This window comes from Kordia sp. (assembly GCF_965283645.1).
In the GTDB taxonomy this organism is placed as follows: domain Bacteria; phylum Bacteroidota; class Bacteroidia; order Flavobacteriales; family Flavobacteriaceae; genus Kordia.
Window position 1 is genome coordinate 1,268,772 of sequence record NZ_CBDIPG010000001.1, and the last position, 57,671, is coordinate 1,326,442.

A 57,671-nucleotide genomic window follows, 5' to 3' on the forward strand; every position below is an offset into this window, starting at 1 on the left:
AAACAAAAATTATGTACTAATGGAATTAAACTTAGAAAAAAAATATAGAAATGTTAGTTATTAAAAAACTAGTAAATCAGGATTAGAAGGATTTTTATCCGTTCTAACTAAATAGGAAAAAACAATTATATTAATGAAAATAAACCTAATTCCGTTACTTCTTTTCTTTTCTATGGGGTTATACGCACAAATGACCAATCAAATTGATAAGAAAGTCAATGATTTTATGCAAAAATGGGAAATACCAGGTGTTTCAGTTGCAATTGCTTACAAAGGTCAACTTGTCTATGCTAATGGCTATGGATACAGTAATAAAGCTAAAAAAGAAAAGGTTTTACCAAAACATCGATTTAGAATTGGGAGTATTTCTAAATCCCTCACTGCTATTACAATTTTTAAGCTCATTGAAGAAGGGAAACTCAACCTTACAGATAAGGTTTTTGGAGCAAGTGGTATTCTAAATGATACTATATATTCAAAAATAATTGATGACAGAGTTTTAGAAATAAATGTTGGTCAACTTTTAGAGCATACAGCAGGGTGGGATAGTCATAAAAAGTATGACCCTATGTTTAAGAATCAGCTAATATCTGATTCCTTAAAACTAGATAGGTCGCCCGAACCAAAGGACGTAATTCGTTATATGCTAAAAACTCAATATCTCGACTATTCGCCAGGTACTATTTATTCCTATTCAAATTTAGGATATTGCATTTTAGGTAGAGTTATTGAAAAGTTGACTGGATTAACCTATGAAAATGCTGTAAAAGAAAAAATTCTTATACCGCTAAAAATGTTCGATACTAAGATAGGTGGTTCTAAAAAGTCTGGTGAAAATGAATCAATGTATCATAGCGACTATGGTTTCGTAAATAACTCTGCTTTCCATCCTTTTAAAGAAAAGGTAAAACCAGAATACGGAGCCTTCGACCTATCCCTGTTAGATTCTTGCGGTGGTTGGATTTCTAATTCCATTGATTTAGCAAAATTAATGTGTGCTATTGATAGTTACCCCAACAGGAAGGATATTCTGTCGCCTGATTCTATTAATTCTATGCTTTCGACCTCAATAGAGAATTCAGACTACGCTAAGGGGTGGTTTGTAAATAATGATAAAGACTTTTGGCATAACGGGTCCTTAATTGGTTCTTACAGTATGGTAGCTAATATAAATGATGGTAGAGTATGGGTTATTTTAATTAATGATAACGAATGGACAAATCAAAAGTTTTATAAAAACGTCGATAAACTATTATTTAAAGCTACTGCAAAATTAGATTTTTCAAAATTGCAGGATATTTTTAAACAGTATGACTAATAGATTAAGATGGATAAAAACATAAGACCTGAAAACCAAAGCGGTAGCTATAAAACAACCTATGTGAAATTGAAGTTTTACACTTTTGTTTTTGACGTCAAAGACTAAGATGTAATCTGAATGATAATAGAATTTCAAGAAAAGTTTGGGAGGAAATACGTTTTACAACAATGTATAAAAATAATAGCGGTTTAGGTGCTAAAAGGGAAGTAAGTAAATTTAAAAAGGTCTGTGTTTAACCGAAAAGTTAGTGCAAAAAAATCCGCTACTATTCTTATACTAGACCGTTGTGCATAATGCGAAAATCGTGCTAAAACTCAACATTAGTGCTAAAAACGCCAGCGCGCAAACAGCACATTTATTTTTTGCCAACGCGAAAAGCCAACGCTGAAAAAATAAAAGAGCTGTTTCTTGCCAACACTCAACTGAAACAATTATATTTCTGAAAAATAAAAGATATTGGATTTATTTAGTCACATAAAAGAAGAAGAAAAACCGTTTAATAAAAAAACTAAAATTGGACAAACGGATATTCAATATATCAAATCCGCAAGCATTTTAACAGAGGCTAAAGGATTTATGAATGCGTATGACTACACATTAAATCCTTACACAGGCTGTAGTTTTGGGTGCAATTATTGTTATGCAGCTTTCTTTGCAAGGTCATCAAATGACAAAGATAATTGGGGAAAATGGTTGAAAGTAAAAGAAAATGCACTTGCTCTTCTTCAAAAAAAACGTAAAAAACCGCTCATCAATAAAACAATTTATCTCAGTAGTGTTACTGACCCATACCAACCAATCGAAAAAGAACTTGAACTAACAAGAAGTATTCTCAAAGAACTTTTAGATTTTCACAAAGTACGTTTAGTAATTCAAACGAGAAGTCCTTTGGTTACTAGAGATATTGACTTGTTGAAAAAATTTGAAGTTGTACAAGTGAATATGACTGTTACCACAGATAGTGAAGAAGTGCGTAAAGCATTCGAGCCATTGTGTCCATCAAACAAAGTAAGATTAAAGGCAATTAAAGAAATACAAGCAAATAATATTCAAGCTTGCATTACAATGACACCATTATTACCAATTAAAGACCCACAGACTTTTGCTCAAGAACTAAAAAATACTGGAATTCAAAAATTTATTGTGCAACCATTTCATCCCGACAAAGGAAAATTTATTGCAAGCACAAAACAAGATGCATTAAGTCAAGTAAAGAAAATGAATTGGAACGATGAAAAATACAACAATGCAGTAAAGGTTTTTAAAGAAAAACTTCCGTGGTTGGGAGAAGGTAAAGATGGCTTTGCACCTATTTAAAGTATGAAAGATAAAATTAAAGAATGGCTTCTCTCTCAACAAAGCGAAATTGACAGACTCATTGCGAGTGCTGGAATAACCTATTACAACGCGAACAGAACTCAACCAAATTTTGTTTATGACATTCAAAAATGTCATCACGAAAGCTATAATTTAATTAGAGGTAAAGATTTATGTTACGATAGACCAGGAACTGCATTCTCATATTCGTTATGGTATCAGCCACGAAGAATAAATACATTTCTCTCATTTTTTTTAGACAAACTAATTCAACTAGAAGGACAGCATATAGAAGTATTTGATTTAGGTGCTGGAGCTGGTGCAATTCAATGGTCTTTAGGATTGATTTACGTTGGTATGAAAAGGCTAGGTTTTAATCCGCCAAAGATTACTGTAATTAATATTGACACAAGTCCTTTTATGCTTAATTATAATAGGACTTATTTGTGGCCTAAGTTTAAAGAATCCTATCCTGAAATAGATGAAAATTTTATTACAGATTACGAAGTAAATTCTTGGAGTAATGAACGTAATTTAGAAACTTCAAATCCATTATTGGCTGCAAGTTACCTTTTTGATTCATCTGATAACAAAGAAGAGATAGCAAAAGACTTCAGTAATTTAGTAGATAAATATAAACCAAATACGATTCTTTTACTTACCTCAAAACAAGCAGACAAGGTTGCTTTTTTAGAAGAGTTAAAAAATGATTTTGAGTATCAAGGCTTTACTTCAGAAGAAGTAACGGATGACAATTTAATTTTTTCTAAAACATTAAACCACGTTAATAAATTAAGAACTGAACTTTACCAAAGATTAAAAATAAACGAGCTAAATAGAGGAGCTTCTTGGAAAGACTACAGCTATTCTGGTTTAATACTAAGTAAACCGCAAGCCGAAATAACATTCTCATATAATAAGCAAACGATTTCTGAACTTAATATTTTTAATCCGCCAATAACTGTTAGAAGAGAAGTTACTCTTAATAAAAAACAAATTCAAGCATCTGAAAATATCGAAAGACCAGTTGTAATAGTTGGACCTGCAGGTTGTGGTAAAAGCATTGTAATTACTGAAAAAATTAAGAATATTGTTGAACAAGAAGATTATTCACCAGACTTAGAGATATTACTAACGTCATTTAATAAAGGACTTATTGGTAAACTTTCCGAATGGCTTGACGAATTATTAGATAATGAAAAATTTGAGATTCGTTACGACACGAATTTTCACGGTTATGCAGAAAAATCCTGTCATTTTATATTTAAAAACTCTAAAAAAACCAATATAAGACTATTACATTTTGATATGTTACCAAAAAAACTTGGTGGCATCCGATATCGAGGCTTAGTTAACCACAATCAACACTTCCAAATTCTTAACGAAATTATTGCAATAGTAAAAGGTCAAGAAAAAATCACGAATGACCAATATGATAATATTTTAAATTGTGATTTTTTGTTTGAGGAATATCATAGAGTTATTTATGGTTTACAAGTAGGAATTACAGAAGGTCTGGATAAATATTTAACAGTCCAAAGAAAAGGCAGAGGAAACTCACCATCACTTCAAAGAAATAGTTATCGTAGAAAACTTGCTTGGTTTTGTCTTACTCAATATGCTAAAAGAATGCATAACGAAAACATTCAAAGTTTCACTTTGAGACGACATTATTTTTATTCAAAATTAAAGAGACAAGAATTAGTAAAGAAATACGACTACATTTTGGTAGATGAATTTCAAGATTGCACAGAGGCAGATTTTGAGATTTTTTATATGTTGATTAAAGACCCAAATAATTTTACAATTGCTGGCGATTTGGCTCAATCTATTCATTTAGGTACAACAGCCAGAATACCTAGAGATGAAAGAATGGACACAAGACGATTTTTCCGATTGGATGGTTCATATAGACTACCTGTAAGAATAAGTGAGGCAATAAAAGGCCTTTCTAATGCACTTGTAAAGAAGTTTGGAAATGATGAAGGAGTTATAAATATAACTCCATATAAAGGTTCACCACCTGGTTCTCGTCCTATTGCTGTTTATGGCGAAAATTCTGAGCTGTTAGCTAATAAAGTGAAATCAATATTTGAAGAATATCGCATTTATGATTTAAACCAAATCACAATTTTAGAAAAGGACGGAAATTTATCAAGGGAACTTAATCAACGTTCAATCAATGTTGAAACAGATTCGATTCTCAGTTTAAAAGGTTTAGAAAAAGAATGTGTGCTTTGGTCAACAAATATTCCCTTAGAATTTGAAAAAGAAGTTTTTGAATTCTCTTATACGATTGTAACAAGAACATCCTGTATTCTAATTATTGGACTAACAGAGCAAACACAAAACATATATAAAAAAGTACTTGGAATGCTCGATAAAGAAAGAATAATTATGTGGGATAAGGAAACGGAAATGAAGTTTGAAACTTTTTGTGAAGAATATGAACAACAGACAATAATTGACGAGGATTAGCCAACGCACAAAGCCATACACATTTTCAATTCGCTACAGCCAACGCTACGCCAAAAATTGCAAAAGAGTATGTCTTGCCAACGCTCAATTCCGAACTAAATAACAAACATCGGAAAACCAAGCTGAACGTGAAAAGCACTATGCACAACAACGTGTATAAAACATAGCTATTATAGGCTTTCCGAGAGGTTTTTGTATATTTACAAAGTACGCCAAATTTTTTATTTGGTTATATTTATAAAAGAAAATTAAACATAAAAATAAAAAATTCGGCTCGTGCTAAATCCGAAAAGTTAGCGTTAATTTATACGCTACGTTTCATACACAAGACCGTTAGCACCTATTTGACGAACTGCTGACAACTTACGTAAGTTAATTGTAATTGCATTATAGAATTGAACAGTTTAGATTTGTGAAAAATAAAAGAAATAATGATAGAATTTAATTTTGCAAATGACTTATTGGAAAAAATAGAAGAAGAATTAATTAAATATGAGAATAAAAATAAAATTCAACTTATAAAAAGTTTTTCGATTGGCAAAAGTGCAAATCTTGAATGGATGAGAAAAAGTCAAGATTTTAGTTTACCTATTAACTCATCCGATTCAACTGAAATTATTCATATTACAAAAGAATTTTACGAACTTTTAGTAGATGGTTGGAAAGAAAAACACCCAGAATTAGTTAAAGGCGGAATTTCTGATAAAATTCAATCAATGATGGAATCTGATTTTCCAGAAGAAACTATTGATTCTGCAATTACAGATAAAATCAATAAACTGATTTATCAATACGATGAAGTTTTAAAATGTACAAAAGAAACTAATCGCCTTTTTGGAATTGAAAATGAAGAAAAAATACTATTAATTCACCTTAACAAATACAACGAAATATTAAAATCTGATTTTAAACAAATTAACTTTTTTCACGGAATTACTTTAAACAAAAAAATTAGTGATTTAGTATTAAAAATTTATGTTCGATTTATCAATTTAAGATTGGAAATGTTGAACCCTAAAATCACTCAAATAGAAGAACGGGAAACAGAAATAACACCTAAAATTCTATGGAAAGGAAGTCAAAGAGATTTATGTGAACTATTTATCGAATTACAAGAAAAGAATTATATAGATAATTTTGAATGGGGAGAAAGAACTAAAATAGCACAATCAATTTGTAATTTATTTGATTTGTCTTTAACAAAGAAAAAGAAAAACAGTAATGTGGAAACCTCATTTTACCAAATCTTAAAAGGCAAACATAATCCTGAAACAGGGTTAAGAGAATATGATGAAGTTTTAGGTAAAGAAAAAGAACGAAAATTTAATAAAATAAAAAACAGGTGCTAACACCGGTACCTGTTGCACAAGTCTAAGATATTGAATAATTGTGTATCTTAATGTATGCAAGGCAAGAAAATCTATCAGGAAAAATTATTTAGTAATTTTCAGTTAAGTGATCGGATTCCCAAAGAAAACTTTTATCGTCGTTTATTAGAAGTTTTAGACTTGGACTATTTATACGAACTAACCAAAGAATACTATGGAACTAGCGGACAAAAAAGTATTGATCCTGTGGTGTTTTTTAAACTCTGTTTGGTTGGCTATTTAGAAAATATTATTAGTGATCGCAAGTTAATTGCTCATTGTAGTATGCGTTTGGATATTCTCTATTATTTAGGTTATGATATTGATGAAGAATTACCTTGGCATAGTACGATAAGTAGAACACGCCAGTTATTTCCTGAGTGTGTATTTGAAGAAGTTTTTACACGTGTTTTTATGCTTTGTTTAGACAAAGGCATGGTCAGTGGTCATACACAAGCAATCGATTCTGCGCCTGTAAAAGCGAATGCTTCTATGGATAGTTTGGAGTTAAAAGTTCCCGAAGAAGATTTAGAAACTCATTTATCCAAAGTTCGCGTACAAAGCTACCGAGATCGTCAAGTTGAAAATAAGGCAACTAAAAAGCAACAGATCATTACTGCCACTACACAGGAACTGAGTGCTATTCAATCAAGGAATAAGAAATGGGCAAAAGAGCAAGATCAGCGACCAGGCGCTGGCAATAAAGGGAGTCGTTATACTAGTAATAAAACGCATTACAGTCCCACAGATCCTGATGCACGCATTAGTGTAAAACCAGGAAAAGCAAGAAAGCTGAACTATATGAGTCAACTTAGTGTTGATACGGCACATCATGTGATTAGTGATATAAAGGCGTATCATGCGGATAAGAAAGACAATCAATACTTAAAAGATATCACAATCAGAGTACAAAGGCGTTTGCGTACATCAGGCGTTCTTTTAGAAAATATAGTGGCTGATACAGGATATAGCAGCGGAGAGAATTACGCGTTTTTAGAAGCTCAAAGCTTGAAAAGTTACATTCCACCACATGGAACTTACAAAGGTGGGCCAACTGATTTTATATATGTTAAAGAAAAGGATCATTATATATGTCCGAAGGGAAAGATTATTCCATTCAAAAAAGTATTTTTAGACTATCGTACCAAAACCAAAAAGAAAGAATATCGTGGTTCTTCCAAAATATGCAAAGGCTGCCCAATAGCTTCACAATGCTTAGGCAAAACAGCTAAAGAAAAGAAGTTCTCTGTTACGTATTATCGAGAAGAATATGAACGAAATATAACAAGAGTCAATAGCAAACAAGGGCGTTATATGAAGAGGAAACGGCAAAGTACCGTAGAACCAGTATTTGGAACACTAAAGGAATATATGGGACTTAGAAAGGTGAACACTTTAGGCATTAAACAAGCAAACAAAGTAATGCACTTGGCTGCAATTGCCTATAATTTAAAGAAATACTTGAAATTCATCACAAAAACTACAAAAAGTGGAGCAAGATCACTTGCTCTTATCATTTTTAAAATAAAGTCACTATTTGGTAATGATAGCTTGATTTTAAGCGGTACTAATTTTAGGATTCAATAGTAAAACTCAAAAGAAAGACATCCTTAAATAGGCTAAGAATGCCTTGTTTTTTATAAAATTATGGGGTTGTGCAACGGTTACACCGTATATAATTTATTGCTGGCTTTTTGCCTACTTACGAAAGTCCTCGCGGACTTTCTTTGTCCGTAATTATTCACTAAATTAGTTGCTTGAAACACGCAACAAACCATATACAACAACGTTGGCAAGCATTTAAGAAAACCCAGAAATTGAATTGAAAATTGAGGCAAATAAAAACATTTAGTGATAGTAGATTAGACACTCAATGTGCCTATTGCGGAAAATTCCCTGATACAAGAGACCACGTTCCATCAAAAATCCTTCTCGAAAAACCATATCCTGAAAATATTCCTGTTGTACCTTGTTGCTTGGATTGTAATAATGGATTTTCATTAGACGAGGAATACTTTGCTTGTCTGATTGAATGCCTAATTTCAGGAACAACGGATTTGGACAAACTCTCGCGAGAAAGTATTGTGAAAATCCTAAAGCGGAAAACAAAACTAAAAGCTCGATTGGACAAGGCTTTTATTAATGAAAATGGAAAATCTCAATTCAGAATTGAACCTGAAAGAATCGAAAATGTTATTTTAAAATTAGCTTATGGACACGTAAAATTTGAAAATAGCGATAGAAAATATGAAAAACCTGAACATTTGGGTTTCGTACCTATCGACACATTGACCGAAGAAGAACTGAATTCGTTTTTTGCGGTAACGGAATTACAAAAAGCACCTGAAATTGGAAGTCGAGCAATGCAAAATATGTATATTACTCAAGAGGGAATTCCAGTTGACAATTGGATAGTTGTTCAAGACGGAATTTATCAATATTCAGTTACACCGACCATTGGAAATGTAAAGGTGCGAATATTGATTTGGAATTACCTTGCGTGTGAAGTTGTGTGGTAAAAAACGACTTGCCAACAACGTATATAAAACATAGCTATTACAGGCTTTCCGAGAGGTTTGTGTGTATTTTCGAAGACCGCCAAATTTTTAAATTTGGCTTTTAGTAAAATAAAGATAAAAAGAAAAATTTAAAAATTCGGCTCGTGTTTAATCCGAAAAGTTAGCGTCTTTTTAAATGCTACGTTTCATATACAAGACCGTTACCTGCAAGCTGAAAAGCCAACGCGCAGTCAAGCACATTTCATTTTTCTCGTACCTCAAAAAATAAAAAGAGCTTGCCTTTTTCCAACGCTTACTCATAGCGAATTAATTATCGAAATACACTTGGATTATTGCCTGTGTATTTTTTAAAAATCTTATTAAAATGACTAGAATCTGAAAAACCTGTCTTATCTGCTATTTGCGAAATGTTTAGATTAGTTTGCTTCAAAAGACGCTTTGCCATTTCTATTTTAGTTTTCAACACATATTGCTGAATAGAAATACCTGCGTGCTTTTTGATAAAAACACTCACGTAATTGGGCGACATATAAAAATTTTCAGCTATCGATTTAATCTTAATCAATTCTTTATCGAGGAGATTTTGTCTTACGTAGGTCAATATTGAATCTATTTTTTCTTTCTCAGATTTATATGATTTTTCCGATTTTGTAAGACTTGACTTTAAATTTCTTGAAACCACTACTAATAAAGCACCAAATAAATCGAGCAGCACATCTCTACTATAAACCAAAGTGTTTTCTATCTCATTCTTTATCAATTCGTATAGCCAAAACAATTGAGTCCTATCACCTTCATAAGCGATAATACTTTTAGGAATATTATTACTGTAAAAAATAACGGTATCTAAGTTTTTTCGCCAATGTGTACTTGAAGATAAATTTGCTTTCTCTAAAAATAGCTGTTCCGTAAATTTTATAATGCCAAAGGTTGTAGGCTCGTTAACTATAAATTCGTGTTCATCCTTAGGAGTCAAAAAGAATAAATCCCCTTTTTTGTATTCAATAGTACTATCATTTAAAAGGTGTTGTCCACTACCTTTTAAAATATAAGTTAGCTCAAAAAAATTATGCTTGTGTCTCGGATATCCCCATTCGTTGGCAGCTTCAAATTCAAGGACATCCAAGTTTTTAGCACTATAAAATCGTTGTGACATTAAATAATGTATTTGTACAAATATACAATGTATTTATACAATAAAAATCGTTACAGCTAACTTTACCTTTGCTTCATATTAAAATTATAATTATGAAAACAATACTAAAAACTATCGCTCTGCTATTTTGCATATTAAGCTTAACCGCTTGCATTACAAATAAGAAAGAGAAAAACCAAGTAACAGAATACGCACCATCTGAAACTAAAATAAAGCATTGGCCAAATGATGCACAATTAGTGATTTCAGTTTCTATGCAATTTGAAACAGGCGGACAGCCAGAAGGTGCAGAAAGTCCCTTTTCAGGAAATCCTTTACCAAAAGGAAATCCAGATATGCCAGCACAAAGTTGGTTCAGGTATGGTGCAAAAGAAGGTGTTTACAGAATGTTGGATTTATGGAAAAAACACGAGATTAAAGTTACTTCACACGTTGTTGGAGAAGCAGCCATAAAATACCCAGAAGTTGCCAAAGCTATTGCAGATGGAGGTCACGAGATTGCTGCACACGGCATTTCTTGGAGCGACCAATGGAATATGACTTATGACCAAGAATTAGAATTTATTAAAAAAGGAATTGATACCGTAGAAACCATAACTGGAAAAAGAGGTATTGGATACAATGCTAATTGGTTACGCAGAGGAATAAACACTCTTAAAGTGTTACAGGAGTTAGATTTCTTATATCACATAGACGATTTAAGTAGAGACGAACCTTTTATCACTAAAGTGAGAGACAAGAATTTTGTGGTTATGCCATACACATTACGTAATAATGACATTGTAAACATAGAAGGTAAAAATTGGAGTCCAGACCAGCATTTGGCACAATTAAAAATGGAGTTTGACCAATTATATACTGAAGGTGCAAGCAAAAGAAGAATGATGTCAATAAGTATGCACGACAGAATTGGAGGTGCACCAGCAGTTGTAAACGCATTAGACCAGTTTATAAAATATGCGAAAGAACACCAAGGTGTAGTATTTATGAGAAAAGATGACATTGCAAAAATGATTAAGGATGATCCAAATACGCCTATTGACAATTCTGAATTAAAATTTAATCAATAAAAAATGAAGACATCAATAGTAAATAAAACTGGCGATTGGAGTCTACCTTGGACAGACGAACTAATAAAAGAAGCTAAAACAAATAGAAATAATACAACCGTTGGAGAACAACTAGTTTTAGAGACCGAAGATTTTAAAGTATGGAGCATCCATTTGCCAGCTGGAAAAGCATTACCATTTCACAAGCACAACAAGCCTTATTTCTATACAGTTAAAGGCAATGGAAAATCTCGTTCTTTTTTTGCGGACGGAAAGATTACAGAAACCGAATATTTAAAAGATGATGTTATGTACTTTAATGATTTAAATGCTAATAATTATTTTACACATAATTTAGAGAACATAGGTAACACAAAACTCATATTTACAACAGTCGAATTTAAAAAATAAAACAATGAAAAATACATTATATACACCATACAATATGAACGGAATTACATTAAAGAATCGTTTTTTAATGGCACCTATGACACGTTCAAGAGCTTCGCAACCAGGAGATATTCCTAACAAATTGATGGCAGAATATTATGGACAAAGAGCTTCGGCAGGAATAATAATTACAGAAGCAACACAAATATCTCTTCAAGGTAAAGGGTATTCAAAAACACCAGGTATTTATACGAAAGAACAAATTGAAGGCTGGAAGTTAATAACAGATGAAGTTCATAAAAAAGGAAGTAAAATCTTTTTACAATTGTGGCACGTTGGAAGAGTTTCTAGTTCAAAAGTGAATGGTTTAAAACCCATTGGACCTTCTGAAAAAATTGCAAAAGAAACTAATGTTTATATTTTTGATGGAGCATCAAATGGAGATGCGACTTTTGTACCAGTCGAAGAACCAAAAGAAATGACCAAAACCGACATTAAACAGGTTATTGAAGAATTTAGAATTGGAGCAAAAAATGCAATGGAAGCAGGATTTGACGGAGTAGAAATTCACGGTGCAAATGGCTATTTAATTGACCAGTTTTTAAGAAGTAACTCAAATATAAGAACTGATGAATATGGCGGAACCAAAGAAAACAGAATGCGAATATTGACTGAAATCACACAAGCAGTAGTGAATGAAATCGGACCCGAAAAAACAGGAGTTCGTTTATCACCTTTTATCAGTTTTAAAGATATGAATGACCCAGAAATTTTAGAAACGATAATGTTGGCTTCAAAAAAATTAGAAAAATTAGGCGTAACCTATATCCATTTATGTGAGGCAGATTGGAATGACGCGCCAGAAATTCCCAATAATTTTAGAATTCAATTACGAGAAACATTTAGCAAAACGATAATAGCAACAGGAAATAAAACACCAGAACAAGCAAATGAACTATTAGAAAAAAACTTGGTTGACTTGGTTGGTTTTGGCAGAAAGTTTCTGACTAATCCAGATTACCCTAAACGTGTAAAATTAAATGCACCAATGAATGAAATTAGCGACAATCACACACTATTTGGTGGAGGAACTGCAAGAGGTTATACGGATTATTCGTTTTTAAAAGTTTAAATATCGTTAAGAATACTATTTGGAATTGCCAACGCTGAAAGCCATACACATTTCCAGTCGCACCATCCACGCTACACCAAAACCGTAAAAGAGTATGGCTTCGCCAACGCTAGCAAGTTTACGGAAAAAAGCCAGCAGGTAACAATGTATAAAAATAATAGGGCGATTTTGGCTTAAACCGAAGGTCATTTTGTGTTTGCGAAGTCGCCCGTTTTTTGTTTTAGCTTTTAATTAATGTAAATTGTAAAACCAATAAAACAAAAAACGGTCTTGTGGCTCAACCGAATGGTAAAAGCTTATTTTCTGCCCTACTATTCTTATACCAGACCGTTGGCAGTAATGTAAGAAACCGAAATAATGACATTTTACGAAAAAGAACTTACTAGAATTCGTAGCATTGTTTATTCAAACAAAGGACAAATTAACACCGTAATTGGAATTCGAAATTATATCGAAAATAATTATGATGTCAATTTAAATTTGGACTTACTGTCGCATACTCAGTTTGTTTCAAAGTATCACTTGTTACGCTTGTTCAAAAAATACTATGGACTAACTCCTAAGCAATACTTAACTGACAAACGAATTGAGAAATCTAAAGAGCATCTGATAAATGGAATGTCGGTAACTGAAACCTGTTTTTCTGTTGGATTTGAGAGTTTAGGTTCGTTCAGCTCTTTATTTAAAACAAAAACAGGGAAATCACCTACAGAATTTCAAAAAGAGCAACTTTCAAGAAGCAAAATAAATTTGAAATTCTGAACTTTGGATTATAAATAAAATAAAAATGAAAGTAACACTAATTAGTATTCCCGTTAGAGATCAAGAAAAAGCCTTAAAATTTTATACTGAAAAATTAGGCTTCTTAAAGAAAAAGGATTTACCATTAGGAGGTGGAAATAGATGGTTGACCTTAGTTTCAGCGGAATGGCAGGATGGTCCAGAATTATTATTGGAACCAGCTCCTAATCATTTCGAACCCTGTAAAGTCTTTCAAGATGCTTTGATGGAAGCAGGATATCCATACACCCAGTTTGATACCCAAGATGTTAATGCAGAATATGAACGAATGACAAAACTTGGTGTAGAATTCAGTATGAAACCAACTGAAATGGGAACTGTTAAAGTTGCCGTTTTTAATGATACCTGTGGAAATAATATTCAATTAGTTGAGGAACTGTAAAAACACTACAGCCAACAACGGTAACTGTTGCACAAGCCTATAATTTTATAAAAATAAGACATTCTTAGCGCTTTTAAGGATGTCTTTCTTTTGAGTGTTAATATGGAATCCTAAAATGAATACTGCTTACAATCCAGCTATAGTGACCAAATAGTGACTTTATATTTGAAATGATTAGAGCAAGTGATCTCGCTCCACTTTTTGCCGTTTTTTCGATAAATTTTAGATATTTCTTCAAATTATAAGCAATAGCAGCCATGTGCATGACTTTATTGGCTTGTTTGATTCCTAAGGTGTTGATTTTTCTAAGTCCCATATATTCCTTTAGTGTTCCAAAAACAGGTTCTACCGTACTTTGCCGTTTCTTTTTCATATAACGCCCTTGTTTGCTATTTACTCTGGCAATAGCGCGTTCATATTCCTCTCGGTAATATGTAACTGAAAATTTCTTTTCTTTAGCTGTTTTTCCTAAACATTGTGAAGCTATTGGGCAGCCTTTACAGACTTTGGAAGAATTTCGGTATTCTTTCTTCTTTGTCTTAGTACGATAATCTAAAAACACTTTTTTAAATGGAATGATTTCTCCCTGTGGACATATATAGTGATCCGCTTCTTTATTGTAAATAAATCCATCTGGACCGCCTTTGTAAGTGCCATGCGGTGGAATATAACTTGTAAGTCCCTGTGATTCTAAAAAAGCATAATTTTCTCCGCTGCTATATCCTGTGTCGGCTACTAAATGCTCCCATAACAATCCTGTTTTACGTAATCGCCGTTGCAATCGGATCGTAATATCTTGTAAATACTGATTGTCTTTTTTATCAGCATGATACGCCTTTATATCACTAATGACATGATGTGCCGTATCCACACTAAGTTGACTCATATAGTTCAGCTTTCTTGCCTTGCCAGGTTTGACACTAATGCGCGCATCAGGATCTGTGGGACTGTAATGTGTTTTGTTACTAGCATAACGACTGCCTTTATTGCCTGCGCCTGGACGCTGATCTTGATCCTTCGCCCATTTCTTATTCCTTGATTGGATAGCTTTGAGTTCCTGCGTATTGGCAGTAATTGTCTGTTGCTTTTTAGTTGCCTTATTTTGAACTTGACGATCTCGATAACTTTGTACACGAACTTTGGATAAATGTATCTCTAAATCTTCTTCAGGAACTTTTAACTCCAAACTATCCATCGATGCATTTGCTTTTACGGGCGCAGAATCGATTGCCTGTGTATGACCGCTTACCATGCCTTTGTCGACACAAAGCATAAAAACACGTGTGAAAACTTCTTCAAATATAGATTCAGGGAATAACTGTCGCGTTCTACTTATGGTACTATGCCATGGAAGTTCTTCATCGATATCATATCCTAAAAAATATAGGATATCCAATCGCATACTACAATGTTGGATTAGCTTACGATCACTAATAATATTTTCTAAATAACCAACCAAACATAGTTTGAAAAACACCACAGGATCAATGCTTTTTTGTCCGCTACTTCCATAATAGACTTTAGTAAGTTCATACAAATAGTCTAAATCTAATTCAAATGATAAACGACGATAAAAATTATGTTTCGGAACTCGATCACTTAAACGAAAACTGTGGAATAGCTGCTCTTGATATACTTTTTTGCCTTGCATAACATAAGATACACAATTATTCAATATCTTAGACTTGTGCAACAGGCACAATGTATATGAAATCATAGCACCCTGGGGGATGCTACGCTTCATATACTAACCGTTGTAGCACATTCCTGAAAATGATAAAACTCAAAACTGATAATACTGATGATTCTGGATTTGTTGAAATAGTTGAATCTGTTATTGGAAACTTGATTTTGTCGTTCAATCCAAACGAAGTTTCAATCATCCGAATCAAAAACTGGTTTGACCATAACTGGCTTAATTATTCTGGTAAAAAAATTAGAAAATATGATACTGGAACTGGTGCAATGATTCCATTTGTTTTAGAACCATATTGGGGAAAAGAAATTACAATACCACCATTTAATCCAAATCGAGTTTTGAACGAAACTTTCTTCCAAAAGAAAGGAAGTGAAAATCCAAAATCCGAGGAATTGATACATATTTGGCAACGTAGTACGAATAACAAAAAAAGATTAATATCAGATAAAACGGAAAATGGTTTGTGCATCTGGATTTCCACAAACACAGTTACTAATGGACAAGGAAGTTTAATGGTTTACCAAATACAAGAATCTGAAATACTTACTTGGTATGTGAATTTTGAAAATAAAAATGGTTGGAAAATAACCAAGACTAAAGGAATTGACAAAAACAGCGAGTTATTGACTGAATAAAAAACGTGCAACAACACCGGTAACCGTTGCACAACCCCATAATTTTATAAAAAACAAGGCATTCTTAGCCTATTTAAGGATGTCTTTCTTTTGAGTTTTACTATTGAATCCTAAAATTAGTACCGCTTAAAATCAAGATATAGTTACCAAATCGTGATTTTATATTTGAAATGAGCAAAGCAAGTGATCTTGCTTCACTTTTTGCCGTTTTTGTAATGAATTTCAGATACTTTTTCAAATTATAAGCAATAGCAGCCATGTGCATGACTTTATTAGCTTGTTTAATTCCTAATGTGTTGATTTTTCTAAGCCCCATATATTCTTTAGCGTACCAAAGACAGGTTCTACTGTACTTTGCCGTTTCTTTTTCATATAACGTCCTTGTTTGCTATTGACTCTGACAATATCCATAATACCTTTTGGTAAGTTTATATAAATACGCTAAATCTAACTCAGCTGATAAACGACGATAAAAGTTTTCTTTGGGAATCCGATCACTTAACTGAAAATTACTAAATAATTTTTCCTGATAGATTTTCTTGCCTTGCATACATTAAGATACACAATTATTCAATATCTTAGACTTGTGCAACAGGTACACAGGCTATAATTAATACGGATTTTGGGCTATGAAGCTAAGGTCTGTGTATATTTAGAAAGTCCGCCAAATCTTTTGGATTTGGCTTTTAAATAGAAAAAATAAAAACAAACAAAAAGATTCGGCTAATCGCTTAAACGGAAACAAAAGTTCTCTTTTATTCCCGTACTAATCATAGCTGAGACGTTGTACATAATTACTTACTCATGTGGGAATGGAATTACATATATGGAGTAATCTTAATCAAGGATTTTAATAAAACCTTTGAAGTTATTGAGTCGCTAAAAAAAGACAAAGAATATCCTTTCATTAATACTAATATGTTCAACTTCGGTGAAACTGAAATTCCATATTGTTATGATGATGTAATTTTAACATTCGGAGCTACTTATAAAAATTTCGGTTATGATAAATCGGAATGGAAAATATTTATTTTAAAAATTGAGCATATATTAAGAAGAATAGATTTTAAAAGTGCTCAATTTCATGCTTCAGGTGTCTTTGATGACGTGACATTATATTGGTATAGTATAAGTGATACGAGTGATGAAATAAATAAAAATTATCATACTAGCGAATATGACTTAATAAAGACCAATGAATGGTATTTTGGTTATGGTGAAAGAAATTTACATTTCCCACGATTGAAAACAAAGGATTATATGAAACTTGATTTGGTTTACCCTGTTGATTATAAAAAAGATATTGTAAGAGAATTTGAAAACCGAATATAACTATGCACAACAATGGTAACCGTTGCACAACCCCATAATTTTATAAAAAACAAGGCATTCTTAGCCTATTTAAGGATGTCTTTCTTTTGAGTTTTACTATTGATGGAATTACTACATTTCACTGGACATAAAGAAAAGAGTTTTATATTATAATGTAGAACTAATGTAATACGCAACAATTCGCAACAAAACACAACAAGAACCAATAGCGTCCTCAACACCACTCAATAAAACATAAGTATTTAATTATCAATTAAATAAAACAATAGAAGAATTTATTTAAAGATTTAACAAAGGATACATACCTGCAACATTTTGCAACAACTTGCAACAAAACGCAACAACTTGCAACAAGTGTCTTATCCTGATTTTCCCTTACAGTTATTTAGTTATATTATAAAAAAGCCTCAACCAAACAAATGGTTGAAGCTTCAGAAAAATTAGGGAATTTTAGGGAAGGGTAAGCTCATTATTCTACGCATGTAGAAAATGAAAGTAAAGCAGTCTTAAACAAATAAGACCACCTTACCCTTTGTCTAAACAGCAATTCAGACATTTTGTGATATTTAGAATAAGTATATCATATCCACTATACGTATATATAAACTTCATATTCTTTTTTCACAAAAGCCTTATTACTACAGCTTCCCCAAACTGATTTTACTTAGACCATTTTATAAATATCAAAAAAGCAAAGCGGCGGACGTGAACCTATTGCCGCTTTGCAGGTTCCAACCCCCAGAACCCATAACACATCAAAGTACACGTACTTTCTTTTGTTGATCTAACCTAACGACTCTAAAAGAATAAAAGATGTGTTACTTTTTAATGCTTTTTCACATAACTAAGTTTTAAGGTAGCAAAGCGGCAAACTTAACCTTAATGTTACATACCGCTTTGCTTATCTACGGGTAAATAGACAACGGTTTTCTCCAACAAAACCGAACCTTGCGTAATTAGTATTACGAACTAATACACGTGTCTTGGTAACTAAATGTGACTATTATCATTTTTCTTTTAACTCTTTTTCAAGTTCCTCATCTACTTCATTTTTTAGTGTTGGTTTTTGTTTTAGTTTAGAAAACATTCGTACAAATACGATTACGACAATGACTATTAGTATGCTTTCAACTATAATTATTAGTAGTAAAAGTGTGGTGTTATTTAATTTCATTTCATTGATTTTATTAGCATTACTGGCTACTAATTGCAATCAATATTTCAACAGGCTCACTACCCTTATTTTAGCATGTGTAATACCTTTAGTCGGTTTATCGTCTGCAAAGTTGATGGGTTAAAAAAGCCATGCGTTTAGCAGGCTATGCTGTTATAGCATGGCTTTAGGGTACTATGAAAAAAAAGTAAAAGGTATTTAGTTTAGTTTTATTGTTTATTCAAGATAATCTTTTGAAATTTCTTTCTCAATTAGTAAATAGAAACTGCAGAATGTTATCGCAGAGAAAATAATAAAAAGCACATATCCCAATAAATGTAATGAATATCCAATACTTGTGGTAATTGATATTAGAGTTATGAACAATACAGATAAAGTAGTAGTTCGGTATAGTTTAATAACTCCCAACTTAGCCATGAGAAAATATAGTCCCGAAATAACTATCCATAATATCAAATAAAATAAGATGTATTGTATATTTAAAAGGTCGGAAACTAACTCATTTTCTAGCGTCTTAATGTTCATTTCTTTTCTATCTAAATATTTAGGATATAGTGAAAACAAGGTCACATTTAATATATTGGTTAAAAGCCCCATTATTAAGGAAACTTTTAAAATTTGGATTGCACTTTTTATCATATTATAAAATTTATTTGTTATTCTAAACAGTCTAACTCATCAATTGAAATTTCTCCTCTCAATACTTTTTTTATTTTTTCCCAAATCGGTCGGTACGATTCCTTGTTATTTATTTGTGCTGTTCCTCCGTTGAGATTAACAAAAGCGGTTAATTTTTCTTGAAAACTATTCCAAAGTGCATCGGAACCAAAAAACGCAACATCATTTGGAATCGGTGAGTTTGCTACGACATAATCTATAGCATCTGCCATTCTATCAACTGCTCTTGTATAGAAAACATAACTTCCCCAACTATTTTGTGTAAACCCAAAATCTCTAACTCCAGAAACAGGGTGTTCACTATCCCATGGGGTTTCTAATGTAATAACAGTGAAATTAGAGTCAGAATAATCACTTACAATAACAGTACCTTCATCTACTGGTATATCTAAGGTTAAAAGAGCTGTCATAGGATTGTTTGAGTTCCACAAATCTGTATCGTCGATAGAGAAACTGCCATTTTGATATACAACTGGTTCAAATACTGCCCAAGTATTATCGATAAATGAATTTATATTTAATCTAAAATATGTCAAAAATTCTTCGGGTGTATAAGGTAAACTTGTTGAAGGGTTAATAGGAAAAGATGTTATTTCAACAGGAAAATAATCCATATTTACTAAATGACCTTCTGCATTTTCTATTGTTTGTATAGCATAATCAGTAAAGAAAGTAAGGTCTTGATTATCTATAGCATGTACTCGGTTTGTTACACTAACTGGAGGATTGTGCATTGCCAATGCTTGCCATTTTACTAATTCTGAGCAAGGAGCTTCAATAAGCCCAAAAGGTCTTTCTTCCAATTTTTCTTCAACTCGTTCTCTAATGTATTTTTCAAAAGTTAAACTAGGTTCTTCCATCATAGCTTCAATTGCATTCTCTATAAAATCTTTTGAACTATCGTTACAGCCAACATTTTGTATATAATTGCTAATTGCTAAAGATAAATTTCTATTATCTCGTAACCATGATTGCATTTCCTGTGTTAATAGTGGAGTGAATGAATTTCCATTCATACAATTACCAATAATTTGAGAAATTGTTAAAAGTGGCGTCGTTACAATTTCTTCTCTATCAGTGCTATCATTTTGATTATTTGAATTTGGAGGTGTTGTTGTTCCTCCGTTGGACGTATTATTAGAGGGGTCACTTGAAGCATTTGTATTATTATTTGTTGAAGTAGTAGTTCCACTAGTTCCGTTACTACTGCTAGGAGGGCACAAAATATTCATTACATTATATACTTCGCACTCGGTTTCTCCAGAATCAGGATCTATTTCATGTTGACACTGACTGTTTGTACCATACAGAAACGTTTCTCCTGTATCTGGTGTAATATGATAGGTAGTTATCTGTATTGTACACGGAAGTGTGTTGCTCTCAGCCAATAAGTTGGAAAAATCTCCCTCAATTGGCGTTACGGTAGTTTCACTATGTGTACTTACATGTCCTGTTTGTAACAATTCTTGTAATTGAGTTGCAGTATAATGATATTTTATAAGTACTGTGCTTAACTCTTGTGTATCAGTGTTTACTGAGAGTACCAAGTTTTCTAGTTCCGAGCCTACCACACCGTCACGGCTAATGGCAAAGGTGTATGAATACCCGCTACCATCACTTTTTTCTACATAGTTGGCTACGTCAGTATCTACCGTAAATCCGTTGGTGTCACTTTCAAAACTAGCATTATTTCGGTTTTGTGTTATTCCTCTTAATTTTGAACTAATAATGGTATTGCGTTCAATTTCGTTGGTATATACCAAACGTGATGAAAATGGCGCTTGTTTGGCAACGGTTAATACTTCGTCTTGCGTTTCCAAAGCGGTATCATTTTCACAGTTTACAAATAGCGTTGTTGTAAGAAACAATAACATAAGTTTAAAGGTAATTAATTTAATTGTTTTCATTAGTATTGGTTTTTTTTAAATACACCTACTCATTCGTTTTTCGGCATCCACGACTGTTGTTAGTAGTACTGAGTTTTTAGTAGTGAGTAGTGAGACTTAAAAATGGTCTCACTACTAACACCTCATTTCTCTATACTACCGAAGGAATAGCATCCTTATACAAACATTTGCCGTGATACGTATTAAAAAAATACCTATCTTTGATTTGCTAAAATTAAATGGGCAATTGCTTATTTATTTTTAAGAGGCTTCTATTTCCAGTAGAAGCTTTTTTTGTTTATTTGATTTTTTTCACTTGTTAATATCTCATTCAGAAAATTGAGAACTCAATCCAACCCCAATAACTCATTTTTTAGTGATTCTCTTTTTTCATCTTTCGCTAAATTTCGGGTATAGAGTTCTAGTATAGCATTCTCAATACGCTTATTTTCATTGATTCCATTAAATACATTCCGTATCATAGATGTACCATAAAGTGTTCCTTTATTATTGGTTACCTTTTTTTCTTTTAAAATTTTCAACACATTTTCTGTATAGCGATATCCTAAAACTTCTTTTAGTTTTTTACGTTGTTCTTTGTGTATCATATTCTAACAATATATTCCTTACAGATAAATTTGATACTAATTAAATTTTCTAATGTCATACTGTTTTTGTTTAGAATTATATGTTACTTTATGAATCTGACTTATTGTAAGAAAAAGTTTTATTTTTAAGGTTTCGCTAGTTAAAATTAAAACTGTTATTTTAGCAATCAGATTTTTTTAATTGGTGTAAATGTATATTTGAAAACCCTATAAGTCAAGTAATGTATTTCTGCTTTCCGTGAAATGAGAATCTATTTTCTACGAAATGAGAATAATTGATTGAGAAAATGAATAAGTTAAAATGTTTAAATATCAGCATGTTATACAAAACCTCTTCTATACTATTAATACTTTCGTTGTTTACTTTATTTAGTTCAGCACAAAGTATTACAAAAGACTCTTTGAGTACTAAAAGTTTTGATGAGTTACGAGAAATATTTTATAAACATAAAAATTCAGGTCAAGCGGAGATAGGAAAAGAAATAGCTTTATATACATTACAAAAAGGAAAAGAGGAAAAAAATACTAAGGCGATTACTAATAGTTTTATTCGTCTTTGTAGAGTTTCTTATGACACACCAGAGTTAGCGCTGAAATACACTGACAGTTGTATCTATTATGCTACTAAATATGATTTGAAAGATTTATTAGCTGAAGGTTATTTTTACAGAGGAATAGTACTTTCTGACATGAGAAAGTATGACAAGTCAATGGAAAGCTACATTAAAGCGCTCAATTTTTTTAAAGAAAAAAATGATGATATGTATTATCTAACACTTTCTAAAGTGGGTAATATCAATTTAAGAATTAGAAATAATGAAGATGCTTTAAAGATTTTCAAAGAAGTTTTAGAATACGAAAATAATAAGGATGCTAATTCTAACTCTTATTTGAATACTTTATATTCATTAAGTCTTGCTTACGCTGCTAACGATAAAGTTGATTCTACTTCCATAGTTAACAAAAAAGGATACTTATTAGCTCTCAAAAATGATCAATTTAGTCATTTACGTTTTACTCACGCTGAGGCTGGCGTACAATTTTTAAATGGAAATTATGCAGCAGCAAGCGATAGTTTAGATAAAGCCATACCATATCTAAAAGAAATAGGAGATTCTCCAAATTTATCGATAGCTTACTTTTACATGGGGATGATTTCTAAGGATGAAAGAGAAAAAATAAGCTATTACAAAAAGGTAGATAGCATTTATATAGATGATCAGTTTATTTTACCAAGTTTTTGGACTTTATATGAAGAGCTAATTGATTTTTACAAAAAGGAAGAGGATTTAAAAAGTCAGTTATATTATACTGAGCGACTATTGGATATTGATACTGTTTTAAATACTGAGTATATAAACATAAAAGAAATATTAAAAAGAGAATATGATATTCCAAGGCTAATCGAAGATAAAGAATCTCTCATTGAACGATTGAGTAAAGAGAATCGAAGTTTTATGCATGGTAATCATATACTTTTATTTGTTTCAGTTTGTTTAATACTTGGATTAAGTTTGCTTTACACAAAAAAGAAAAATAATGAAAAGAAGTTTAAAAAAATAATTGCAAATTTAAAACTAAAAGAAAGTAAAACAGAAGTTGCCAAATTAAATGAGATAAAACGTAAACCTCCTATAGATTCAGAAACACTAAACAATATTTTAAGAGGAATAGAGGAATTTGAAAAAAACAAAGACTTTCTAATACCAAAATTTACTTTGAATATGTTTGCAAAAAAATTAGAAACCAATAGTAAGTATTTGTCTATAATAATTAATGATTATAAATCGCAAACGTTTAAAAATTATATAAATAATTTGAGAGTTGAATATATAGTAAAACGTTTATATAATGATCATGTTTTACGAAATTATACCATAAGTGCAATAGCGAAAGAAGCTGGCTTTTCTAGTACTGAATCTTTTACTAGAGCATTTAATAAAAAGACAGAGTTAAATGTGTCATATTTTTTAAAAAAAATAAATCATTAAAAGTGAGTAAGTTATGATTTTCATATTTCTCTTTTCACCGAAAGTAGAAACATAACTTTATAAAATGGTTTATATTAACTTTATGTTTGTCCCTGTTAATTTAAAAAGATTATATAAATGAAAACTAGAATTAAAAGAAAATTTCAATTTAAAAAAGTTAAAGTTGCAAGTATTAATAACATGCAACAGATTATGGGTGGTGTTACCAAAGAATGCGCATCTGGAATTCCAGACAACCCTAAATGTGCTCAAATAACAAACACAACAGGTCAATCTAGTAGAGTCGAAGTTTATTGTAACGAAAGTGAAATACCTGGTGCTTGCGATTAATTTATAACACGAAAAATATATGTCTTTTCAAAAATTTTTATTATTAATTCTTTTTATTAGTTGTACTACAGTAAAGCCAAACTACACTCATTTGGATAAAAAAGAGATGAGTGAATCTAGTGTTGGTAATGAAAGTCACTTAGATATTATTAGTAGAGAAAAATTAGGATTACTTGGAATTAACCTTGAAAAGGCATATAATTTTTTAAAAAACAAAAAAGGAGATACAATCATTATTGCTGTAATTGATACCGAATTGGATATTGCTCAAGAAGATTTAAAAAATCAAATTTGGATTAACAAAGACGAAATTCCAAACAACAATATTGACGATGATGACAATGGATATATTGATGATGTCCATGGTTGGAATTATGTGGGAAGTAAAAAAAGTGATAAGGTGCCTTATACGAGTTATGAATACGTAAGGATTCTAAAGAAATATAAACCATTGTTTGATGAGTATAATTCTTTACTAGAGGTGCCAAAGAAATATGCCAAAAATTTTAAATTATATCAAAAAGCTTATGCAAGATATAATTCCGAAGTTGAAGGCAAAGAATCTGAAATGGCTAGATTTAAAAGGATTGAAAAAAGATACATAGATGCTAAAGCTGTTGCTCAAAAGTATTTTCCTAAAGAAGAATATACAACAGCAAAATTAGATTCATTAAAATCAATTTTAACCGATGAAGCTGAACAAAAGTTAATTTCTAATTTTGCATACTACACTGAATATAATATTGACGAAAATTGGGTCGAAAATCGTATTAACTTTGAAAAATTTAAGCTAAATACCTTGTTAAATCTAGATTATAATGATCGTTATTTGACAAATGATGATGCTAATGATCTAAATGACTTTCCATATGGCAACAATAATGTTCAAGGAATATATGCAATTAGCCACGCAACACAAATAGCTTCCTTAATAGCGGCAAAAAGAAATAATAACACTGGTATTGATGGCATAAATGATAAGGTGAAAATAATGCCTTTGAGCATTGCTGTTGTTGGTAATGAATTTGATAAAGATATTGCACTTGCAATCCGTTATGCTGTTGATAATGGTGCTAAAGTAATTAATATGAGTTTTGGCAAAGAATTTTCTATGTATCCAGAATGGGTAAACGAAGCTCTTAAATATGCAGAAAGTAATAATGTATTAGTTGTGACCTCTTCAGGTAATAACGGTTTAAATATAGATAAGAACGATGATTTTCCTACAGATAATTTAAATGGTCATGAAATTGTCAAAAACTTTATAAAAGTTGGAAATACTTCTCAAAAGATGGATTCAACATTAGTTTTTAGTAGTTCAAATTATGGTAAAGAAAATGTAGATATATATGCACCAGGCACAAAGATACCTTGTTTGTCAAGATCAGAAAAGGTAATCGATACAGGGACTTCCCTATCCTCTGCAGTAGTAAGTGGAATAGCAAGTTTGTTATTTTCATATTACCCAAACTTATCAGCTAGTGAAGTAAAAGAAATTATACTTGCATCAGGAACATCAATTGATTTAATGGTGTTAAAACCATATGCAATAGGTGCAAAACGTGACCCAAACAAAGTCCCATTCAGTTCCTTATCCAAATCGGGTAAAATAGTAAACGCCTATAATGCGTTGCTACTAGCAGAACAGGTTTCTAAAAATAAATAAATTTTTATAAAGGATAAACTATGAAATCGTACTTATATGTATTTGCTGTAATTTTTAGTTTGGTTGTTTCGGCACAAGAAAAACAACCTGTAGAATCATTTACTAAAAATGTAGATGGTAGAGCAAAAGTTTTCGGAAAAAACAATACTTCTATTGTATATTCCGCAATATTTAAAATAAGCGGAACAGGTTGTAAGCCTAGCAAAAAGCTTCCTGTAACTGTAGTGTTACCTCCAAATAGCGAAATTGAGTTATACGATATGATTCCTTTGAAAAATAAAAAATGGAATTGTGGTACTAATTACACTTATGTAACTGGAAATGTTAAAGCAAAACCAAATAGAAGTTTTGTGTATGATCTACCGTATGATATAGGTAGTGCTTTTAAAATAACACAAGGCTATTTCGGGAAATTTAGCCATCAAAAAAAGTATAGCTTAGATTTCATAATGCCAGAAGGAACTCCAATACATGCAATTAGAGCAGGAACTGTTATAAAGATTAAAAAAGATTCAAATACTGGTTGTCCTACAAAAAAATGTGTAAATGAAGCTAACTATATTTGGATAACCCATAAAGACGGAACAATTGCTGAATACGCACACTTGCAATTTAACGGTACACATTTAAAAGTAGGTGATACTGTAAAGAAAGGAGAAAAGGTTGGGCTTAGTGGAAATACAGGGTTTTCTGAAAATCCGCATTTACATCTTGAAGTTTTTGTTATTAAAATAAGCGGAGAAAAAATAACGATTCAAACTAAATTTAGAGTTGCCAATAATAAATCTTTGATCTTAAAGAAAGGTGATAATTATACAAAACTGTAAGCCATTTATAATTATGTCGTTTTTGTAATCTTGTTTTAGCTTTGGCGTTAATACTATTTACTAAAAGGAAAAAACTATTCAACAACATATATTGTAATCCTATCATTATTATACTAGTTTTAGGTGTTTCTGGAATTTTAAGTTCTAAAGAAAAAGAACTTAAGAATACTTACAAATTTGATTACAGTGAAACTTTAAAAACCAATTCATCCAAATCAGCTACAATCTATTTAGAAAAAAACACAGCTTCAAAATTGATAGCTAGTGTTCGCTTTGTAGAAAACGAAAAAGGTAAGTTTGCACCTATTTTTACAAGAATCAATTATAGTGGTTTTGTTGGTGGTCATCAATGGGAATTAATGAGTGTTATTGTAAACCCAAATATTGACAAAAAATTTTCTTAAGTAATAAACGGATTATAGCATTGGAGTTTATTTGGACTCACTATCTACAAACTGAATAAAGACTTTAAAGGGACCTTTGAATTGGAAGAATACTAGTATTAGAAATTACAGTAATTATTTCATGTTCCCGTCTTTGCAGTACAAAACACTCAAATTAATTGTATCACAACTATTTTGAGTGTTTTTTTGTATTGTAAAATCCCCTTTATATGACTTCTAAGAACGCATATTGGTTTAAATATAGAAAACCACAAAAAGAAGATAGTTATGTTGCTATCGTTTCAGAAACCCTTGATGAAGCTTTTAAAGTGATTATGGTACAGTACAAAGTGCCAAACTCAGCTATTTTTTATTTAAATCGAGAATTGGAAGTGTTGTTGCCTTTTTAGGGAAGAAGCATAATGCTATTAGAATCCGATTTCTAATCTATATTCATTTTATTGAATAGTGATTATATGTTTCTTTAAATAAACTAACCCCCATCCACGAAATATAAGCACTCATTATTATAAGTCCAGAAACATGAGTTTTATCAATTTCATTATCAAACCAGTTATTTGGGATAGTAGAAATTATTCTATTCAAAATAAAAAAATACAGTATAAAAGAAAATATAATTGAAAATAATAATGAACCTGGGATATAAGAGAACCAATTTTCTTTTAGGTTAGCTATAATTGTTTTTCGATGAGTTTCATCCTCAAAATAGTATTTCATTACACCATCAACTAAAAAGACTAAAGAAGAACCAATAAATGAAAAAATATACAACTTAACATAATTATGAGATTTTTCTCCAAATATATAATCCAAAAATAAGAAACTTATCTCATTTAAGTATTTGATATTAGATAGAAAATAAGATATCGAAAGTATTATTACTATTGAAAAATATGCAATTGTAAGTGTATTTAGTATTTTATTTTTATGTTTTGATATCAAACTAGAAATTAAAATTCCAGTACAACTTCCTAATCCAGCACTTATCATTGCAGAATAAGGATTATTGTATCCTAAATAAACACATAAAATTCCTAGAAAACCACCACAGAAAGTAGTTAGTATAGCCTCTATATATTTCATAATATTTATACGAAAACAGTCATTAAAATATTTTTATAATATACGATTTTTCTTATAATTTATTTTTATTATATTTGAATAATTATAACACAAAAGTGGTTTTTAAAACGAGTATACTTTATCTAAAATATGGTGGTTAAAAAATTGTAAGTCTCTGGAAATCAATTATTATTTATTTTCGCTTACATGTTCATAACCCGGAGGTCTCGGGTTCAATTCCCGATCTCGATACTACATAACCCACTCATAATGAGTGGTTTATTTCGTTTTAAACAACTTCATTTTCAATACTCCAGTACGTTTAGGAGTATTGTTTTGTTCTTTTTTACTCATTCTACAAATCACTTAATCAGGCTTTTACAAGAGAGAACTTTAAGGTAAGACCTCGGGGTTACTATCTTTTCTTAAATATTTCAACATCTCACATGGCTTTTAATACCACATTTTCATTAATATAATGCCTTCTTAACACCTCTTTTGATGTATGAGAAGATAAAAAACCTGTATCTTCTTTCATTGTCATTGCTAAATACGTTAGATATGCTATTCGTAAATGCTTGAATTGTAACTCCTTTCCCGTGTTTAATTGTTTATAAAAATGACTAAAACCTCTAGATAGGTTATCTTTTAAAACATCAATTGTAATATTCCTTTCTGGAAATAGAATATACATAAGTATCCGGTCTTGGATGTCTAAGGTTTAGGTTTGTATTTTATATAATTAGAGATATGAAAAATTATATTACCTATTTTTATGATTACAATAAGTAATTTGCCGAAGGCTTATATTTAATCCTGTAAACTAATTTCGTTTTTTTCTTTTGACACTTTTAAGTTTTATTAGTGAAAACGATGGTTGATCTTCAAATTATAACTAAAAGAAAAATCGCCTAAAAATTACTTTTTAGACGATTTCTTCCATTTTAATAATAGAGTTATCTTATCTACATTTTGTTAAACGTAGAGTAGTTATTCTTGTATCAGTTTTAATCCTGACCAATACAAACAACTACTTTAAGTATTATTGATTTCCTTTACTGTTTAACGATTTTAATTGTCTTATGCGCTTTTTCAGTATATACTTTTACAAAGTAAATTCCACTTTGTAAATGATTCACTTTTATACTATTTAAATCACTATCTTTTGTAAGGACCAATTGACCTCCAATATTAAAGATTTCAGCTTTCATCAAAGAAATTTCTGGACTAGAAATAGTTACAACATCTGCTACAGGGTTTGGATATATTGAAAGTTGATTTAATGTTACTTCAGGAGTACTTAATGTCGCAAAACTAAAATTACTTGTTCCAGATACAGCGGCAGCATTTTCATCTACTACAGAAGCGAAAATAGCCATTGAATCATCAACCATATCAGCAGACATGAAACTCTTTAAAGGAGTTACATTAGTTGCTAAAGGATCATTATTTTCTAATATTTTAAGTTCTCCATTGGTAGGGTTTCCGCCTACTGTAAAGCTTAACATATTAATATTTATTCCTGTAGAAGGAGCAGACAATGAAATTGGACTTCCTAATGTTTCTGTATACAAATATCCATCAATAGTTGGCATTCCAACTTCATTTCCATCAAAAAAATTTTGATCAGCAGCACTACCTAACGAAGAAGTTATCGTTGCAGTAGCTCCATCTGGTAAAATGATTGTAAATCCATAACTCTGTACAGAGGTAGCAAAGTTATTAGAGCTTGCATTAGGAACAGCTTGTATTGTAAAGTCATATCCTCCAAGATGCACCAACGTATAGGTATATCCTTCTTGTGCTTGTATTTGATTTGAAAAGCAGTAAATGATTACTACGATTACTAAATGTGATATTAGTTTTTTCATGAGTTTATATTTTTGAATCGTTTTTAGTTGTTTAGAGGTAATTGTTCTTCTATTTGGTATGTACTAAAGTTTAAGAAATTTCCAGGATGTGCCAGTGCATTTTGTAAAATGAAAGGTGAATCTGGATTTGTTCCAGAATACTGTGCTTTTCCACTCATGTCGACATCAAATTTGGTATATCCACTTACTTCATAAGTTGGTAAATTTAGGAAGTTTCCTGAATCGTTTAGGGCAGCTGAAAGAATACTAGGTGTATCAGGACTAGTTCCTGAATATTGAACTACAGTATCATCATTTACATTACCAGTCCACATAGCAACTATACCAGAAGACATTCCAAAGATTGTTTGCGCATTACTTCCAAAAGTAATTTGATTGGAAGCGTCTGTAAAATCAACTATTGTAACTGTAGTACCTAGTGTTATTGCAGTTGAAGACATAATACCTAAGTGATTACGATGTTTTATAACGATGTAATAATTTCCAGCTGACACATTAAATAATAGATTAGAAATACCATCAGTTGCAACTATATCACCATCACGTTGTATTAAAGCTGATTGCGAAGACAACACTGAAGTATTATCATTTTCATCACGGATTTCTATGAAAACCCAATCCACAATAGCATCATTTCCTGTTACATTAAAAATTGAAACATCACAAGAGATCATATCTACATAAGGACTTCTTGTAGGAATGAATCCAGCTACACGTAAATCATCTCGCATAAGTGTTTCTTCACCTGTATTTGGATTTAAAGCGGCACCTTGTAAATATACTTTTATAGCTAATACCACATTAGCTGCTGCATTTACAGCATCAATAATAGCTTGTACTTGCATCACTGTTGGAGGATTACTAAATCCTGTTTCTGCCGCAATTGCTGTTTGATAGCCAGCTTCATTAGCAGGAATAACTCCTGTGATTCCAATAATACCGTCTAGTTGAGCTGCTGTTACAGCAACTGTATTGGCATTATTAGCGCCTCCTGTAGAATCTGAATCTTCTAGAACTTCTGCTAACGCTGCGTTAGAAGCTATTACTGCTATATTTACAGCATCAATAATAGCTTGCACTTGCATCACTGTTGGAGGATTACTAAATCCTGTTTCTGCCGCAATTGCTGTTTGATAAGTTGCTTCATTAGCAGGGATAACTCCTGTTACTCCAGTAATATCGTCCAGTTGAGCTGCTGTTACGGGAACTGTATTGGCATTATTAGCGCCTCCTGTAGAATCTGAATCTTCTAAGACTTCTGCTAACGCTGTGTTAGAAGCTGTTACTGCTGTATTTACAGCATCAATAATAGCTTGCACTTGCATCACTGTTGGAGGATTACTAAATCCTGTTTCTGCCGCAATTGCTGCTTGATAAGCTGCTTCATTAGCTGGGTCAATTCCTGTTATTCCAGTAATATCGTCTAGTTGAGCTGCTGTTACAGGAACTGTATTCGCGTTATTAGCGCCTCCTGTAGAATCTGAATCTTCTAGGACTTCTGCTAACGCTGTGTTAGAAGCTGTTACTGCTGTATTTACAGCATCAATAATAGCTTGTACTTGCATCACTGTTGGAGGATTACTAAACCCTGTTTCTGCCGCAATTGCTGCTTGATAGCCAGCTTCATTAGCAGGAATGACTCCTGTTATTCCAGTAATATCGTCCAATTGAGCTACTGTTACAGGAACTGTATTCGCGTTATTAGCGCCTCCTGTAGAATCTGAATCTTCAAGAACTTCTGCTAACGCTGTGTTAGAAGCTGTTACTGCTGTATTTACAGCATCAATAATAGCTTGCACTTGCATCACTGTTGGAGGATTACTAAACCCTGTCTCTGTTGCAATTGCTGCTTGATAGCCAGCTTCATTAGCTGGGTCAATTCCTGTGATTCCAGTAATATCGTCTAGTTGAGCTGCTGTTACAGGAACTGTATTCGCGTTATTAGCGCCTCCTGTAGAATCTGAATCTTCTAGGACTTCTGCTAACGCTGTGTTAGAAGCTGTTACTGCTGTATTTACAGCATCAATAATAGCTTGTACTTGCATCACTGTTGGAGGATTACTAAATCCTGTTTCTGTTGCAATTGCTGCTTGATAAGCTACTTCATTAGCTGGGTCAACTCCTGTTATTCCAGTGATATCGTCCAATTGAGCTACTGTTACAGGAACTGTATTGGCATTATTAGCGCCTCCTGTAGAATCTGAATCTTCAAGAACTTCTGCTAACGCTGTATTAGAAGCTGTTGCTGCTGTATTTACAGCATCAATAATAGCTTGTACTTGCATCACTGTTGGCGGATTGCTAAATCCTGTCTCTGTTGCAATTGCTGCTTGATAAGCTACTTCATTAGCTGGAACAACTCCTGTGATTCCAATAATACCGTCTAGTTGAGCTGCTGTTACAGGAACTGTATTGGCATTATTAGCGCCACCTGTAGAATCTGAATCTTCTAGAACTTCTGCTAACGCTGCATTAGAAGCTATTGTTGCTGCATTTACAGTATCAATAATAGCTTGTACTTGCATCACTGTTGGAGGATTACTAAATCCTGTTTCTGTTGCAATTGCAGCTTGATAAGCTGCTTCATTAGCTGGGTCAACTCCTGTTATTCCAGTAATATCGTTCAGTTGAGCTGCTGTTACAGGAACTGTATTTGCGTTATTAGCGCCTCCTGTAGAATCTGAATCTTCAAGAACTTCTGCTAACGCTGCATTAGAAGCTATTGCTGCTGCATTTACAGCATCAATAATAGCTTGTACTTGCATCACTGTTGGAGGATTACTAAACCCTGTTTCTGCCGCAATTGCTGCTTGATAACCAGCTTCATTAGCTGGAACAACCCCTGTTATTCCAATAATATCGTCCAATTGAGTTGCTGTTACAGGAACAGTATTTGCGTTATTAGCACCACCTGTAGAATCTGAATCTTCTAGAACTTCTGCTAACGCTGCATTAGAAGCTATTGTTGCTGCATTTACAGTATCAATAATAGCTTGTACTTGCATCACTGTTGGAGGATTACTAAATCCTGTTTCTGTTGCAATTGCAGCTTGATAAGCTGCTTCATTAGCTGGGTCAACTCCTGTTATTCCAGTAATATCGTTCAGTTGAGCTGCTGTTACAGGAACTGTATTTGCGTTATTAGCGCCTCCTGTAGAATCTGAATCTTCTAGGACTTCTGCTAAGGCAGTAACTTCTGCATTTACAGCATCAATAATAGCTTGTACTTGCATCACTGTTGGCGGATTACTAAATCCTGTTTCTGCTGCAATTGCTGCTTGATAACCAGTTTCATTAGCTGGAATAACTCCTGTTATTCCTGTAATTGCTACTAATTGAGCTGCTGTTACTGCAACTGTATTTGCGTTATTAGCGCCTCCAACAGAAGCAGAATCTTCTAAGACTTCTGCCAAGGTAGCAACTTCTGTATTTACAGCATCAATAATAGCTTGTACTTGCATCACTGTTGGCGGATTACTAAATCCTGTTTCTGCTGCAATTGCTGCTTGATAAGCTGCTTCATTAGCAGGAATAACTCCTGTTATTCCAATAATATCGTCTAGTTGAGCTGCTGTTACTGCAACTGTATTTGCGTTATTAGCACCACCTGTAGAATCTGAATCTTCCAAGACTTCTGCTAAGGCTGCGTTAGAAACTGTTGTTTCATCAACAACTCTCCAATTAACTTCTGCTCCATTGTTAGCATATTCCGAAAGAATATTAGTAATACCTGCATTAATGGATCCGTAGATAGCTGTATTATCATCCACGCTGTCGTCAAGTCCATCTGCATCTGCATCTGCTGGAGTTAATGTAATACCAGCTTCATCTATGTCATCGGTTGTATCATCGTCACTATTTGTATCAATATAATCAGCACCATCTGGTTGTGAATCTGTATTTACAGGAGTAAGTCCTCCTGAGTAATTCATATCCAAACCATTTGTATCATACATATTAGAAGGTGCGATATATGATCCTGTTGCCTGCGCTTCTACGTTATCGGGAATTCCGTCTCCATCAGAATCTAAGTCAAGAAAATTATATTTTCCATCTCCATCTGTATCAAGAGGATTCAAAGGATCTCCACCCACTTCTACTGAATCAAGAATACCATCATTATCTGAATCGACATCATTACAGTTTGCAACTCCATCTAGATCAAAATCCGACCCTATGAGTGCGATATGTGTCATTTCGGATCCACTCTGTCCAAAATCTACGTTATTCAAAGCGTCTGAAGTCACAGGTAAATTGGCAAAAGTTCCATCACCGTTAGATAAGAAAACTTTTACCGCTCCGTTTTCTGGTTGAGCAGTACCTAACGCAGAGACCACATCACTAAAACCATCTCCATTGATATCTCGAAGCGATGTTGCCTCGGTACTAGATACTCCAAAATTTTCATTAGATACAGAAGTTATTATTGGATCTGCTTCAAATATCCCTAAGCCAACACCTAGCCAAACCCTAATTTCATTTGGCCCACTAAGTGCTGCGACAATATCGCCAATACCATCAAAATTGACATCGCCTACCATCGTAGCTTCATTGCCATCTTGACCAAAATCAACATTATTTAAAGAGGTTATTATTGGATTGATTTCAAATGTACCGTCAGATTTTCCTTTGTATACTAAGCTGCTTGATGGATTTCCAGAAGATGCACTTCCTAATATAGAGACAACGTCAAGTCGTCCATCACCATCTGCATCTGCCAATTCTGTAAATTCTGTACCATTTCTACCAAAATTAACTTCTAGTAATCCTGTAGTATCAGTGGAATTAGGATTGAAGCTACCATCTCCATTGGAGAAATATACATTTATTCTTGGTCCATCTGCTTGCGAAGAACCAAGTATTGATACTACATCAGCAAAACCATCTCCATTGATATCACCAATACGAGTAATTTCTGTTCCAGTACCTCCAAAATTATTATCTGAACCTGATAGTCCTGTTTCTATTGGTGCAGTTGGATATGTTCCATTACCATTGGATAACCAGACACGAATTGCTGGACCTCCAGTAGCTCCGTTACCAAGTACAGCAACAACATCGTCAAAGCCATCTCCATTGACATCACCCACATCAGTACGTTTGGAATTATTTTCCCCAAAATTTTCATTGGTTACGGCAGTAATTTTTGGATTGGTAACGATAGATCCATTTCCGATTCCTTCCCAAGTTCTAATTTCATCTATACTTCCTCCAAGTATAGAGATTACAGAGGCTGAACATTCTACATAATCTGGTAAACCATCACTATCGGCATCTCCAGAAAAAACGTTGTTTCGGGCAAAGGTGAAGAAATCTCCAGTATTAAAATCGAGAGTTGCTACATAGTTCCCATTCCCATCATCGGTCATAGTGATAATAGTATCTGTACTGTCAAAAGTTGTATCGGTACTTCGAATTATTCTAGGAATATTTGAGTTAACTGTAAATTGAGGAACGCTTATAACTACTGTACCTACAGTACCTTTTTCTTCCACTTTCCAAATACGATTCATGGAAAGTACATTGGTTAAGCCATCTACATTTGTTTGAAACCCAAAGTTTTCATCGTTGTTACTCCAAGTTAAAAAGCTTAAGTCGGAGCTGAAAGAATTTGGGTTTGTAGCATTATCTGCAGATAATGCAGATCCATTACCTATAGTGACAAAAGTATCTAAGTTGTTACTTTTCGATTGTTTTTGGTTTAGACCTGAATTATCATCTCGACCTATTCCAGTAATATCGTGGTCATAACTTGCATTGGTAGCGGCAGTCCAAATTACCGAGTCATCACTAGCTACATAATTATTAGCTATATTTTGGTTAAGTGTTAAACCGTATTTGAGAGATAGGTAAGACTCTACTTTTTGTCTTTGAGCGTCAGTATGCGCTTCCGCATAGAATATGACTTCAGAAATATCACCTATCCAATCATCTGTACCTCCGCTTGCGCGACCAATAAATAGTCTACTATCTCCATGACTATTATTTGTTGCATTTCCAGTTCCATTAGGTAGTCCGTTTATATAATTGAATACGGATGTACCTGAAAAGCCATCTCGAACTGTAGATAAAATCACAGTTTCTGAACTTACATCAGTTGTATATGGTGTAGATCCACTTTGACCAATGGCAGATTGATTATCGAAAAGCACAGATCTATTTGATAGGCTTCCATGTTCAAATACACGTCTTCCAAGTGTTCCAGCATCTCTATTAACCACGGCATATATAGTTGCAGTACTTGCTTCTGTTCCTCGAAGGAGATTGGAGTCAAAAGAACCAGCCGTATTTAGATTATCATTATTTCCTTCAAAAAATATAGTTGGATTAAAATTAATATGATTAGCGAAATAAGAGGGTTTGTTACCAGATGTCGTTTGTCCTAGTTGATTCGCTACAAAAGCTGCATTTCCTGATTGGTCATGCCATTCTTGAACGTTGTCATTTCCATCTGTTGCTAGTAGCGTTCCTGCGTCACTAAAAACGCTAGCATCTGCTTTGAACCAAACTGTAAGTTCTGCGGAGACTCCTCCTGGACTTTGTGCCATTAGTGATGCAATACCAAAGAAGGTAATACCAACACACAATAGTTTTTTTAAAAAAGTTGTTTTTTTCATATTCTTGCGGTTATTTAGGTTAAAAAATTAAAATTTAAGGAGATATTTTACTTTCCGTGTAAAAAAAGAAAAACAGATAAAGTCTATTTAGACTACAATTACTAAATAGACTTTAACTGTTTATTAAGAAAATATTTTGAGGATAAAGAAACTCTCAGATTTTTTGTAAAAAAACAAAAGAGCCCATTGTATTTTAATCTTTTCATCGATAATAATGTGTTCATTATCGATAATAATAGATATATTTTTACATGGACTTTTATTTGTATTACTTTTCGAAAGTAAATGACTTTATTTTTAGAAAAATAGAGTTCTGACATACACATATGGTTTGTTAATTTATTAACTTATCATTAAATGGACCCTGCTTTTGTGCTCTCGACAAAAATTGTACAATTGCGGGGTTGCTTTGTTTATTCTATAAAATTCTCTGCGATGTGATATACACTGCTATTTTCATAAATATTTGTTAAAAAAGAGAATACTAAAAGTGTATATTTTTATAAACTTAACATTACGAATATAATATTTTAATTTATTTTTTTGTGATTTTTTGTAAGTTTTTATTTAATAAAAAACAATTTATACTATTTTTTATGTAAGGTAATTATGAACTATTGATTTTATTTAATGACTTAACTCACAGACTACTAAGCATGAAGCTAAGCATTCAATCTTGGAAGTATAAGATTTGGGTTCTGTTTTACATACGTATTACTACATAAAACTTTAGTTTACTAAAAAGTGAAAACTCAGTGTCTGTAATTCTTGGATCGATGCCTGATTTTGAGATATTCTTAGTGCCCAGAAAATTTTACTGTAAAAATGGTGTTTTTTTACAGTTTGGACTGTGGCTAGATTTTTTCAATTTTGTGGTAATAGAGTAGTTTTTATAGTTTTGTCTTATTTATTTTGTAAATTAATGATAATAACAATCAAAATCGATGTGCTCAATTTTCAAAATAATTCACTCATACTAGAGTACTATTTTGGAGTATCAAAAAAGATAGAAAAGGATAGTTTTGAAATACTCCTAAATATATAAATTACTTAAAATAAAACACACAACACTCAGACATCTTCGGTTCATAATCATGAGTTCAATTCTCGTTCTCGCTACAATATAACTTATTCATAATAAACGAGTTACTTTTTTTTCAATACTTCAGTATCGTTAGGAGTACTGTTTTTAAAATTTTTACATATTCTACTACATTTTCATTAATGCAACACATTGTGCATTTTGGATTCAAAAATATAAACAAACGGCTGTTAGAGTGGTTTTGAGGTACGAAAAATTGTATCGAGAACTTGTTTAGAATAAAAACTCTATTCTCGATACAAATTTTACTCATTTTCAATCGTAAAATTCATTCGAATTGACGAAATTTTATCAAAATGCACAACGGGTTAATGTAATATTTTCTTAATACCTCTTTTGAAGTGCGAGAGAACAAAAAACCTCAGCTTTAACTTTACTAATTATCAATTTAAAGATTAATAGGAGTCAAAAAACTATCAAGGAATAGTACCTTTTAAGGTTTTAAACCGTTAGATATAGTCTTGTATAGTGTTCATTAAAAATGGTGAATTTGTATAATCGTTCCGTAAACCTATATTGTGAGATTTAGTTTTCGAGATTATTCCCAAAATTTTTCAATTTCTTCAAGAGATTTTCCTTTTGTTTCAGGAACATATTTGTATGTAATAAATATAATAATGAGTATGAATAGTATGAATATGAAATAAGGCAAAGCTCCATTCCAAGTTGCTCCATTATTTATTTCACTATCCATTACAATAGGAAAAGACTGAGAAACTAAGTAATTTGCTCCCCATTGGGCAGTAACAGCAACAGACATTGCTACACTACGTATTTTATTAGGAAACATTTCAGAGAGTAAAATCCAAACTACTGGTCCCATGGAAAGAGCAAACGACCCAATAAAAATTAACACTCCTATTAATGATAATATCCCTACAGATTGTTGCTGCAAAGTTATACCTAATAATAGAAAACCTACTATCATACCTGTAGAACCAATATATAACAACGGTTTTCTACCAAATTTATCTACGGTAAACATCGCTACAAAAGTAAAAACTAGGTTTACAAATGCTAAAAGAATTTGTTGTTCCAAAACATCTTCCTTACCAAAACCTAAAGCCTTTTCAAAAATATCAGCACCATAATACAATACAGCATTTATACCCGTAAATTGCTGTAATACTGATAAGACAGTTCCTATAATAATAATTCCTAGAATTACTTTTGAGAAATAATTTACTTTACTCTCGTTATTATTAGTTGTAAGAGATTTTTTAATGTCTTCCATTTCTTTAATTGCTTCCTCTTCCCCATGTATCTTTATTAAGGTTGATAAAGCCTCTTTTTCTTTCCCTTTTAGTGCGAGCCAACGAGGGCTTTTAGGAACAAAGAATAATAATATTAAAAATAAAAAACTTGGAATTAATTCTGACCAAAACATACGTTTCCAACCAAATTCTATATTCTCTACCTCAGATAAACTGTTTCCGATAAAATATGTAACTAAAAAAACCACAAAAAAGCCTATTACAATTGCTAATTGGTAATACGTTACTAGTTTCCCCCTTATTTTACTAGGAGCTATTTCAGCAATATACATTGGAGCATTCATAGAAGCTATTCCAATACCTAAACCTCCTATGATTCTAAAAACTACTAGCATGGATACTGTCTCAGGGAATAATGATGGTAACCCAGAACCGTAAGCAGAGATTGAAAATAATATTCCCGAAAGGATTAAAGATTTTTTTCTACCAAATTTGGCACTTAAAGGTCCTGCTATAATTGCTCCAACCAAACAGCCTAATAATGCACTTCCAACTACCCATCCTTTAAGAGTGGCATCTAAGCTAAAATACTTGCTTAAATAAAATTGAGTTCCATTAATAACACCAGTATCATAACCAAATAGTAACCCACCTAAAGCAGATACGGCTGTTATTAGTAGTAAAAAATACTTTTCATTTATTTTCATAATTTTATTAGTTTTAAAATCCAGTCTCGTTAAAATTTAAATTGCAACAAACACCTTTATTATTTTTCTTTAAAGGATATTGCACAACCGCCACCTTCAGCCAAATTTAATTCAAGAATAGATTTATTGCTTACCTCAAGTGTTTCTATAGTATAAACTTCAGGGTTTTTATGGTAATGAGATGCAGGTTTATCTTTATAAACTTTTGCGATGTAAGTTTTGTTATTATCTAAAAAGTCAAGTTTTACATTCAATTGTCTTTTATTTTCATCTGTAATCGCTCCTAAAAACCAATTATTAGTTCCTCTTTCTTGTCTAGCCATGATAATAAATTCTCCTATTTCAGCATCCAATACTTTTGATGTATTCCAGTCTACTCCAACATCTTTTATAAATTGCATAGCAGGTTGTCCTTTGTAATGCTTAATTAAATCAGGAACCATTTGAACTGGACTATAGAGCACTACGTATAAAGCCAATTGATGCGCCAAAGTGGTATTAATTTGATTATTATTTTTATAAGGTTTTAAAGACGTATTAAAAATACCTGGCGTATAATCTACAGGACCACCTAACATTCTTGTAAAAGGAACGATTGTTAAATGTTCTGGTGGATTTCCGCCATCATCAGACCAAGCATTGTATTCTTGTCCTCGAACACCTTCTCTGGCTATAGCAACTGGATATGTACGTCGTTTTCCTGTTGCTTTAATAGGCTCATGTGCGTTAATCACAACCTGATTTTCAAGCCCTTTTTCTAATACTTTCTGATAATGATTTACCATGTATTGTCCGTGATGGTATTCTCCTTCAGGAATTAAACTACTTACATAACCTGTTTTCACAGAATGAATACCTAAGTCTTTCATTAATGCGAACGCCGTATCTAGTTGTTTTTCATAAAGAGTAATATCTGCTGAAGTTTCATGATGCATTACCAATTCAACTCCTTTAGATTTTCCATAACGCACTATTTCTTTTAAATCAAAATCAGGATAAGGTGTTACAAAATCAAAATGAACTTTTTTCTCTTTTTTATTCCACCATTTTTCCCAACCAATATTCCAACCTTCAATTAAAACAGCTTTTATGTTATGTTCTGAAGCAAAATTGATCACTTCTTTAGCATATGTAGTATTTGCAGCATGATAAGTTCCGGAATAGTCCCAACTACCAGTACCTATATGCATATCCCACCAGATACCAGCATACTTCATAGGTTTAAAATATGGAATACTGTCTATTTTACTGGGTTCATTTAGATTTAAAATTAATTTAGATTCTATTAAATCGCCTGGTTTTTCTGTGATTTGAATGGTACGCCAAGGTGTTTTAAAAGGTGTTTGACGCTTTACTTTTATACTCTCTTTATTACCTACCAATTCACTTTTCATTTTTAAGTTAACTGTGTCAACAGCTAAGGTCATACCTGAATAATCCGTTAAGTCTGCCTCATGAAAGCTTAAGTATATGCCTGAATCCGTTTTCATTGTAACTGGAGTATTTACAGCATTTTCGGGTACATAAGTTTGCCCTAAGTGTGTTTCAGGTTTATAATGTTTTAAAGCATCTATTTCTGAAAACTTAGTCGTATTGTATAAGTACTCATAAATATCCCAATCACCTGGAATCCACCATACTTTATGATTCCCTGTAAGATTGAATTCCGTATTTTCATCAATTATGACAACTTCAGTAAGGTGTTTTTGCTTAGGAAACTCGTAACGAAATCCGATTCCGTCATCATAAACCTTGAAAACAATAGTTAGCTTTCGTTTTAATCTTGAAGTTTCTTCTAAATAGATTTGAAGCTTGTTGTAATGATTTCTAACTTTTTTATCTTCGCCCCAAATCATATTCCAAGTCTCATCTACCAATGATTTTTCGGTAGTTACAATTTTAAAATTACGACCTAAAACTGGAGCTTCTTTTAAGTCAAAACTTATTTTAGATGTATCAATTATTTTTTCATTTTTGTAGTTAACTGTATAATGTGGTTCCCCATTATCTGAAAGAAAAAAAGTAACTTCTATATTTTTATTTGGAGATGTTAAACTCGATTTTTTATCATTTATTTTTAATTTACAAGACTGAAAGAACATTATAAAAATGGTAGCTAATACAATATATTTCTTCATGATTAATATTTAATGTTTGTAAACTTTCATAGGTCATCCTTATAAACACTCAAGATCTTCCTAAGCGTTATCAATTTTTCTTTATGATTAAGATGAAAAATAGGATATGATATGTTATGATTTTTTACTATTTACGATGTTTGGGTAACCAAATTGATTTTAATTGATTAGAACTATTCGAGCTTAAAAGAAGCTACAAAATCAAAATCAGAAGTTCCTTTAATAGCTATTTCAAATATCCCAGGTTCAACAGTAAATTTTTGATTGTTATAAAACTCTAAGTCTTTCGCTGATATCTCAAAACTTATGGTTTTACTTTCGCCTTTTTTAAGGAATATTTTTTGAAAGCCTTTTAATTCTTTTACAGGTCTGGTTATACTTCCTACTTTATCATGAATGTAGCATTGCACAACTTCATGTCCGTCATAATCTCCTGTATTTGTAATGGTTACAGATGCTGTTAAGATGTCTGAAAAACTAATAGTTTCAGAAGATAATTTTATCTTAGAATACTCAAAAGTGGTATAACTTAATCCATATCCAAAAGGATATAACGGAGTGTTTGGAACGTCTATATAATTAGATTTATAATCTTCTTTAGGATTATCAGAAGGAATTGGTCTTCCTGTATTTTTCATGTTATAATATATTGGGATTTGTCCAATATTTCTTGGAAATGTCACTGGTAATTTACCTGAAGGATTGTACATCCCGAATAATACATCTGCAATACCAAATCCACCACTGGTTCCAGGGAACCAGGTTTCTAAAATAGCATCAGCTAAAGTATCTTCTTCTGACAAATCCAATGGTCGTCCATTCATTAAAACTAAAATGATTTTCTTGTTAGGAACTGCTGATCTGATTGCTTTTATTAATTCGGTTTGGACTCCAGGAAGTTTAATGTCAGTTCTGCTGGCTGCTTCACCGCTCATATCATAATCTTCGCCAAGAACCATTACAATTTTATCTGCTTTTTTTGCCATATTAATAGCTTTCGCGAAACCTTTTCTATCTTCGCCTTCAATTTCACAACCTTTAGCAAAAAGAATTTTAGAATCTTTTAAATATTCTTGTATACCTTGGTAAACGCTTATTGCTTTTCCATTTCTATCGCCTGCTCCTGCCCAGTTTCCTATGATGTTTTCTTTATCCTTCACTAAAGGTCCTATTAATGCAATGGTTTGATTTTTGTTTAAAGGAAGTGTTCTTTCTTCATTCTTAAGTAATACAGAAGACATTGCAGCAGATTTTCGCGCAGCTTCTAAAAATTCTGGTTTGTAAATAGTTTCTTTTTCGCGTTGTTCGTCACAATATTTATAAGGATCGTCAAACAATCCTAATTTGTACTTTGTTAAAAGAATTCTACGACAAGCTTCATTAATTAATGCAACATCTACTTTACCTTCATCTACCAATTCTTTAAGATATAAACGATTAGCACTGCTCATCATATCTTGATCAATTCCTGCCTTTATAGCTAGTTCTGTAGCATGTTTTTCATTTTCAGCAAAACCATGTTCAACCATTTCATTTATTGCTGTATAATCAGTTACGACAAAACCATTAAAGCCCCATTCATCACGCAAAATGTCTCTAAATATGAACTTATTTCCTGTTGCAGGAACTCCATTTATTTCATTAAAAGCAGTCATAAATGTTTCTACACCTGAATCTACTGCAGCTTTAAATGGAGGTAAATACACATTTCTAAGTTCATCCATTCCCATATTTACGGTATGATAATCACGGCCAGCTTGCGCGGCTCCATAGCCTACAAAGTGTTTTGCACAAGCCAAAATAGTATTGTGCTTGGATAAATCGTTACCTTGAAATCCTTTTACATAAGCTTTTGTGATTTCGCTTCCCAAATACACATCTTCTCCTGCTCCTTCAGAAATTCGTCCCCAACGCGGATCTCTTGCAATGTCAACCATTGGAGCAAATGTCCAATGTATGCCTTCCGCGGAAGCTTCTGTTGCTGCAATTCTAGAGCCTTTTTCTATGTCTTTTAAATCCCAGCTTGCAGCTAAACCTAAATTGATAGGAAAAATAGTCTTGAATCCATGTATAACATCGTATCCAAATAGCAGTGGAATACCTAAACGTGTTTGTTCAACTGCTATTTTTTGTAAGTCACGTGTTCCTTTTACCGAATATACATTCAACATTGCTCCTACATTGCCTTCTTTTATATATTTTAAGTTATCAGAACTCACTACAGGTCCTGTTACACTCCAACCACCACTATACATAACAGTTTGCCCTATTTTTTCTTCTAAGGTCATTAACCTCATTAAAGAATCTACTTTTGATTCAATGGAAGATGTTTTAAATTTGTCCTTTTCATTTTGATTTATATCTGATTTACAGCTAAAAACGGTTGCCATTAATAGCACAAAGGAAACAAGGGAAAGTTTATTCATTTTTAATGTTTTGTTTTTATGTTAGCAAATAACCAAGAGAGTAATTTTGGCTCAGCAAATGCAGAATCCCAACTATTATGATTGTCTTTGGCATATAGTGAAAAATTAGGTTTGCCTCCATATTTAATTATTCCACTAACCATGTTTATAGATAACTGCGGGTTTACGACATCATCGTTTGCTCCATGAAATATCCATAAGGGAGTGTTTTTAGCATAAGCTTTTGTTGCATCTGGATTTCCAGCACCACAAATAGTAAATGCAGCGGCAAATAATTTTGGCATACGATATAGGATTTCAAAAGTTCCCATACCGCCCATAGATAGTCCGCCTACATAAATTTGATTTGTATTTACATATGATTTTGAAGCCATATTGTCAATTAATAGCATGACTAGTTCAAGTGGTTTTGTAGGCTTTTTGTGTAAAGGAAATTTAAAATTGATAGGCCTTGTACTCCTGTCTATATTTGCGCTAGCCCAATAGTCATCAGTAGGGCATTGTGGAAAAATTACAATTGCAGGAAACTGTTCTCTGTTTTCTTTTGAAGAGAACAATTTACTACCATGAACTAGTTGTTTCTTATTGTCAAGACCGCGTTCTCCTGCTCCATGAAGGAATAATACTATTGGGTATTTTTTAGATGAATCAAATTTTTCAGGCATCATGATACGGTATCGTAAAGTATCTGATTGATTTACGAAAAACTTTTCTTCATATAGTTTTTCATGCTGTCCAACTACATGATTTGATAAAAATAGAATAAATGTTAGTGCACAAAATTTTAGTTTTCTATCCATGTTTTCTCATTTTAATAGTTGAAATCTAACTTTTTTAAACCATTTTTCACATCTTGATTTCGCATAAATAAATTCCAGATCAAACCAGTTCTGTAGTTTTCTATCATTACAGGAATTGGTCCTTGATCTATTGCTAAATAGCGAGGTGTATACCAATGATGTTCAAAACTGAATGCATCATAAGGACCATATTTCCCAATTAAACTATCATGATCTTTATATAATTTTTTTAGCATTTTCATACTTTCTTTTGGAGTGTATGGAAATGAAGACAAAGCTGCTGTTGGTGTTATAACGCCAATATCTTCATTGGGTCTGTGCCCACTATAGCCTTTTATTGAATAGCTGGATGTTAAGCCCCAAATACTATCGGAATACCCTTTATAGTTTTTCGGGTTTTCAACAGCATATTTATAATGAATTTTTGCTTGATTTTGAACTAGTTTCCAATAGTCTGCATATGTATCCGATAAGTTTTTAGGATTTAAACCTGTATACGAATAATGTGCCCAAAATAGAGGTCCTACAGGAGAAGTATCATGTTCATAATAGTCTAAAATTAAATCTTCCCCATAAAATTTTTCAGTGGAAACTATTTTACCATTTCTCGCCCATCCTTTGTCATAAACAACCTTTTTTATTGGATGTGTTGGAGATGAAGCTGCTAGAATATACATAATTAAGCATTCGTTATAGCCTGCTACAGGAAAATTCATTTCCCATTTATATTCTGGAGACCAATGCCAGTATAAGACATCTTCACCTTTGGTATACCAGTCCCATTCAACTTCCTCCCATAGTTTTTGAATTTTTTCAACAAGTTTGCGTTCTTCTGCGTTTCCTTCGTTAAAATATTCAGCAACTGTTAACATTCCTTGAATTAAGAAAGCGGTTTCTACCAAATCTCCTCCATTATCTTTTTTACTAAAAGGGATTACTTTGCCTGTTTGACCATTTATCCAATGAGGCCAAGCACCATGAAATCGATCAGCTTTTTCAAGAAAATTAATCATTTTAACAAAACGATGAAAGGCTTGATCTCTGGTAATAAAACCTCTTTTTATACCTACTAGAATAGCCATCATACCAAATCCCGTTCCACCTGTTGTTACAGTATGCTTTGGAGATGTTGGATAAATATTATCCATGTGCAAACGCTCTGGAGCTAGTCCTGAATTTGGCTCAGCACCATCCCAAAAATAATTGAATGTTTGCTTTTGAATTTTGTCCAATAACGCTTCGTCTTCCAAGGCAACATTATTGCTACCATTGATTTCATTATCTTTTTTCTTGTGCTCTTTACAGTTAAAAAAAGTAAGGCATAAAATTGTTAAGAAAAGTGATTTTATCTTCATAAAAAATAAGTTCAATTATTTTGATGTGAATTAATAGTTTTAGCTGCATTAATTAATGCAGCTAAAACATTAAACTAACCAAATAAATAAGATGTATATTCGATCTAATCAGTTATTCATAATTAACTGAATTTCTTCTTGCGATAATTCTTTATTAAAGAATTGCAATTCGTCCATCGGGCTCTCATCAGATAAGTGTCCCCAGTAACTAAAAGTTGGACCACCAGCTCCAATAACAAGATCCGTGCAATTTGTAAAATCGATTGGATTAGCCATTGCTCCTGTATTTTCTAAAACGCCATTTAAATAGATTTTCGTTTCTGTCTCTGAAACTGTAAATGCTATATGTACCCACTCAGCAGCAGTTACATCTATGACTCCTCCATCATTCCAGCTTTCATCAGTTCCTGTTCCTACATTTAGTTTAATAGTTTGCTCAGTTGCACTTCCTTCTCTAAATAAACGGAATCCTTGAAAACGATCGTCGGTATTATCACCAACCACTAATAAGCCAGATCTGTCTGGGCTTCCATTCACTTTGTAACGGAACGCTGCACTAAATTCTGTTCCTAAATCAAGAGTCGCTAATGGAAATGTAAGATATGAATCTGCGGCGCTGATAAAAGCATCTGACCCTGCGAAAGCCTCACCAGCAAAATTGGGAGTTCCAACTATTGTGGCGCTTGTTTCACTTATATCTTCATGGTAATCACCATCGAATGACATGTTAAATATCTGACTACTTTGTGCTACTATTTGAGTGATCTCAGTTTGAGATAATGCTCTATTAAAGAAACGTAATTCGTCTAAAGAACTTCCTGTATCTGAATTATGACCCCAATAGCTAAATGTTGAACCTCCAGCTCCAATAGTTATGTTTTCACAATTTGTCCAATCTATCGCTCCATTAGGTACGGCAGTATTGGCTAAAGTTCCGTTAAGGTAAATGTTAGTTTCTGTGGGAGCAATTGTAAATGCAACATGTACCCACTCACCAGCAGTTACATCAATGACACCTCCATTATTCCAGCTTTCATCAGTTCCTGTTCCTACATTTAATTTAATGGTTTGCTCGGTTCCACTTCCTTCTCTAAATAAACGGAATCCTTGTAATCGATCATCTGCATCATCACCTACTACGATAATTCCTGCTCTATCTGGGTTTCCACTCACTTTATACCAAAATGCACCACTAAATTCAGTTCCTAAAGGTTCTGCTAATTGGCCAATTGGGAAGTTGATGTAAGAATCTAATGGAGCTGAAAAAGCTTCTGCACCTATAAAAGGATCTCCTGAAAATGTTGGCGTACCTACACTTTCAGCTGTAGAAGACGAAACTAATTCATTGTAATCATTTTCAAAAGGCATGTAAAAAATTTCACCATCGAACAATGTAGAATATAGTTGTTCAATAATTTCCACAGTTGCGGCTATAGTTGTTACATTAGCATCTGTATCGGTGGCAACCAATTCAATATTATGATTTCCTAGAGGAACACCATCGTAAACAAATTCTTCTAAACTAAAACTTGTATTATCAGTAAAACTACTAATACTATAAATTTCTTCTCCGTTTAGCGTTAAAACAATATTGGAGATTCCAAGATCATCAGTAACATTAAATTTAAACGTCACAGAAGCAGTTGTTTCTCCTGTCTGAATTGAAGTAATTCCGTCAGGACTTGGTGTAAATAATGTTACAATTGGCGCATCTAAAGGAAAATCTCTTACTCCTGGCTGGTCTAAATCTTGACAAGATTGAAATAGCAACATAGCCAAGACTATAAAATATGATAGTTTAATATGTCTCATTATATTATGATTTAATTTTTATTAATAATCTGGATTTTGAACTAATAAGCCGCCAGACTGATCAATAGCAGTCTGAGGTATTGGATACAATGCATTACGGTTTTCATAACCTAGAGAACCTAATACTGGTAGTGCATCTCCCCAACGTACTAAATCATAAAACCTAGATTCTTCTAATGCAAACTCTACTCTTCTTTCTTGTTTTATAGCATCTCTTACTTCTGACTGAGAAGTCACTGTCGTATTTCCTAAGCCAGCCCTAGATCTAATTTGGTTTATATAATTTATTGCCGTAGTTGTTTGTCCAAGCTCATTTGCAGATTCTGCAGCCATTAGAATAACATCTGCATATCGAATAATTTTTATGTTTTCCCAACGGTTGGCATTTACTCCAAAATCGGCTCTTCTTGCGGCTTTTGTATAGGCTTTTTTACTCCAATATGGTTGTGCCAAAGGTGGTGTTTCTGGTAATGTTCCACCACCAAATCCTCCATCATCTTCACCTGAAACTAAAATTGTGTTTCCGAATCTTAAATCGCCGGCTTCAAATGTATCTACCAATCCTTGATTGGGTACATTGAAACCCCAACCTAAATTCCAAACACCTGCTCCTCTTACACCTTGAGATAGATAATAAATATTAGCAAATACTTCGCCTCCATCAGTAATTAAGTGCTGAATTTCAAATACAGACTCAACGCTAGCATTTCCTTCAAGCTCAAATAGATCTTCTAAACTAGGATGTAAACTGTATGCTCCTGAGTTCATTACTTCTGTAGACCTTGCAAGTGCATTAGTCCAATCTTGTTGGTATAGGTATAGCTTGGCTAAAAGTGAATTTGCAAAACCAGCTGTTGATCTTCCTGGATGTGTTGTCCAATTATTTGGTAATTGTGTAATTGCAATTTCTAAATCACTTATTATTAAAGCATCTACATCTGCCACAGATGATTTTGCGGCTATGGCATCTTGAACTACATCAATTGTTTCTGTTATTATTGGTACTTCTCCATAATCTCTTCTTAATTCAAAATACATTAATGCACGAATAGCTCTTGCTTCACCTTCATTAATTAGAGAGCCATCATCTGTTAACTCATTGTCAACTACAGTGTTTATTACTTCGTTACAAGCAAAGATCACTTCATAGTGACCATTCCACCATTCTGTATTTAAACCATTATTTGCTGCATATTGAAAATCATTAAACGCAGCTCCATTAGTGGCTGAATCTCCAGCTGTGCTTCCTTTATCAGCATCATCTGATCTTATACTTCCAAACCAATAACGGTTCCAACTTCCAACGCTTGTTGTTCTTAACAGCGAATAAATACCAAAAACCTGCGCTTCTAAACCTCCTACACCAAGTTCTTCTGGGTTGGCCACTTCACCTTCAGGTAATCTATCTAAAAAATCATCATCACAAGCCAGAAATCCTACTAAGAAAAGGCTTACTAATAATATCTTTATATATTTCATCTTGATTATTTTTAAAATGTTAAATTAAGTCCTAACGTTGCTATAATTGGCAAAGGATATCCACCGTTGTCTACTCCAAATTGTGTTGGTGAACCTCCTGCTTCTGGGGTAAATCCAGAACTATTACTCCAAGTATATACGTTTTGTAGATTTACATATAGTTTCATTTGTTGAAGTTTTAACCTTTCTATAAAAGATGAATCGAAATTATATCCTACTTGTATATTTCGAATTCTGAAATAACTTCCATCCTCAATCATGTATGAGGAGTTTAGCCTATTGTAACCAGAAGTAGTGGTTAATCTTGGTTCAAAATTAGATGTACCTTGTCCAGTCCATCGTCCTGCTCTTGCTTCTCTAAAGTTGAATTGAGAAAAAGAACTACCATTTCCCCAGTTTCTGAATATTTCATTACCATAGACTCCTTGAAAATCTATATTTAGGAAAAAGTTTTTGTATTTCATATTAGCGTATATACCATATGTAAAATCTGGTGTTGGATTCCCTATTATCGTTCTATCATCTGCTGTGATTTCTCCATCACCATTTATATCCCTATATTTAAAATCTCCTACATCAAACGCTCCTAAATCATCAGAAGGTGTTGGTGACTGGGCGATATCTGCATTAGTCTGATAGATTCCATCTACAACATAGCCATAAAAATATCCAATTGGCATTCCAGCTTCCGTAACAGATGGTCCGTCAAAAATTCTAAAACCATCTTCAAAAACAGAAACTACTTCGTTTTTAACTGTTGTTAGGTTTCCACCTACAGAGTAACTAAAATCTTCTCCAACTTTATCATTCCATGACGCTTCAAACTCAAAACCTTTGTTATTAATTTCACCTGCGTTATCAAAAAATTGTGTTGCTCCTGTATCAATGAATACTAATAAATCTTCAGTGTCTTTATTATAATAAGTAGCATTTACAGAGAGTCTACTATTTAACCAACTAGATTCAAAACCTACTTCCCAAGATTTTACTGTTTCCCATTTTAAATCGGGATTTTCTTCAAATCTCTGTACGTATCCAGGAATAACATTGTTACCAAAAACTGCAGTTGCAGCTTCGTCTACACCTGGATAGAAAGGATAATTTACTGGAACAAATTGATTTCCTAATTGACCAAATGATCCTTTTACTTTTAAAAAGTCTAAAGCTTTAAAGTCATCCATGAAATTCTCATTAGTAACTACCCAAGCTGTACCAAGGGACCAGAAATTTTGTGCACGATTATCAGGTGCTAATTGTGAAGTGGCATCTCTTCTGTAGGAAGCATTTAATAAGTATTTTTTATCATAATTATAGAGTAAACGTCCTAAAAAAGAAGATGTTGCTCTATCAAACTGTTCAGAATTTGATGTTCTAGTTTCTGGGTCACCGTATGGAAAAACTCCAACATACCAGAATCTTTCATCATCTGGAATTATCCCTACACTTGGATCATGGTCTACTGATCCAACAAGGCTCTCAAATTTTGTTTCGGTAGTTGTAAAACCTGCTGTAAGATCAAATTTATGTTTGTTAATTGCCTTACTGTAGGTTAATATATAATCTTGTTGAAAGTTAAACGCATTTGTAGTTTGCTGATTAACACTCGTAATTTGGTTTCCGTTAAACTGAACTATTTCATCTGTTTCAGCAGAATATATGTCTACAATTGGAACATATGATCTATTTGTGAAATTTTCATAATCACCATAAATTGTTGCTTTAAAGGTAAAATCTTTTAAAAACTTTAGCTCAGCAAATAAATTTCCAACAAATCTATGCCTTTGACTTACAGCTTTATTCTTAGTAACTTCAGCTACTAATAATGGATTAGCGATTTGAGCTCCTCCAATTTCAACAGGCAATTGATTATATAAACCATTAAATTCTGGGCGTGTATCAGAATGAATTGCATCTACTATTGGTGTTGCGTTAAGAGCAGATGAAAAATTTCCCGTATTTGGCAATTTATCTCTTCGTACATTTACACTCGCTCCAATTTTAAAATTATCACTTAACTTTAATTCATTATTTAAGTTAAGTGTTATTCGTTGTAAATTTTCATCTTTTATAAGTCCTTCTTCATCTCTATACCCTAATCCTATGTATATTTTATGTTTGTCTGTTGAACTTTGAACACTGGCATTAACTGTTTGGAAGAACCCAAGATTGTTTGAAATTGCGTCCACCCAATCCGTATTACCTGAAAATTGATCATAAAAATTAAAAGTGGGGAATCCATCATTAGCCAATTGTTCATCGTAAAGTTCTCTAAATAAAGCTCTGTCTGCTAAATCAGGGCTATTTGAAATCTGTTTAAAACCTGTTGTAGTATTTAAGTTAACTGTAAGTTTTCCTTTTTTTCCTTGTTTAGTAGTCACAATAATAACACCATTGGCACCTCTTACTCCAAAAATAGCCAAAGAAGATGCGTCTTTTAGAACTTGCATTGATTCAATATCATTAGGGTTTATATAGTCTATATTGTTTGTAAAAATACCATCTACAACATATAAAGGTGTTGAGCTATATCTACTACTCGTCCCACGTATTCTAATGTCTGGTTGCGATCCTAACTGTCCTGAATTGACCACAGACAGACCAGATACACGACCTTGTAAAGAGGCAACAGGGTTTGCGTTTGGCTTATCTTCTATGATATCACCTTTCACTATTGATATGGATCCTGTTAAATCTAGTTTACGTGCACTACCATAACCAACAACGACTACTTGCTCTAAAGAAGCAATATCTACTTCTAAAACGATATTAATTGTTGTTTGATTTTTAATTTCTATAGAAGTACTTCTAAAGCCTAGTGCACTAAATTCTAATGTTTCACCCTTAGATACTTTAATGGAATATTCTCCATCAAAATTTGTATTGGCACCTCTCAATGTACCTTTTACTATTACATTTACTCCAGGTATTGGACTATTATCATCGGCACTAACAATTGTACCAGTTATTAATGTATCCTGACCATAGATCTGAAATGAAATAATAAAAAATAACAAAAAAGTAAATTTTGTTTTCATGTAATCTTAAATTTTAGGAATAATTAGTTTGGCTAAACTATATACTAAAGAAGTACTTATCAAAAAATAACATACACATAAATTACGTCATACATTAAAAAAGCAGTTAAAGTATGCAGTTGACGTATGATTAAAAGATTTTAAACTACTAAAAACAAGAGTTTTATTTAAAAATGAAGTAGTAATGACGTATCTATAAATTACGGAAATAAGATTTTTAAACTCAATTATTTAAAACTTCGCAAATAATCACTTAAAGATTTATCATTTTCTAAATTTAGCTTGCGTTTTAATCTATATCTATGAGTTTCTAAGCCTCTTATTGATATATTCATTAATGGCGCAATTTCTTTAGTCAATAAATTCATCTTAATGTAGGCACAAATTTTTAAATCTTTATGTGTTAGTTTTGGATGCTTCAATTTTAATTGATCAAAAAACTCTTTATGAACTTGATTAAAATTGTATTCAAATAACTCCCATTCATCTTCGTGATTAATAGAATTATCTATTTTTCTCAATAATCGTTTATAAGATAATGTGTTTTGAAAGTTATTTTCATTTTCAACGAGTTCGTTTCTGATCTCTAGTATAGATTCATTCTTCTTAACTAATGCCATAGCTGTATTAGCTAATTGTTTACTTTTTAGCTTTACTTCACTTTTTAATGATTCGTTTTTAAGTTGTACAATTTTTCTATCGTTCTCAACAACCTTTTCTTTTAACAAAATCTCTTGCTCCTTTACCAATTTATTATGCAGTAGCCTTTGTTCTTTTTTAATTTTCTTCTTGTGTAACCAATAAAATAAAACACAGCCTAAAAGTCCTACAATAATATAAAACCAACCATTTTTATACCAAGGTGGTAAAATGGTGATATTAACAATTATTTCATCTGATGTCTCGCCAGAGAAATTTGAAGTACGAAAATGTATTTTATAATCTCCATTACTAAGTCCTGAAAGTTCTAGTTTATCTTTATCTGTCTTTACCCATTCAATAACTTCTGAGGTGTTAGTGACACTATATTCAAAAAAATGATTAGCGGATAAAGGTGATGTCACTGAAATGGTAAAGTTTTTATTATATGGAAATTCATATTTGTTATCTCCAATAATTTCAACCAGCTCATTATCCAAACTTATTCTTTTAACTTCAGGAATAAATAGTGAGTCTTTGGTGTTGACATTTCTTTTATTTATTAATAAATATCCGTCATAAAGATTAAAGGTATACGTAGAATCATTTAACCTAGAAACACTTTCTGCATTTACAACTAATCTTTTTTGCAGTAAATCTCTTGGCAGGTTAAATGTATTATCTCGTTCTGTTAATGATATAAAACTTATTTTCCCTTTATCGTTTTTCACCACTAATTCATTACCGATTGTTTCCGAAATAATATCAGTATCCTTCCCTAAAGAATTATTCAAAATATCATGAGGCACAATACTATCTAATAATACTTCGTACTTCTGCCAACCTTCATTTGTTTTAAAACAAATATCGTTCTTGATTTTATGCACTTTTATATTAAAATCAGACCATAAACCTTTATTCTTATAGTTTTCAAAACTTAAAATACTATCTCTTGTTTCATTAAATATAACTCTAAACAAACCTTTGTACGCATGCGCAACCCAAGCTGTATTATAGTCTTCAAAAACTATATATTTTGCTGGAATAATTTTAGATCCTAAATGACGTGTTTTCCATTCACCATTAATGAAATCGAATCTTACTAAACCTCCATATGTTCCTTGGATAAATGAATTTGTCAATTCAGGAATCTTTTTCAATACCCAACCTCCAGAGAAATCAGATATTCTTTTCAATTTATTTCCTTGAACCAAATACGTACCATTATTATGTCCGCAGAGTAATTGATTGTTTATAACTTTTAAATCCCAAACCTGTCCCTGAGAACCTTCTACAAATTCTAAATTATTATTATCCTTATTTAAATAAAATAACCCAGTGTTACTTGCCAAATATAAATAATTAGCATAAGTAACTACGTCATAAACAGCGCCTAACTTACCTGAATTGTCACTGTATAATATATAGTTGTAATTCAGATTCACCTTAGACATACCATTGTCTAAGCCCAGCCATAAGTTATTATATTTATCTAATTCAATACTCAAAACAGTATTATTCAATAACCCGTTTTCTTTATTAATATGATACTTCGTATTACCATTGTTATCTGTTACATAAACACCGTTTTTAATAGTTCCAAAAATCATATCTCCATTTTCAAGCAATTTGAAGCTATTAAGCTGTTGTGCCTTCAAAGTGTTATTGATTTTAGCTTCCCATGGATGTAAAACCTTGTTAGATTCATCATATAAAAAACAACCTTTTAAAGCAGTCGTGATAAGTAATTTGTTATTTAATTTGGTTAATGAAACTATCCGAAGATCTGACAGTACATCATGGTTTATTATTGGAAACAACTCTCCATTTTTTAACTCAAAAATTCCATGGTTTTCTGTAGATAAAAAAACTCTATCATCTATAATATCACAAGATAAAATTGTAAACTGAGATTGTGGAATAGCTCTACTTACCTTCCCATTTTTATAGATATATAAACTAGAAAAAGATCTAAACAAAATACTGTCCTTATGCTGAATAATTTGCCAAAACTCTTCAGCAAAAGATTCTTTTCTGTTTTCTAAATCACTTAAAGAAGTATAGATTAATTTCCCTTTTAAATTTTTTTTCCAGTAACCAAATTCTTCATAAGATCCTGTAAAAATTAATTCTTTATGTGCTAAAACTGAACGTATAATCGTTTTATTAGGAAGTTGATAAAAATCCCATTTCACACCATCAAACTCCAATAATCCTAGATCATTAGCAACAAATACTTCACCACTTTCTGCGATTGTAACTCCCCAGTTTTTATTGCCTGCACCAAATTCTGTTAGGGAATAGTTTTGAAAAAAAGGTACATGCTGACCATTACATATGAAATTAGAAAGTATTAATAATAATAAAATAAATGGCTTTTTAGAATTGATCTGCATGCTTAGGGTATGAACTGTTATAACTTTAAACAATTTCTTTTTGATTTGCAATATAATTCAATTTAGCAAAAATGTCGCTACGATTAATATTCAACCTAAAAACTCTTACCAAAGTGCCCTCTTAGAAATAGCTTGTTTTTAGTAATCCACATGGGTATATAACACACATGACAACCGCACATTTAGGCAAATGAAAAAGAGTCATTAAATTGTTTTAATTTCTCCTGTCACTTTAGCAGGTGAAGCTTTGTTGAAAATTCAACATTCAAAAAGCGGTTAACTCAAAAACAATGCTTAACCAACTAAATCTTCTATTTTTGTTTATCAGCTAAGATTTTTAGCAAATGAGCTAAATTATTTAGTACTATTACCGCACCTTTGTTATCAATCTAAATTAACTAAAAACTATCTACATATGAATAAGACAATTAAATTAATCTTGCTAATCGCAGGAATTGCACTAATAGGATACGGAATTTATACAGTTATTGCTCCAGAAGCCTCGCTAAGTTTAGGTCCGCTAAACGCTGAAGTGCAAGACAATAATAATGCTTACATTACTATTGGCTTAGGTGCTATCCTTTTATTAGTCAGTTTCTTTGGTGGAAAAAAAGCATAAAAATAGATGTTAAAAAAACCTTTAGTATTCGTATTATTTTTTCTTATTGTTGCTCCTTTTACAGAAGCACAAGAAAAATCTACAGCTCAAATTAAAAGTCTTATACAACAATACAAACAAGATCGCCGCGGTCCCTACAGTGGTATCAAGTGGTTTTGTGAAGACAATAGCCAAAGAGAAGCGAGAGATCCTTGCCCAGACAGCATTGGCGGCGGTATACAACATGCTAGTTTTAAAAATAGTGTTGTCAATTTAAGAAAAAGTAATCATTTGTTTTTCGGCGAAATTTTAGCTTCTTTAAATTCGTATGATTTTATGGATGCTGAAAACAATTTCAGTCGTTTAAAACAATATCAAATAAATAAATATCTTTCAAGTATTGATGACGGTTGGGTTTTAAGACGTGCACAATATTACAGAGGTGCTTTTCAAAGTGAAGATGAAGAAGCTTGGGGAAAAGACTTCTTTGAAACACTTTTGCGCAATGATGATCTTATATTCAGTAATTACTTCCTATTTCGTCAAGCCTTAAAAGACATTCCGCACAATGGAGATAGCAATGTTGCACAAAACATGCGAAGCGAATCCAAATTGTTAGCGGAAGATATTCCTTCCTTTATGGATGTCCGAATCAAAATTCACGGGCAACCCGATATTACTGACATTGCATTAGTTGAAAATTATATCAAAAAGAATGCATCGAAAATTTCTGATAAACAAGACAAAGAATTTACAAAGTTATTAGCTACAATGCGCCAATATTATGCGCCTATCGATTTTGATAAATTAAATAACGAAGTAAACGCAATCTCAGAAAAAAATAGCACTACACGTTTGTTAACTGAGTTTTTTACATCGCAAACAACAGAGACTACACCCAAGAAATTGGTCACAGAAATTTCAAAATTATTATACGAAATTCGCTTAGGTATCAATAATTTTAACCGTAGTAAAGACCGATTAAAAATACTAGATATCTCAAATCAATTAGAAAACATTCTCTTAAGAGAAGTTCAAAATTGGGATGTAACGACACTACAAGACAACTTAGACAAAATTAGTGCATTGGCATGCGCTTCCACAGGAACTGGACTCATTGAAAACTGGGAATATGAAGCTATCAACGCACAATTAAGTGACGCAATGCAAAACAGCGAATTAAGTATTGAAACCTTAAATGCTATTTTGAGTCACAGCCGTAGTATTGTAGAATGGAGTACTTCCATGGTAAAAGCTACCTATCAAAGTGATGTAGAC

At 32.4% G+C, this 57,671-nt stretch carries 39 protein-coding genes and 1 pseudogene (1 of these 40 only partly in view); 21 read left to right on the forward strand and 19 right to left on the reverse strand.

Features of this window, described 5'->3' with window-relative positions:
- The first annotated feature begins 133 nt into the window (after positions 1-133).
- The 6 genes from ACQ654_RS05375 to ACQ654_RS05400 all read left to right on the forward strand — a co-directional run bounded on the left by ACQ654_RS05375 (position 134) and on the right by ACQ654_RS05400 (position 9,002).
- A complete protein-coding gene (locus ACQ654_RS05375) occupies positions 134-1,318 on the forward strand; it encodes a serine hydrolase domain-containing protein (RefSeq protein WP_430409300.1) in 1,185 nt (394 codons plus the stop codon).
- 459 nt (positions 1,319-1,777) lie between these two features.
- Positions 1,778-2,638, forward strand: a complete 861-nt coding sequence (locus ACQ654_RS05380; RefSeq protein WP_430409301.1) for an SPL family radical SAM protein — start codon at positions 1,778-1,780, stop codon at positions 2,636-2,638.
- A 3-nt stretch (positions 2,639-2,641) separates the two neighbouring features.
- The gene (locus ACQ654_RS05385) at positions 2,642-5,116 is read left to right on the forward strand and encodes a UvrD-helicase domain-containing protein (protein ID WP_430409302.1); all 2,475 of its coding nucleotides are present in this window, start codon (positions 2,642-2,644) and stop codon (positions 5,114-5,116) included.
- A 431-nt stretch (positions 5,117-5,547) separates the two neighbouring features.
- Positions 5,548-6,465: a hypothetical protein gene (locus tag ACQ654_RS05390; protein ID WP_430409303.1), complete on the forward strand. Its 918-nt coding sequence runs from the start codon at positions 5,548-5,550 to the stop codon at positions 6,463-6,465.
- 54 nt (positions 6,466-6,519) lie between these two features.
- Positions 6,520-8,070: an IS1182 family transposase gene (locus tag ACQ654_RS05395; protein WP_430409299.1), complete on the forward strand. Its 1,551-nt coding sequence runs from the start codon at positions 6,520-6,522 to the stop codon at positions 8,068-8,070.
- A gap of 242 nt (positions 8,071-8,312) precedes the next feature.
- Complete coding sequence (locus tag ACQ654_RS05400; RefSeq protein ID WP_430409304.1) at positions 8,313-9,002, forward strand: hypothetical protein; 690 nt, start codon at positions 8,313-8,315, stop codon at positions 9,000-9,002.
- A 310-nt stretch (positions 9,003-9,312) separates the two neighbouring features.
- On the opposite strand, the gene ACQ654_RS05405 is transcribed toward ACQ654_RS05400, so the two are convergent.
- Positions 9,313-10,158 (reverse strand): AraC family transcriptional regulator, encoded by an 846-nt coding sequence (locus ACQ654_RS05405; protein WP_430409305.1) that lies wholly within the window; start codon positions 10,156-10,158, stop codon positions 9,313-9,315.
- Between the two features lie 92 nt (positions 10,159-10,250).
- On the opposite strand from ACQ654_RS05405, the gene ACQ654_RS05410 reads away from it, so the two are divergent.
- From ACQ654_RS05410 to ACQ654_RS05430, 5 genes are all read left to right on the forward strand, one after another.
- The gene (locus ACQ654_RS05410) at positions 10,251-11,228 is read left to right on the forward strand and encodes a polysaccharide deacetylase family protein (protein WP_430409306.1); all 978 of its coding nucleotides are present in this window, start codon (positions 10,251-10,253) and stop codon (positions 11,226-11,228) included.
- A gap of 3 nt (positions 11,229-11,231) precedes the next feature.
- Positions 11,232-11,618 carry a hypothetical protein gene (locus ACQ654_RS05415; protein WP_430409307.1) on the forward strand — a complete coding sequence of 129 codons (387 nt, stop codon included), beginning with the start codon at positions 11,232-11,234 and terminating at the stop codon, positions 11,616-11,618.
- 4 nt (positions 11,619-11,622) lie between these two features.
- A complete protein-coding gene (locus ACQ654_RS05420) occupies positions 11,623-12,729 on the forward strand; it encodes an alkene reductase (RefSeq protein ID WP_430409308.1) in 1,107 nt (368 codons plus the stop codon).
- A gap of 357 nt (positions 12,730-13,086) precedes the next feature.
- A complete protein-coding gene (locus ACQ654_RS05425) occupies positions 13,087-13,491 on the forward strand; it encodes a helix-turn-helix domain-containing protein (protein ID WP_430409309.1) in 405 nt (134 codons plus the stop codon).
- 25 nt (positions 13,492-13,516) lie between these two features.
- Positions 13,517-13,912 carry a VOC family protein gene (locus ACQ654_RS05430; RefSeq protein ID WP_430409310.1) on the forward strand — a complete coding sequence of 132 codons (396 nt, stop codon included), beginning with the start codon at positions 13,517-13,519 and terminating at the stop codon, positions 13,910-13,912.
- Between the two features lie 97 nt (positions 13,913-14,009).
- On the opposite strand, the gene ACQ654_RS05435 is transcribed toward ACQ654_RS05430, so the two are convergent.
- Complete coding sequence (locus ACQ654_RS05435) at positions 14,010-15,563, reverse strand: IS1182 family transposase (protein WP_430409311.1); 1,554 nt, start codon at positions 15,561-15,563, stop codon at positions 14,010-14,012.
- Positions 15,564-15,685: 122 nt separating this feature from the next.
- Here ACQ654_RS05435 and ACQ654_RS05440 point away from each other — a divergent pair, with 122 nt between their 5' ends.
- A complete protein-coding gene (locus tag ACQ654_RS05440; RefSeq protein ID WP_430409312.1) occupies positions 15,686-16,246 on the forward strand; it encodes a hypothetical protein in 561 nt (186 codons plus the stop codon).
- 100 nt (positions 16,247-16,346) lie between these two features.
- On the opposite strand, the pseudogene ACQ654_RS05445 reads toward ACQ654_RS05440, so the two are convergent.
- Positions 16,347-16,645: pseudogene (locus tag ACQ654_RS05445) on the reverse strand (transposase); the annotation flags it as partial.
- A 405-nt stretch (positions 16,646-17,050) separates the two neighbouring features.
- Here ACQ654_RS05445 and ACQ654_RS05450 point away from each other — a divergent pair.
- Positions 17,051-17,578, forward strand: coding sequence for a hypothetical protein (locus tag ACQ654_RS05450; protein WP_430409313.1), 528 nt, complete (start codon positions 17,051-17,053; stop codon positions 17,576-17,578).
- 1,006 nt (positions 17,579-18,584) lie between these two features.
- On the opposite strand, the gene ACQ654_RS05455 is transcribed toward ACQ654_RS05450, so the two are convergent.
- From ACQ654_RS05455 to ACQ654_RS05465, 3 genes are all read right to left on the reverse strand, one after another.
- Positions 18,585-18,752: a hypothetical protein gene (locus ACQ654_RS05455; RefSeq protein ID WP_430409314.1), complete on the reverse strand. Its 168-nt coding sequence runs from the start codon at positions 18,750-18,752 to the stop codon at positions 18,585-18,587.
- A gap of 656 nt (positions 18,753-19,408) precedes the next feature.
- Positions 19,409-21,337 carry a hypothetical protein gene (locus tag ACQ654_RS05460; RefSeq protein ID WP_430409315.1) on the reverse strand — a complete coding sequence of 643 codons (1,929 nt, stop codon included), beginning with the start codon at positions 21,335-21,337 and terminating at the stop codon, positions 19,409-19,411.
- A 326-nt stretch (positions 21,338-21,663) separates the two neighbouring features.
- Positions 21,664-21,924, reverse strand: coding sequence for a hypothetical protein (locus tag ACQ654_RS05465; RefSeq protein WP_430409316.1), 261 nt, complete (start codon positions 21,922-21,924; stop codon positions 21,664-21,666).
- A gap of 317 nt (positions 21,925-22,241) precedes the next feature.
- Here ACQ654_RS05465 and ACQ654_RS05470 point away from each other — a divergent pair, with 317 nt between their 5' ends.
- From ACQ654_RS05470 to ACQ654_RS05495, 6 genes are all read left to right on the forward strand, one after another.
- Positions 22,242-23,915 carry a helix-turn-helix domain-containing protein gene (locus ACQ654_RS05470; RefSeq protein ID WP_430409317.1) on the forward strand — a complete coding sequence of 558 codons (1,674 nt, stop codon included), beginning with the start codon at positions 22,242-22,244 and terminating at the stop codon, positions 23,913-23,915.
- A gap of 117 nt (positions 23,916-24,032) precedes the next feature.
- The gene (locus tag ACQ654_RS05475; protein ID WP_430409319.1) at positions 24,033-24,245 is read left to right on the forward strand and encodes a hypothetical protein; all 213 of its coding nucleotides are present in this window, start codon (positions 24,033-24,035) and stop codon (positions 24,243-24,245) included.
- Between the two features lie 91 nt (positions 24,246-24,336).
- Positions 24,337-25,911 carry a S8 family serine peptidase gene (locus tag ACQ654_RS05480; protein WP_430409320.1) on the forward strand — a complete coding sequence of 525 codons (1,575 nt, stop codon included), beginning with the start codon at positions 24,337-24,339 and terminating at the stop codon, positions 25,909-25,911.
- A 20-nt stretch (positions 25,912-25,931) separates the two neighbouring features.
- Positions 25,932-26,738 carry a M23 family metallopeptidase gene (locus tag ACQ654_RS05485; protein ID WP_430409321.1) on the forward strand — a complete coding sequence of 269 codons (807 nt, stop codon included), beginning with the start codon at positions 25,932-25,934 and terminating at the stop codon, positions 26,736-26,738.
- Positions 26,739-26,779: 41 nt separating this feature from the next.
- A complete protein-coding gene (locus tag ACQ654_RS05490) occupies positions 26,780-27,142 on the forward strand; it encodes a hypothetical protein (RefSeq protein ID WP_430409322.1) in 363 nt (120 codons plus the stop codon).
- Between the two features lie 209 nt (positions 27,143-27,351).
- Complete coding sequence (locus ACQ654_RS05495; RefSeq protein WP_430409323.1) at positions 27,352-27,531, forward strand: hypothetical protein; 180 nt, start codon at positions 27,352-27,354, stop codon at positions 27,529-27,531.
- Positions 27,532-27,574: 43 nt separating this feature from the next.
- Here the strand turns inward: ACQ654_RS05495 and ACQ654_RS05500 are convergent, their stop codons facing one another.
- The 13 genes from ACQ654_RS05500 to ACQ654_RS05560 form a co-directional block, all read right to left on the reverse strand.
- Positions 27,575-28,225, reverse strand: a complete 651-nt coding sequence (locus tag ACQ654_RS05500) for a hypothetical protein (protein ID WP_430409324.1) — start codon at positions 28,223-28,225, stop codon at positions 27,575-27,577.
- Between the two features lie 421 nt (positions 28,226-28,646).
- Positions 28,647-28,898: a hypothetical protein gene (locus ACQ654_RS05505; protein WP_430409325.1), complete on the reverse strand. Its 252-nt coding sequence runs from the start codon at positions 28,896-28,898 to the stop codon at positions 28,647-28,649.
- Between the two features lie 361 nt (positions 28,899-29,259).
- Positions 29,260-30,075: a T9SS type A sorting domain-containing protein gene (locus ACQ654_RS05510; RefSeq protein WP_430409326.1), complete on the reverse strand. Its 816-nt coding sequence runs from the start codon at positions 30,073-30,075 to the stop codon at positions 29,260-29,262.
- A gap of 23 nt (positions 30,076-30,098) precedes the next feature.
- Positions 30,099-36,692 carry a beta strand repeat-containing protein gene (locus tag ACQ654_RS05515; RefSeq protein ID WP_430409327.1) on the reverse strand — a complete coding sequence of 2,198 codons (6,594 nt, stop codon included), beginning with the start codon at positions 36,690-36,692 and terminating at the stop codon, positions 30,099-30,101.
- A 1,640-nt stretch (positions 36,693-38,332) separates the two neighbouring features.
- Positions 38,333-39,709: a sugar porter family MFS transporter gene (locus ACQ654_RS05520; protein ID WP_430413002.1), complete on the reverse strand. Its 1,377-nt coding sequence runs from the start codon at positions 39,707-39,709 to the stop codon at positions 38,333-38,335.
- A 65-nt stretch (positions 39,710-39,774) separates the two neighbouring features.
- Positions 39,775-41,853, reverse strand: a complete 2,079-nt coding sequence (locus ACQ654_RS05525) for a glycoside hydrolase family 97 protein (protein ID WP_430409328.1) — start codon at positions 41,851-41,853, stop codon at positions 39,775-39,777.
- Positions 41,854-42,026: 173 nt separating this feature from the next.
- Entirely contained in the window at positions 42,027-44,279 is a 2,253-nt protein-coding gene (locus ACQ654_RS05530) for a glycoside hydrolase family 3 N-terminal domain-containing protein (protein WP_430409329.1), read from the reverse strand.
- Positions 44,280-44,281: 2 nt separating this feature from the next.
- Positions 44,282-45,079 carry a dienelactone hydrolase family protein gene (locus ACQ654_RS05535; RefSeq protein WP_430409330.1) on the reverse strand — a complete coding sequence of 266 codons (798 nt, stop codon included), beginning with the start codon at positions 45,077-45,079 and terminating at the stop codon, positions 44,282-44,284.
- A gap of 11 nt (positions 45,080-45,090) precedes the next feature.
- Positions 45,091-46,434 (reverse strand): glucoamylase family protein, encoded by a 1,344-nt coding sequence (locus ACQ654_RS05540; protein WP_430409331.1) that lies wholly within the window; start codon positions 46,432-46,434, stop codon positions 45,091-45,093.
- A gap of 108 nt (positions 46,435-46,542) precedes the next feature.
- Positions 46,543-48,246 carry a LamG domain-containing protein gene (locus tag ACQ654_RS05545; protein WP_430409332.1) on the reverse strand — a complete coding sequence of 568 codons (1,704 nt, stop codon included), beginning with the start codon at positions 48,244-48,246 and terminating at the stop codon, positions 46,543-46,545.
- Positions 48,247-48,267: 21 nt separating this feature from the next.
- Positions 48,268-49,725 (reverse strand): RagB/SusD family nutrient uptake outer membrane protein, encoded by a 1,458-nt coding sequence (locus tag ACQ654_RS05550; RefSeq protein ID WP_430409333.1) that lies wholly within the window; start codon positions 49,723-49,725, stop codon positions 48,268-48,270.
- Positions 49,726-49,736: 11 nt separating this feature from the next.
- Entirely contained in the window at positions 49,737-52,760 is a 3,024-nt protein-coding gene (locus ACQ654_RS05555) for a SusC/RagA family TonB-linked outer membrane protein (RefSeq protein ID WP_430409334.1), read from the reverse strand.
- 227 nt (positions 52,761-52,987) lie between these two features.
- Positions 52,988-55,795 carry a LuxR C-terminal-related transcriptional regulator gene (locus ACQ654_RS05560; RefSeq protein WP_430409335.1) on the reverse strand — a complete coding sequence of 936 codons (2,808 nt, stop codon included), beginning with the start codon at positions 55,793-55,795 and terminating at the stop codon, positions 52,988-52,990.
- A 415-nt stretch (positions 55,796-56,210) separates the two neighbouring features.
- On the opposite strand from ACQ654_RS05560, the gene ACQ654_RS05565 reads away from it, so the two are divergent.
- A complete protein-coding gene (locus tag ACQ654_RS05565; protein WP_430409336.1) occupies positions 56,211-56,414 on the forward strand; it encodes a hypothetical protein in 204 nt (67 codons plus the stop codon).
- Between the two features lie 6 nt (positions 56,415-56,420).
- Positions 56,421-57,671 carry the start of a PEP/pyruvate-binding domain-containing protein gene (locus ACQ654_RS05570; protein ID WP_430409337.1) on the forward strand. 1,659 nt of this gene lie beyond the right edge of the window, so 1,251 of the gene's 2,910 nt are visible here — the first part of the coding sequence; the start codon lies at positions 56,421-56,423; the stop codon falls past the right edge of the window.

Coding starts and splice junctions, on each gene's coding strand:
- ACQ654_RS05430 (WP_430409310.1), top strand. CDS start 13,517: ATGAAAGTAACACTAATTAGTATTCCCGTTAGAGATCAAGAAAAAGCC.
- ACQ654_RS05550 (WP_430409333.1), bottom strand. CDS start 49,725: ATGAAATATATAAAGATATTATTAGTAAGCCTTTTCTTAGTAGGATTT.
- ACQ654_RS05390 (WP_430409303.1), top strand. CDS start 5,548: ATGATAGAATTTAATTTTGCAAATGACTTATTGGAAAAAATAGAAGAA.
- ACQ654_RS05465 (WP_430409316.1), bottom strand. CDS start 21,924: ATGATACACAAAGAACAACGTAAAAAACTAAAAGAAGTTTTAGGATAT.
- ACQ654_RS05535 (WP_430409330.1), bottom strand. CDS start 45,079: ATGGATAGAAAACTAAAATTTTGTGCACTAACATTTATTCTATTTTTA.
- ACQ654_RS05455 (WP_430409314.1), bottom strand. CDS start 18,752: ATGAAATTAAATAACACCACACTTTTACTACTAATAATTATAGTTGAA.
- ACQ654_RS05515 (WP_430409327.1), bottom strand. CDS start 36,692: ATGAAAAAAACAACTTTTTTAAAAAAACTATTGTGTGTTGGTATTACC.
- ACQ654_RS05555 (WP_430409334.1), bottom strand. CDS start 52,760: ATGAAAACAAAATTTACTTTTTTGTTATTTTTTATTATTTCATTTCAG.
- ACQ654_RS05505 (WP_430409325.1), bottom strand. CDS start 28,898: ATGTATATTCTATTTCCAGAAAGGAATATTACAATTGATGTTTTAAAA.
- ACQ654_RS05415 (WP_430409307.1), top strand. CDS start 11,232: ATGAAGACATCAATAGTAAATAAAACTGGCGATTGGAGTCTACCTTGG.
- ACQ654_RS05470 (WP_430409317.1), top strand. CDS start 22,242: ATGTTATACAAAACCTCTTCTATACTATTAATACTTTCGTTGTTTACT.
- ACQ654_RS05405 (WP_430409305.1), bottom strand. CDS start 10,158: ATGTCACAACGATTTTATAGTGCTAAAAACTTGGATGTCCTTGAATTT.
- ACQ654_RS05565 (WP_430409336.1), top strand. CDS start 56,211: ATGAATAAGACAATTAAATTAATCTTGCTAATCGCAGGAATTGCACTA.
- ACQ654_RS05425 (WP_430409309.1), top strand. CDS start 13,087: ATGACATTTTACGAAAAAGAACTTACTAGAATTCGTAGCATTGTTTAT.
- ACQ654_RS05525 (WP_430409328.1), bottom strand. CDS start 41,853: ATGAAGAAATATATTGTATTAGCTACCATTTTTATAATGTTCTTTCAG.
- ACQ654_RS05450 (WP_430409313.1), top strand. CDS start 17,051: ATGTGGGAATGGAATTACATATATGGAGTAATCTTAATCAAGGATTTT.
- ACQ654_RS05530 (WP_430409329.1), bottom strand. CDS start 44,279: ATGAATAAACTTTCCCTTGTTTCCTTTGTGCTATTAATGGCAACCGTT.
- ACQ654_RS05495 (WP_430409323.1), top strand. CDS start 27,352: ATGACTTCTAAGAACGCATATTGGTTTAAATATAGAAAACCACAAAAA.
- ACQ654_RS05420 (WP_430409308.1), top strand. CDS start 11,623: ATGAAAAATACATTATATACACCATACAATATGAACGGAATTACATTA.
- ACQ654_RS05485 (WP_430409321.1), top strand. CDS start 25,932: ATGAAATCGTACTTATATGTATTTGCTGTAATTTTTAGTTTGGTTGTT.
- ACQ654_RS05440 (WP_430409312.1), top strand. CDS start 15,686: ATGATAAAACTCAAAACTGATAATACTGATGATTCTGGATTTGTTGAA.
- ACQ654_RS05460 (WP_430409315.1), bottom strand. CDS start 21,337: ATGAAAACAATTAAATTAATTACCTTTAAACTTATGTTATTGTTTCTT.
- ACQ654_RS05395 (WP_430409299.1), top strand. CDS start 6,520: ATGCAAGGCAAGAAAATCTATCAGGAAAAATTATTTAGTAATTTTCAG.
- ACQ654_RS05510 (WP_430409326.1), bottom strand. CDS start 30,075: ATGAAAAAACTAATATCACATTTAGTAATCGTAGTAATCATTTACTGC.
- ACQ654_RS05500 (WP_430409324.1), bottom strand. CDS start 28,225: ATGAAATATATAGAGGCTATACTAACTACTTTCTGTGGTGGTTTTCTA.
- ACQ654_RS05385 (WP_430409302.1), top strand. CDS start 2,642: ATGAAAGATAAAATTAAAGAATGGCTTCTCTCTCAACAAAGCGAAATT.
- ACQ654_RS05545 (WP_430409332.1), bottom strand. CDS start 48,246: ATGAGACATATTAAACTATCATATTTTATAGTCTTGGCTATGTTGCTA.
- ACQ654_RS05560 (WP_430409335.1), bottom strand. CDS start 55,795: ATGCAGATCAATTCTAAAAAGCCATTTATTTTATTATTATTAATACTT.
- ACQ654_RS05475 (WP_430409319.1), top strand. CDS start 24,033: ATGAAAACTAGAATTAAAAGAAAATTTCAATTTAAAAAAGTTAAAGTT.
- ACQ654_RS05375 (WP_430409300.1), top strand. CDS start 134: ATGAAAATAAACCTAATTCCGTTACTTCTTTTCTTTTCTATGGGGTTA.
- ACQ654_RS05410 (WP_430409306.1), top strand. CDS start 10,251: ATGAAAACAATACTAAAAACTATCGCTCTGCTATTTTGCATATTAAGC.
- ACQ654_RS05540 (WP_430409331.1), bottom strand. CDS start 46,434: ATGAAGATAAAATCACTTTTCTTAACAATTTTATGCCTTACTTTTTTT.
- ACQ654_RS05435 (WP_430409311.1), bottom strand. CDS start 15,563: ATGCAAGGCAAAAAAGTATATCAAGAGCAGCTATTCCACAGTTTTCGT.